Source organism: Nocardioides sp. Z40_12, from assembly GCF_058215795.1.
In genome coordinates, this window is record NZ_JBZAJA010000004.1 from 277,010 (window position 1) to 332,256 (window position 55,247).

Annotated in this window: 53 protein-coding genes (2 of these 53 running past the window's edge); 19 read left to right on the top strand and 34 right to left on the bottom strand. The window is 73.0% G+C overall.

All coding sequences use genetic code 11. The features are described from left to right. Both AC4BG9_RS09885 and AC4BG9_RS09890 read left to right on the top strand, forming a co-directional pair. On the top strand, positions 1-723 hold the 3' portion of the coding sequence (locus tag AC4BG9_RS09885) for a hypothetical protein (RefSeq protein WP_490570926.1). 591 nt of this gene lie to the left of the window's left edge; 723 of the gene's 1,314 nt are visible here — the last part of the coding sequence; its start codon lies off the left edge, out of view; it ends in the stop codon at positions 721-723. Between the two features lie 80 nt (positions 724-803). Further along, positions 804-3,044, top strand: a complete 2,241-nt coding sequence (locus AC4BG9_RS09890) for a HelD family protein (protein WP_490570927.1) — start codon at positions 804-806, stop codon at positions 3,042-3,044. On the opposite strand, the gene AC4BG9_RS09895 is transcribed toward AC4BG9_RS09890, so the two are convergent. Next, positions 3,028-3,567 (bottom strand): GrpB family protein, encoded by a 540-nt coding sequence (locus AC4BG9_RS09895; RefSeq protein WP_490570928.1) that lies wholly within the window; start codon positions 3,565-3,567, stop codon positions 3,028-3,030. The two genes, AC4BG9_RS09890 and AC4BG9_RS09895, sit on opposite strands and share 17 nt — an antisense overlap. A 59-nt stretch (positions 3,568-3,626) precedes the next feature. Between AC4BG9_RS09895 and AC4BG9_RS09900 the strand changes: the two genes are divergently transcribed. The 7 genes from AC4BG9_RS09900 (at position 3,627) to AC4BG9_RS09930 (ending at position 8,860) form a co-directional block, all read left to right on the top strand. After that, complete coding sequence (locus AC4BG9_RS09900) at positions 3,627-5,132, top strand: molybdopterin-dependent oxidoreductase (protein ID WP_490570929.1); 1,506 nt, start codon at positions 3,627-3,629, stop codon at positions 5,130-5,132. Between the two features lie 108 nt (positions 5,133-5,240). After that, complete coding sequence (locus AC4BG9_RS09905) at positions 5,241-5,918, top strand: fasciclin domain-containing protein (RefSeq protein ID WP_490570930.1); 678 nt, start codon at positions 5,241-5,243, stop codon at positions 5,916-5,918. Positions 5,919-5,951: 33 nt separating this feature from the next. Next, on the top strand, positions 5,952-6,542 hold the full coding sequence (sigK, locus tag AC4BG9_RS09910) for an ECF RNA polymerase sigma factor SigK (RefSeq protein ID WP_490570931.1): 591 nt from the start codon (positions 5,952-5,954) through the stop codon (positions 6,540-6,542). After that, complete coding sequence (locus AC4BG9_RS09915; RefSeq protein WP_490570932.1) at positions 6,539-7,267, top strand: anti-sigma factor; 729 nt, start codon at positions 6,539-6,541, stop codon at positions 7,265-7,267. The genes sigK and AC4BG9_RS09915 overlap by 4 nt, the downstream gene beginning before the upstream one ends. Positions 7,268-7,315: 48 nt before the next feature. Then, a complete protein-coding gene (locus AC4BG9_RS09920; protein WP_490570933.1) occupies positions 7,316-7,861 on the top strand; it encodes a protein-L-isoaspartate O-methyltransferase family protein in 546 nt (181 codons plus the stop codon). 133 nt (positions 7,862-7,994) lie between these two features. After that, positions 7,995-8,567 carry an RNA polymerase sigma factor gene (locus AC4BG9_RS09925; RefSeq protein WP_490570934.1) on the top strand — a complete coding sequence of 191 codons (573 nt, stop codon included), beginning with the start codon at positions 7,995-7,997 and terminating at the stop codon, positions 8,565-8,567. Continuing rightward, the gene (locus AC4BG9_RS09930; RefSeq protein WP_490570935.1) at positions 8,564-8,860 is read left to right on the top strand and encodes a zf-HC2 domain-containing protein; all 297 of its coding nucleotides are present in this window, start codon (positions 8,564-8,566) and stop codon (positions 8,858-8,860) included. Before AC4BG9_RS09925 ends, AC4BG9_RS09930 begins: the two co-directional genes overlap by 4 nt. Positions 8,861-8,948: 88 nt before the next feature. Here AC4BG9_RS09930 and AC4BG9_RS09935 read toward each other — a convergent pair whose 3' ends face one another. From AC4BG9_RS09935 to AC4BG9_RS09995, 13 genes are all read right to left on the bottom strand, one after another. After that, positions 8,949-10,118 carry an acyl-CoA dehydrogenase family protein gene (locus AC4BG9_RS09935; RefSeq protein WP_490570936.1) on the bottom strand — a complete coding sequence of 390 codons (1,170 nt, stop codon included), beginning with the start codon at positions 10,116-10,118 and terminating at the stop codon, positions 8,949-8,951. Further along, positions 10,118-12,118 carry an acetyl/propionyl/methylcrotonyl-CoA carboxylase subunit alpha gene (locus AC4BG9_RS09940; protein ID WP_490570937.1) on the bottom strand — a complete coding sequence of 667 codons (2,001 nt, stop codon included), beginning with the start codon at positions 12,116-12,118 and terminating at the stop codon, positions 10,118-10,120. Before AC4BG9_RS09940 ends, AC4BG9_RS09935 begins: the two co-directional genes overlap by 1 nt. Positions 12,119-12,126: 8 nt before the next feature. Further along, complete coding sequence (locus tag AC4BG9_RS09945) at positions 12,127-13,734, bottom strand: acyl-CoA carboxylase subunit beta (RefSeq protein ID WP_490570938.1); 1,608 nt, start codon at positions 13,732-13,734, stop codon at positions 12,127-12,129. Then, positions 13,731-14,900: an acyl-CoA dehydrogenase family protein gene (locus AC4BG9_RS09950; RefSeq protein ID WP_490570939.1), complete on the bottom strand. Its 1,170-nt coding sequence runs from the start codon at positions 14,898-14,900 to the stop codon at positions 13,731-13,733. The genes AC4BG9_RS09945 and AC4BG9_RS09950 overlap by 4 nt, the downstream gene beginning before the upstream one ends. Next, the gene (locus tag AC4BG9_RS09955; RefSeq protein ID WP_490570940.1) at positions 14,897-16,654 is read right to left on the bottom strand and encodes an acyclic terpene utilization AtuA family protein; all 1,758 of its coding nucleotides are present in this window, start codon (positions 16,652-16,654) and stop codon (positions 14,897-14,899) included. The genes AC4BG9_RS09950 and AC4BG9_RS09955 overlap by 4 nt, the downstream gene beginning before the upstream one ends. Beyond that, on the bottom strand, positions 16,651-17,427 hold the full coding sequence (locus tag AC4BG9_RS09960; RefSeq protein ID WP_490570941.1) for a TIGR03084 family metal-binding protein: 777 nt from the start codon (positions 17,425-17,427) through the stop codon (positions 16,651-16,653). Before AC4BG9_RS09960 ends, AC4BG9_RS09955 begins: the two co-directional genes overlap by 4 nt. Positions 17,428-17,430: 3 nt before the next feature. Beyond that, positions 17,431-18,072 carry a TetR/AcrR family transcriptional regulator gene (locus AC4BG9_RS09965; protein WP_490570942.1) on the bottom strand — a complete coding sequence of 214 codons (642 nt, stop codon included), beginning with the start codon at positions 18,070-18,072 and terminating at the stop codon, positions 17,431-17,433. A gap of 32 nt (positions 18,073-18,104) precedes the next feature. Continuing rightward, positions 18,105-18,803, bottom strand: a complete 699-nt coding sequence (locus tag AC4BG9_RS09970; protein WP_490570943.1) for a response regulator transcription factor — start codon at positions 18,801-18,803, stop codon at positions 18,105-18,107. After that, positions 18,800-21,340, bottom strand: a complete 2,541-nt coding sequence (locus AC4BG9_RS09975; protein ID WP_490570944.1) for an ATP-binding protein — start codon at positions 21,338-21,340, stop codon at positions 18,800-18,802. Before AC4BG9_RS09975 ends, AC4BG9_RS09970 begins: the two co-directional genes overlap by 4 nt. Positions 21,341-21,344: 4 nt before the next feature. After that, positions 21,345-21,929, bottom strand: coding sequence for a potassium-transporting ATPase subunit KdpC (gene kdpC / locus AC4BG9_RS09980; RefSeq protein ID WP_490570945.1), 585 nt, complete (start codon positions 21,927-21,929; stop codon positions 21,345-21,347). Positions 21,930-21,933: 4 nt separating this feature from the next. Next, positions 21,934-23,853 (bottom strand): potassium-transporting ATPase subunit KdpB, encoded by a 1,920-nt coding sequence (kdpB, locus tag AC4BG9_RS09985; protein WP_490571073.1) that lies wholly within the window; start codon positions 23,851-23,853, stop codon positions 21,934-21,936. Positions 23,854-23,960: 107 nt separating this feature from the next. Further along, a complete protein-coding gene (gene kdpA, locus AC4BG9_RS09990; protein WP_490570946.1) occupies positions 23,961-25,619 on the bottom strand; it encodes a potassium-transporting ATPase subunit KdpA in 1,659 nt (552 codons plus the stop codon). Further along, positions 25,619-25,708 (bottom strand): potassium-transporting ATPase subunit F, encoded by a 90-nt coding sequence (locus AC4BG9_RS09995; protein ID WP_489965218.1) that lies wholly within the window; start codon positions 25,706-25,708, stop codon positions 25,619-25,621. The genes kdpA and AC4BG9_RS09995 overlap by 1 nt, the downstream gene beginning before the upstream one ends. A gap of 170 nt (positions 25,709-25,878) precedes the next feature. On the opposite strand from AC4BG9_RS09995, the gene AC4BG9_RS10000 reads away from it, so the two are divergent. After that, a complete protein-coding gene (locus tag AC4BG9_RS10000) occupies positions 25,879-27,297 on the top strand; it encodes a M1 family metallopeptidase (protein WP_490570947.1) in 1,419 nt (472 codons plus the stop codon). Positions 27,298-27,301: 4 nt separating this feature from the next. Here the strand turns inward: AC4BG9_RS10000 and AC4BG9_RS10005 are convergent, their stop codons facing one another. Genes AC4BG9_RS10005 through AC4BG9_RS10020 form a run of 4 tightly spaced genes read right to left on the bottom strand, consistent with a single transcriptional unit; the run spans position 27,302 to position 32,311 of the window. Continuing rightward, a complete protein-coding gene (locus tag AC4BG9_RS10005; protein ID WP_490570948.1) occupies positions 27,302-28,345 on the bottom strand; it encodes an LLM class flavin-dependent oxidoreductase in 1,044 nt (347 codons plus the stop codon). Between the two features lie 38 nt (positions 28,346-28,383). Beyond that, positions 28,384-30,999 (bottom strand): ABC transporter permease, encoded by a 2,616-nt coding sequence (locus tag AC4BG9_RS10010; RefSeq protein WP_490570949.1) that lies wholly within the window; start codon positions 30,997-30,999, stop codon positions 28,384-28,386. Further along, on the bottom strand, positions 30,999-31,733 hold the full coding sequence (locus AC4BG9_RS10015; protein WP_490570950.1) for an ABC transporter ATP-binding protein: 735 nt from the start codon (positions 31,731-31,733) through the stop codon (positions 30,999-31,001). Before AC4BG9_RS10015 ends, AC4BG9_RS10010 begins: the two co-directional genes overlap by 1 nt. Beyond that, positions 31,730-32,311, bottom strand: a complete 582-nt coding sequence (locus AC4BG9_RS10020) for a PadR family transcriptional regulator (RefSeq protein WP_490570951.1) — start codon at positions 32,309-32,311, stop codon at positions 31,730-31,732. The genes AC4BG9_RS10015 and AC4BG9_RS10020 overlap by 4 nt, the downstream gene beginning before the upstream one ends. A gap of 182 nt (positions 32,312-32,493) precedes the next feature. Between AC4BG9_RS10020 and AC4BG9_RS10025 the strand changes: the two genes are divergently transcribed. After that, positions 32,494-32,958 (top strand): DUF4282 domain-containing protein, encoded by a 465-nt coding sequence (locus tag AC4BG9_RS10025; protein WP_490570952.1) that lies wholly within the window; start codon positions 32,494-32,496, stop codon positions 32,956-32,958. 68 nt (positions 32,959-33,026) lie between these two features. Next, positions 33,027-33,812 carry an SDR family oxidoreductase gene (locus AC4BG9_RS10030; protein ID WP_490570953.1) on the top strand — a complete coding sequence of 262 codons (786 nt, stop codon included), beginning with the start codon at positions 33,027-33,029 and terminating at the stop codon, positions 33,810-33,812. Between the two features lie 19 nt (positions 33,813-33,831). Here the strand turns inward: AC4BG9_RS10030 and AC4BG9_RS10035 are convergent, their stop codons facing one another. From AC4BG9_RS10035 to AC4BG9_RS10065, 7 genes are all read right to left on the bottom strand, one after another. Continuing rightward, positions 33,832-34,569 carry an amino acid ABC transporter ATP-binding protein gene (locus AC4BG9_RS10035; RefSeq protein ID WP_490570954.1) on the bottom strand — a complete coding sequence of 246 codons (738 nt, stop codon included), beginning with the start codon at positions 34,567-34,569 and terminating at the stop codon, positions 33,832-33,834. Next, on the bottom strand, positions 34,566-35,426 hold the full coding sequence (locus AC4BG9_RS10040; protein ID WP_490570955.1) for an amino acid ABC transporter permease: 861 nt from the start codon (positions 35,424-35,426) through the stop codon (positions 34,566-34,568). Before AC4BG9_RS10040 ends, AC4BG9_RS10035 begins: the two co-directional genes overlap by 4 nt. A 10-nt stretch (positions 35,427-35,436) precedes the next feature. Then, positions 35,437-36,354 (bottom strand): ABC transporter substrate-binding protein, encoded by a 918-nt coding sequence (locus AC4BG9_RS10045; protein WP_490570956.1) that lies wholly within the window; start codon positions 36,352-36,354, stop codon positions 35,437-35,439. A 22-nt stretch (positions 36,355-36,376) separates the two neighbouring features. Beyond that, complete coding sequence (locus AC4BG9_RS10050; RefSeq protein ID WP_490570957.1) at positions 36,377-37,933, bottom strand: hypothetical protein; 1,557 nt, start codon at positions 37,931-37,933, stop codon at positions 36,377-36,379. Further along, complete coding sequence (locus AC4BG9_RS10055; protein WP_490570958.1) at positions 37,908-38,630, bottom strand: ABC transporter ATP-binding protein; 723 nt, start codon at positions 38,628-38,630, stop codon at positions 37,908-37,910. The genes AC4BG9_RS10050 and AC4BG9_RS10055 overlap by 26 nt, the downstream gene beginning before the upstream one ends. 150 nt (positions 38,631-38,780) lie before the next feature. Next, positions 38,781-40,985 carry a 3-hydroxyacyl-CoA dehydrogenase NAD-binding domain-containing protein gene (locus tag AC4BG9_RS10060; RefSeq protein WP_490570959.1) on the bottom strand — a complete coding sequence of 735 codons (2,205 nt, stop codon included), beginning with the start codon at positions 40,983-40,985 and terminating at the stop codon, positions 38,781-38,783. Between the two features lie 43 nt (positions 40,986-41,028). Further along, positions 41,029-42,240, bottom strand: a complete 1,212-nt coding sequence (locus AC4BG9_RS10065; RefSeq protein ID WP_490570960.1) for an acetyl-CoA C-acetyltransferase — start codon at positions 42,238-42,240, stop codon at positions 41,029-41,031. 178 nt (positions 42,241-42,418) lie between these two features. On the opposite strand from AC4BG9_RS10065, the gene AC4BG9_RS10070 reads away from it, so the two are divergent. Further along, positions 42,419-43,135, top strand: a complete 717-nt coding sequence (locus AC4BG9_RS10070; RefSeq protein ID WP_490570961.1) for a MerR family transcriptional regulator — start codon at positions 42,419-42,421, stop codon at positions 43,133-43,135. A 10-nt stretch (positions 43,136-43,145) separates the two neighbouring features. Here AC4BG9_RS10070 and AC4BG9_RS10075 read toward each other — a convergent pair whose 3' ends face one another. Further along, positions 43,146-44,264 carry a carboxylate-amine ligase gene (locus AC4BG9_RS10075; RefSeq protein ID WP_490570962.1) on the bottom strand — a complete coding sequence of 373 codons (1,119 nt, stop codon included), beginning with the start codon at positions 44,262-44,264 and terminating at the stop codon, positions 43,146-43,148. Between the two features lie 115 nt (positions 44,265-44,379). On the opposite strand from AC4BG9_RS10075, the gene AC4BG9_RS10080 reads away from it, so the two are divergent. Then, entirely contained in the window at positions 44,380-45,198 is an 819-nt protein-coding gene (locus tag AC4BG9_RS10080; RefSeq protein WP_490570963.1) for a class II glutamine amidotransferase, read from the top strand. A gap of 9 nt (positions 45,199-45,207) precedes the next feature. On the opposite strand, the gene AC4BG9_RS10085 is transcribed toward AC4BG9_RS10080, so the two are convergent. Then, the gene (locus AC4BG9_RS10085) at positions 45,208-45,636 is read right to left on the bottom strand and encodes a pyridoxamine 5'-phosphate oxidase family protein (RefSeq protein WP_490570964.1); all 429 of its coding nucleotides are present in this window, start codon (positions 45,634-45,636) and stop codon (positions 45,208-45,210) included. Positions 45,637-45,670: 34 nt separating this feature from the next. Here AC4BG9_RS10085 and AC4BG9_RS10090 point away from each other — a divergent pair, with 34 nt between their 5' ends. Continuing rightward, positions 45,671-46,564, top strand: coding sequence for an NAD(P)H-binding protein (locus tag AC4BG9_RS10090; RefSeq protein ID WP_490570965.1), 894 nt, complete (start codon positions 45,671-45,673; stop codon positions 46,562-46,564). 8 nt (positions 46,565-46,572) lie between these two features. On the opposite strand, the gene AC4BG9_RS10095 is transcribed toward AC4BG9_RS10090, so the two are convergent. The 5 genes from AC4BG9_RS10095 to AC4BG9_RS10115 form a co-directional block, all read right to left on the bottom strand. Continuing rightward, positions 46,573-47,259, bottom strand: a complete 687-nt coding sequence (locus tag AC4BG9_RS10095; protein WP_490570966.1) for a CPBP family glutamic-type intramembrane protease — start codon at positions 47,257-47,259, stop codon at positions 46,573-46,575. 130 nt (positions 47,260-47,389) lie between these two features. After that, positions 47,390-48,850: a DEAD/DEAH box helicase gene (locus AC4BG9_RS10100; RefSeq protein ID WP_490570967.1), complete on the bottom strand. Its 1,461-nt coding sequence runs from the start codon at positions 48,848-48,850 to the stop codon at positions 47,390-47,392. A gap of 227 nt (positions 48,851-49,077) precedes the next feature. Then, positions 49,078-50,577 (bottom strand): flavin-containing monooxygenase, encoded by a 1,500-nt coding sequence (locus AC4BG9_RS10105; protein WP_490570968.1) that lies wholly within the window; start codon positions 50,575-50,577, stop codon positions 49,078-49,080. Positions 50,578-50,602: 25 nt separating this feature from the next. Further along, entirely contained in the window at positions 50,603-51,133 is a 531-nt protein-coding gene (locus AC4BG9_RS10110) for a DUF421 domain-containing protein (RefSeq protein WP_490570969.1), read from the bottom strand. A 12-nt stretch (positions 51,134-51,145) separates the two neighbouring features. Next, entirely contained in the window at positions 51,146-52,297 is a 1,152-nt protein-coding gene (locus AC4BG9_RS10115; protein WP_490570970.1) for a CaiB/BaiF CoA transferase family protein, read from the bottom strand. A gap of 335 nt (positions 52,298-52,632) precedes the next feature. Here AC4BG9_RS10115 and AC4BG9_RS10120 point away from each other — a divergent pair, with 335 nt between their 5' ends. Together AC4BG9_RS10120 and AC4BG9_RS10125 are read left to right on the top strand one after the other, a co-directional pair. Further along, positions 52,633-52,893: a hypothetical protein gene (locus AC4BG9_RS10120; protein ID WP_490570971.1), complete on the top strand. Its 261-nt coding sequence runs from the start codon at positions 52,633-52,635 to the stop codon at positions 52,891-52,893. Between the two features lie 7 nt (positions 52,894-52,900). Beyond that, complete coding sequence (locus AC4BG9_RS10125; RefSeq protein WP_490570972.1) at positions 52,901-53,224, top strand: hypothetical protein; 324 nt, start codon at positions 52,901-52,903, stop codon at positions 53,222-53,224. 7 nt (positions 53,225-53,231) lie between these two features. Here AC4BG9_RS10125 and AC4BG9_RS10130 read toward each other — a convergent pair whose 3' ends face one another. Continuing rightward, the gene (locus AC4BG9_RS10130) at positions 53,232-53,840 is read right to left on the bottom strand and encodes a response regulator transcription factor (RefSeq protein ID WP_490570973.1); all 609 of its coding nucleotides are present in this window, start codon (positions 53,838-53,840) and stop codon (positions 53,232-53,234) included. Next, positions 53,837-54,265 carry a sensor histidine kinase gene (locus AC4BG9_RS10135; RefSeq protein WP_490570974.1) on the bottom strand — a complete coding sequence of 143 codons (429 nt, stop codon included), beginning with the start codon at positions 54,263-54,265 and terminating at the stop codon, positions 53,837-53,839. Before AC4BG9_RS10135 ends, AC4BG9_RS10130 begins: the two co-directional genes overlap by 4 nt. 197 nt (positions 54,266-54,462) lie before the next feature. Here AC4BG9_RS10135 and AC4BG9_RS10140 point away from each other — a divergent pair, with 197 nt between their 5' ends. Both AC4BG9_RS10140 and AC4BG9_RS10145 read left to right on the top strand, forming a co-directional pair. Next, positions 54,463-55,002, top strand: coding sequence for a PadR family transcriptional regulator (locus AC4BG9_RS10140; protein WP_490570975.1), 540 nt, complete (start codon positions 54,463-54,465; stop codon positions 55,000-55,002). After that, positions 54,999-55,247, top strand: partial view of an FAD-dependent oxidoreductase gene (locus AC4BG9_RS10145; RefSeq protein ID WP_490570976.1) — the 5' portion only. Its footprint extends 1,824 nt past the window's final position; only the first 249 of its 2,073 coding nucleotides appear in the window; the start codon lies at positions 54,999-55,001; its stop codon lies off the right edge, out of view. Before AC4BG9_RS10140 ends, AC4BG9_RS10145 begins: the two co-directional genes overlap by 4 nt.

Consider the following 55,247-nt stretch of genomic DNA (forward strand, 5'->3'; position numbering starts at 1 on the left):
CGCGACCGGGTCGCCGGCGACCGGTTGATCGTCGCCGACGCGGTGCGGGGGCAGGAGTCGCTGCGGCTCCCCGTGGAGGTGCCCGACGGCGCCCTCCGGTTCGGTGCGGTCTGCTCAGGCACCGAGGAGTCCGTCCAGTACGAGCTCCTGCTCGAGGGTGAGCCCGTGGTCTCCGGCGGCAGCTGCACCGACGAGGTCACCTTCGACCCCGGCACCGTCACGCTGGCCACCCTGACCGACGGGGTGGAGACCGAGGCCGGTCGGCTCGCGCCCGGCGAGATCGTGCAGGCGGAGGTGCGGCTCGCCGATGCCGACGGTCGCCCGGTGGAGGGATCCGACGCCCTGCTCGCCGCGGGGTTCTACGAGGTGGCCGAGCCGGCCAGCCTGCTGGAGCCTGGCGGGGTGCCGTTGCCCGAGCTGGTGGAGGTGGACGGGGTGACCTGGACGCTGGCACAGGCCAGCAGTGGCGACCTCGGAAGGCTCCGGACCCGGACCCGGACCGTCGACGAGCCGTCCATGGGATACGCGTTCGCCTCCGGGATTCCGAGGAGGTCCGAGGCCGTCGTCACCGTCGACGGTGAGATCCGAAGCACCATGCAAGGAGGCGGCGGCATGGGTCCCTTCTTCCTCCCCGCGGGCAGCCGGATCGACGTCCGGGTCGATGACCTCCCGGCGGGCGAGAACTCCACCCTGGGCACGGCGGTCTACACACGGACGCCCTGACGCCCCGCGGGCGCGGGGTCGGTAGTCTTGACGACTTGCCGAAACCGCGTCCGCGGTCGCACAGGAGTGAGGAAGCCGAGTTGTCCGAAGAGCTCGTCGAGCGGGAGATCGCCACCGAGCAGGCGTTCGTCGACCGGGTCTACCTGCAGCTGGAGAAGTCCGCTGCCGCCGCGCAGCAGCTCGCCAAGGAAGGGCACAGCCGCGCCCACCTCGGCCACGAGGGCGGACTGGTCGAGCGTGACGCGATGGTCTTCCAGGCGTCCCGGCGGATGGCCCAGCTCGACGCTGCGCACGAGGGGCTGGTCTTCGGCCGCCTCGACCTGCGCGACGAGCTCGACCCCGAGCCTCGCTACGTCGGCCGGATCGGCCTGCGCGACGAGCACCGGGACTCCCTGCTGATCGACTGGCGCGCCCCGGCCGCCGCCGTCTTCTACCAGGCCACGGCCGCCACCCCCCAAGGCGTCATCCGCCGCCGGGTGCTCCGCTCGGACCACCACACGGTCGTCGGTGTGGAGGACGAGCTGCTCGACGCCGAGGCGCTGGCGGAGTCCGGACGCGACCTGCCGATCGTCGGCGAGGGGGCCCTGATGGCCCAGCTCTCCCGCGCCCGCGACCGCTCCATGCACTCCATCGTGGCCACCATCCAGGCCGAGCAGGACCGGGCGATCCGGGCGCCCGGCAAGGGCGTGGTCGCGATCTCCGGCGGCCCCGGCACCGGCAAGACCGTGGTCGCCCTGCACCGGGCCGCCTACCTGCTCTACTCCGACCGCCGCCGCTACGAGACCGGCGGGGTGCTGGTGGTGGGTCCCAGCGGCGTCTTCATGCGCTACATCGAGCGGGTGCTGCCCTCGCTCGGCGAGACCGCGGTGGCGCTGCGCTCGCTCGGCGAGGTGGTCGACGGGGTGCGCGCGACCCGGCACGACGTGCCGGAGGTCGCCGCGGTCAAGGGAGCGGCCCGGATGGCCGAGGTGCTGCGCCGCGCCGCGCGGCAGCAGGCCCCGGGCAGCCCCCGGGAGTTCCGGATCTTCTGGCGTGACGACAACCTCCACCTCGACGCCGCCGTGCTGCGCCGGGTGCGCGGCCAGCTGATGAGCCAGGGGCGCCGCAACCGGCAGCTCCCCCGGGTCGCCAACGCCCTGCTCGACGCGCTGTGGCGTCAGGTCCGCGGCGAGCGCGGGCGCGAGCGGGGACGCGAGCACTTCGACGACGACCTGCTCTCAACCCCCTCCTTCGTCGACTTCGCCGCCGCCTGGTGGCCGCCGCTGGAGGCCCGCGACGTGCTGGGCTGGCTGCGCGACCCGGCGTTCCTGGCGCGGGTCGCCGAGGGCGTGCTCAGCACGGAGGACCAGAAGCTGCTGCTGAGGTCCTGGCAGGAGGCGGACCCCGAGGGACGCGGGCTGCTGCCGACGCGCCCCGGCGCGTCCGAGCCGCTCAGCGTCGAGGACGTCGCGCTCCTCGACGAGCTGCGCTACCTGCTCGGCGACGTGCCCCAGCGCACCGACGCCGACCACGACCTCGACGACACCCTCGCCTACCGCGACGGCGGCGTCGACCTGCAGGAGCTGACCACCGCCTCCGACCGTGAGTACGCGCCCCGCGGCCGCGCCTGGACGCCGCCGCTGCACCGGCTCGACGACGACCCCTTCGCCCACGTGCTGATCGACGAGGCCCAGGACCTCACCCCGATGCAGTGGCGGATGGTCGGCCGCCGGGGCCGGGCGGCGTCGTGGACGATCGTCGGCGACCCGGCTCAGTCCTCGTGGCCGGTGCGCGAGGAGGCCGACGCCGCCCGCACCGCCGCCCTGGAGGGCAAGCAGGTGCACGCCTTCCACCTGTCGAAGAACTACCGCAACTCCGCCGAGATCTACGACTACGCCGCGGCGTACGCCCGACGGGCGGGCCTGGACGCCGACCTCCCGGAGGCGGTCCGCTCCACCGGGGAGGCGCCCGTGGAGCGCGAGGCGGGAGCCGACCTGCGCGAGGCGGTGCGCACGGCGGTCGGCGAGATCGCTGCCCGGGTCAGCGGCACGGTCGGCATCGTGGTGCCCGCCGAGCGCCGCTCGCTGGTCAACGGGTGGCTGGCCTCCTGGCCGGAGTTCGCCGAGGACGCCAAGGGGGCCCGGGCGGCCGTCGACCCGTCGGTGCCGCCCTCGGGGGACGACCGGGTCGTGGTGCTGACCGGGCTGGACACCAAGGGGCTGGAGTTCGACGGGATCGTGGTGGTCCGGCCGCAGGAGATCGAGACCGAGTCGGCCACCGGGCGCGCGACGCTCTACGTGGTGCTGACCCGCGCCACCCAGCTGCTCACCGTGCTGCGTTGAGCAGCCAGACGGCCCGACGCTCCTCCAGCGTCAGGACGGACTCCTCGAGGACCTTCTGCAGCACGGTCGACTTGCCGGCCACGTAGGTCTCGACGTCCATCTCCGGCTGGGCGGCGAGCATCGTCTTGACGGCGGCGTACTCGTCACGCAGGTCGTCGCGGGCCCGCAGCACGTCGCGCACCGCGAGGTGGTTGCGCAGGGCCAGCGTGCCGGTCAGGCAGACGTAGACGTTGCGCCGGGGCTCCTGGTCGGGCGCGCTGAACGCCTCCCGCCCGGTGACCCCGAGGTCGCCACGGTGCAGGTAGCCGATCGACTCCAGGGCGTCGATCGCCGCCTCCGTGTCCGGGCCGTCGACCACCACGTCGACGTCGAGCACCGGCTTGGCGGCCAGGCCCGGCACCGAGGTCGAGCCCACGTGCTCGACCCGGGCGGAGGGCACCTCGCGCAGCGCCTCGCGCAGCTCGGCCGCGACCTCCTCGAACTGCACGGCCCAGGCGGGCGACCACGGCACGATCTCGATCATGGCGCCATCCTCTCCCCCGGCCCACCAATCCGACGAGGCCCCGGCGCCGAACCTCTGCCATGTCTTGGACCTCCCGCGCTCGCAGCGCCCTCGCGGGGATCCTCGCCGCGCTCACCGGTGCCGCCGCCGGCCACCTCGCCGCCGCCCTCACCGACCCCGCCACCTCGCCGGTGCTGGCGATCGGGTCGCAGGTCATCGACCTCACCCCGACCCCGGTCAAGGAGTGGGCGGTGGCGCAGTTCGGCACCGCCGACAAGCCGATCCTGATCGGCAGCGTCCTGGTCGGCACGCTGCTGCTGGCCGCGCTGGCCGGGGTGCTGGCCGGGCGCCGGCTCTGGTGGGGCGTCGCCGCCCTCGGCGTCCTCGCCGCGGTGGCGGGCTGGGTCGCCGTGGCTCGCCCGGGGCAGGGGCCGCTCGCGGCCCTCCCCGCCGTGGTCACGGCCGTGGTGGGGATCCCGGTCCTGGTGCGGCTGACGCCGACGACGGCCGGGGCACCGGCGTCGGGAGGGGCCGGACGCCGGGCCTTCCTGGTCGCCGCCGGCGTCGCGGTGGCACTGGCGGCCGGCGGGGAGTGGCTGGCCCGGGCCCGCACCCGGATCGCCGACGTGGTGCTGCCCGCCGCCGCCCGCCGGGCGCCGCCGCTGCCGGCCGGGCTGGAGGGGGAGGTCCCGGGGATCTCCCCCTTCCGCACCCCCACCCGCGACTTCTACCGGATCGACACCCGCCTCACCCTGCCGATCGTCGACCTCGACTCCTGGCGCCTCACGATCGACGGCGACGTGCCGCGCCGGGTCGAGCTCTCCTTCGACGACCTGCTGGGGATGGACCTGGTCGAGCGGGACATCACCATGACCTGCGTCAGCAACGAGGTGGGCGGCGAGTACGTGGGTGCCGCGAGGTGGCTGGGCGTCCCGCTGCCCCGCCTGCTGGCGATGGCCGGGGTGCGCCGGACCTCCGACACCGGGGCCGACCAGCTCCTGTCGACCGACGTCGACGGCTTCACCATCAGCACCCCCCTGGAGGTGGTGCTGGACGGCCGCGACCCGCTGGTGGCGGTCGGCATGAACGGCGACCCCCTCCCCCGCGAGCACGGCTTCCCGGTCCGGCTGGTCACCCCCGGCCTCTACGGCTACGTCGGCTCCACCAAGTGGCTGACCCGGCTGACCCTGACCGGCTACTCGGCGCAGGAGGCCTACTGGACCGAGCGCGGCTGGGCCACCGAGGGGCCGGTCAAGGTCTCCAGCCGGATCGACACCCCCCGCCCGCTGGCCGAGGTGCCGGCGGGGGCGACCGTGGTCGGCGGGGTCGCCTGGGCGCAGCGCCGCGGCATCGAGCGGGTCGAGCTGCGCGTCGACGGCGGAGCCTGGCAGGAGTGCGAGATCGGGCCGGACGCGGGGATCGACTACTGGCGGCAGTGGTTCTACCGCTGGGACGCCACCCCCGGCTCCCACCGGCTGGCGGTCCGCGCGAGGACCGCCGACGGCGAGGTCCAGACGGCCGTCCGGGCGGCGCCCTTCCCGGAGGGCTCCAGCGGCGTCCAGGAGATCGTCGTCCGGGTCGCCTGAGCCGGCCCGGGAACTTTTCTTCCGATCCGACCAATCCGCCTCCCGCCCGGCCCCGAATCCCTCCCGACACCGACCGAGAAGGTCACCCCCGAGCAAAGGACGAGCACCATGCGCACCACGACCCGCTCCATGACCCGCACCGGCGGACTGGCCGCACTGGCCCTGACCCTCTCCCTCGGTCTCGCGGCCTGTGGCGACGACGGCGACAGCGACAGCAGCGCCAGCGACACCACCACCTCCTCGAGCCCGATGGAGTCGGAGTCCCCGATGGAGTCCCCCAGCGAGTCGATGTCCGGCTCGGCCAGCATGGACGAGGACGCGGCGTTCGGTGAGGCCTGCGCCTCCCTGCCGGCCGACGGCCCCGGCTCCGTGACCGTGATGGCGGAGGAGCCGGTCGCCACCGCGGCCTCCGGGAACCCGCTGCTCAAGACGCTGGTCACCGCCGTCACCGAGGCCGAGCTGGTCGACACCCTCAACAACGCCGAGGAGCTGACCGTCTTCGCCCCGACCGACGAGGCGTTCGCCAAGATCCCGAAGAAGGACCTCAAGGCCCTGCTCAAGGACAAGCAGGCGCTGACCCAGGTGCTGACCCACCACGTGGTCGAGGGCGAGCTGGAGCCCGACGAGATCGCCGGCGAGCACACCACCCTCAACGGCGACACCGTCGAGGTGACCGGCGAGGGCGAGATGTGGCAGGTCGGCGACGAGATGGCCCAGGTCCTCTGCGGCAACGTCGAGACCGCCAACGCCAAGGTCTACGTCATCGACACCGTGCTGATGCCCTGACCGGCCCTGGCCTCCTGCTGTTACATGGATCCCATGAGCCACCTCTCTCCCGTCCCCTCCGGTCCGCCGGGGGGGACGGGTGACGAGCTCGCCGCGCTGCTCCACCTCGCCGCCCGCGGCGACGAGCAGGCGTTCGCGTCGGTCTACGACGCCACCGCGCCGCGGGTGCACGGGCTGGTGCTGCGCGTGCTGCGCGACCCCGCCCAGTCGGAGGAGGTGACCCAGGAGATCTACCTGGAGGTCTGGCGGACGGCGGCGCGGTTCGACACCGCGCGCGGGTCCGCGCTGGCCTGGCTGATGACCATGGCCCACCGCCGGGCCGTCGACCGGGTGCGGGCCGCCCAGGCCGCCACCCGGCGGGAGACCACCTACCACGAGCAGAACCAGGAGGTGGCGCACGACGTCACCTCCGACGCGGCGACCGCCGCCCTGGACGCCCACCGGGTGCGCCAGGCGCTGGAGTCGCTGACAGACGTGCAGCGCGAGGCCGTCGGCCTCGCGTTCTTCGGTGGCTACACGCACACCGAGGTGGCCCAGCTGCTCGACCTCCCGGTCGGCACGGCCAAGACCCGCATCCGGGACGGACTGATCCGGCTGCGCGACCAGATGGGAGTGGCGTCATGAGCGACATCCACGCCCTCTCCGGTGCCTACGCGATCCACGCCGTCGACGAGGTCGAGCAGGCGAAGTTCGAGCGGCACCTCGAGGGGTGCTCCGAGTGCCGCGCCGAGGTGGACTCGTTCCGGGAGGCGACGGCGCTGCTGGCCGGCCTGGCCGCGCTCGACGCCGCCGCCCCTCCCCCCGACCTGCGCGGCCGGGTCCTGAGCGGGATCCGCACGGTGCGGCCGCTGCCGCCCCGGTCCGAGGCCGGCGGACGCCGCTCGGCCGACCGCGGACGGCGCTGGCTGCCGGCCACGGTCGCCGCGGCGGTCGCGGTGCTCGGGCTCGGCGTCGGCATCGGTGTCGCGGTCTGGCCCGAGGACGACGCCGGCGGGTCCTCGCGCGTGCTGACCGCCAGCGACCGGGTGCTGGCCGACACCGACGCCGACCGGGTGGTGCTCGAGCTGGGCGAGGCCCGGGCCACGCTCGTCCGGTCCCGTGCCGAGGGCCGGGCGGTGCTGGTCACCGAGGCGATGCCGCCGGCCCCCGACGGCAAGGTCTACGAGCTGTGGTTCCAGACCCCCGACGACGACATGGTGCCCGCGGGCCTGATGCCGCGCCGAACCGACCAGACGGTGCTGCTCGACGGCGACGCCTCCGACGCCACCGCGGTGGGGATCACCGTGGAGCCCCGGGGCGGGTCGGCCAGGCCCACCAGCGACCCGATCGCGCTCTTCGAGCTGGGCTGAGCGCGGCCGAGGGTTGATCCCGGGCCGCTGCGCCCGTCCAATGGAGGGATGGACGCGGTCGACCGGGCCTTCGGGCGTCTCCCCCGCGAGGGGTTCCTGCCCCCGCAGGTGCGCGACCGCGCCGGCCACGACGGTCCGCTGGAGATCGGCGCGGGGCAGACCAGCTCTCAGCCGCGCACCGTCGCCGAGATGCTCCGTCTCCTCGACGTCCGGCCCGACCAGCACGTCCTCGACGTCGGGGCCGGGTCGGGCTGGACCACCGCCCTCCTCGCGCACCTGGTGGGCCCGGGGGGCCGGGTCCGCGGGGTGGAGCGGGTGGCGGAGCTGGTCGCCTTCGGCGCCGGCAACCTGGCACGCACCGGGCAGCCGTGGGCCAGCCTGGAGCCGGCGGTGCCCGGCGTGCTGGGCCTGCCCGGGCACGCGCCGTACGACCGGGTGCTGGTCTCGGCGATGGCCACCCGGCTGCCCGACGAGCTGCGCGCCCAGCTCGGCGCCGAGGGGGTGATGGTGGTGCCGGTGGACGGGGTGATGCTGCGGGTCACGCCCGAGGAGGTGACCGAGCACGGGCACTACCGGTTCGTGCCCCTACTGTGACGCGGATTGTCACTCCACGTTGCACTCGGTGTCCGTTCCGGTCTGGACCACTCGCTCGGCGGGCTCCCTGAAATCGGGGATTCCGGAGGCTCGAAGCCCCACGCCCCCGTCGCCTTCTCCAAGATGGGCGACCATGACGAGGAGCCACTCCAGCACCAATGCGGTCGCCGACCTCTTCGGTCGGGTCGAGTACCTGCTGGCGCGCTGCGCCCAGCGCGACCCCAGGGCACTGGTCCACCTCTTCGACCTCACCGGCACCCGGGTGCTCGGGCTCGCCTCCCGCGTCGCCGGCCCCGGCGAGGAGGCGCACGACGTCGTGACCGAGGTCTTCCGCGCGCTGTGGCAGGGCCACGAGGTCCCGGCGGGGGCGAGCCTGCCGTGGCTGATGCACCAGACCCACCGGGTCGCGGTGGCCCGCTCCCGGACCCGGGTCCCCCAGCAGCGCGGCGCCGCCGGCGCGGTCAGGGCGTTCCCGCCGGACCGGGGCTGGCTGCCCGGTCTGGCCGAGGACGAGCGCGAGGCCCTCTCGGAGGTCTACCTGCGCGGCCACAGCGTCGAGGTCGCCGACCAGCGGCTCGGGTGGACCCCGGGCACCGCGGTCGCCACCCTGCACCGGGCGATGCTCCACCTCGCCGAGATCCACAACGGCGCCGGCCTCCCGGTCGCCGAGGCGCACCTGTCCACCGATCGCGAGGTGCTGGCATGAGCACGGTCCACGACATGTCGGTCGCCTACGCCCTCGAGGGCCTCGAGGGGATCGAGGTGCTCCGCTTCGAGGGGCACCTGCTCGAGTGCCCGGAGTGCCGCGACGACGTGGACGACGTCCGCGACGCCGCCGAGCTGCTCTCCGTCGGCATCGAGCTCCCCACCCCCGCCGAGCTGCGCACGCGGGTCCAGGAGCTCACCAGTCTTCCGGTCGAGACCGTGCCGGAGCCCGTCCTCGCCGAGCCCGCGGCGCCACGCGAGCGTCGCCGCCGCTGGCTCTCGTCGGGGGGATGAAACGGGGGGCGAGGGAGGCTCACGCCGGGGATCCGTTGGTCCGGCCCCGGCGTGAGCCCCTCCCGTGCTCGGCGTCGCGCCGCAGCACTCAGTAGGACTTCGGCAGCCCCAGCGAGTGCATCGCCACGAAGTTGAGGATCATCTCGCGGCTCACCGGGGCGATCCGGCCCAGCCGGGCTGCGACCAGCATGTTGGCCAGCCCCAGCTCGGTGGTCAGGCCCGACCCGCCGTGGGTGTGGACCGCGACGTCGGTGGAGTTGCAGGCCACCTCACCGGCGGCGTACTTGGCCATGTTGGCGTACTCCCCGGCCCCCATGTCGTCGCCGGCGTCGTAGAGCGCCGCCGCCTTCTGCTGGAGCAGCCTGGACTGCTCGAGCTCGATCTTGATCTTGGCCAGCGGGTGGGCGATGCCCTGGTGGCTGCCGATCGGCCGGTCCCGCCAGACCGCGCGGGTCTTGGCGTAGTCGACCGCGGCGTTGAGCGCGAAGCGCGACATGCCGTTGGAGTAGGCCGCTCCCATGATCCGCTCGGGGTTGAGGCCCGCGAAGAGCTGGAGCAGACCGGCGTCCTCGTCGCCCACCAGCGCGTCGGCCGGCAGCCGGACGTCGTCGAAGAAGAGGGTGAACTGCTTCTCCGGGGCGTCGAAGGTCATGTCGATGACCTGCTTCTCCAGGCCGGCGGCGTCGGTCGGGACGACGAAGAGGCACGGCTTGAGGTTGCCGGTCTTCGCGTCGGCCAGGCGACCGACCACCAGGATCCCCTGGGCCTCGTCGACCCCGGAGATGTAGGTCTTCGAGCCCTTCAGCACCCACTCGTCGCCGTCGCGGGTCGCGGTGGTGGTGATGTTGTGGGAGTTGGAGCCGGCGTCGGCCTCGGTGATCGCGAAGGCCATCGTGTAGGAGCCGTCGGCGATGCCGGGCAGCCAGCGCTGCTTCTGCTCCTCGGTGCCGAAGCGGCCGATGACCGACCCGCAGATGGCCTGGGAGACGACCATCATCAGCATCGGGGCACCCGCCGCCGCCGCCTCCTCGAGGACCGCCGCGAGGTCGCCGATGCCGCCGCCGCCACCGCCGTGCTCCTCGGCGATGTTGACGCCGAGGAAGCCGTGCTTGCCCATGTCCTGCCACAGCTCGGTGACCTTGCCACCGGTCTTGGCCTTCTCGGCGACGTAGCTGTGGCCGTACTTGCTGGCGAGCGAGAAGACCGCCTTGCGCAGCTCCTGGCGCTCCTCGGACTCGGTGAACGGGTTCTCGCTCATCACTCTTCCCCCTCTGCGCCGTCGACGACGGCAAGCACGTCCCCGGCCCCGACCTGGGACCCGGTCTTCACGTTGATCTCCGAGACCACGCCGTCGGTCGGCGCGCTCACGGTGTGCTGCATCTTCATGGCCTCCATCACCAGGATGGTCTGGCCGGCGGTGACCTGCTGCCCGAGCTCGACGGAGACGCTCAGGACGCTGCCCGGCATCGGTGCCAGCAGCGAGCCGGTCGCGACCTGCTCGGACGGGTCGACGAAACGAGGCACCCGGGTGAGCCGCACGTAGCCCAGCGGCGAGTCGACGTGCACGACCGGGGCGGTGAGCGAGGTGCTGGTGTCGACCACCACGGCGTACGTCGTCGCGACGCCGTCGTGCTCCAGGGTCACGCTCCTGGAGGAGGCGGCCAGCACGGCGACGTCCCCGTGGGCGTCGCGGTAGCCGTCACGACCGCCGAACCACTCGACCCGGATCGGCTCCTCGGCACCGTCGAGGAGCAGCTCGGTGACCTGGGGCGCGGAGACCACGTTGCGCCAGGCGACCGGGATCCCCCGCTGGACCGTCCGCGTCTCGCGGGCCACCTCGGCCAGCGCCACCGTGGCGGCGAACGCCGAGCGGGCCACCGCGGTCTCGTCGACCCCGGTGCCGCGGGTGGCGAGCTCCTGGGTGTCGAAGAAGTCGGTCGACACGTCGCCGGCCACGAAGACCGGGTGACGCAGCACCTCGACCAGCAGGTCGCGGTTGGTGGTCAGCCCGTGGACCTTCGACTTCGCCAGGGCGCCGGAGAGCCGGCGCAGGGCCTGCTCGCGGGTGGGGGCGAAGGCGATCACCTTGGCGAGCATCGCGTCGTAGTGGGTGCCGACCTCGGAGCCGGCGACGAAGCCGGTGTCGAGGCGGATCCCGGAGTCGAGGTTCTCGAACTCGGCCTCGACGCCGGGCACCTCGAAGGAGGTCAGCGTGCCGGACTGGGGCTGCCAGTCGTGGGCCGGGTCCTCGGCGTAGAGGCGCACCTCCACGGCGTGACCCCGGGGCTCGCCGGGCAGGTACGGCGTGACCGGACGGCCCTCGGCCACCGCGATCTGGGCCTCCACCAGGTCGACCCCGAAGATCGCCTCGGTGACCGGGTGCTCCACCTGGAGGCGGGTGTTCATCTCCAGGAACCAGAAGCGGCTCGGGTCGTTGGCGTCGACCAGGAACTCGACCGTGCCGGCCCCGACGTAGTCGATGGCCGCGGCGGCGTTGCGGGCCGCCTCGTGGAGCGCGGCGCGGGTCTCGTCGGAGAGCCCGGGGGCCGGGGCCTCCTCGACGACCTTCTGGTGGCGGCGCTGGATCGAGCAGTCGCGCTCGCCGTAGACGGCCACGGTGCCGTGGGTGTCGCCGACGACCTGGACCTCGACGTGGCGGCCGTGCTCGACGTACGGCTCGACGAAGACGGTGCCGTCGCCGAACGCCGAGGCCGCCTCGGCCGACGCCTTCTCGACCTCCGAGGGCAGGTCGGCCAGCGTCCGGACGATGCGCATGCCGCGGCCGCCGCCGCCGGCGCTGGCCTTGACCAGCAGCGGCAGGTCAGCCTCGGTCGCGGTCTCGCCGAGGTCGGCGAGCACCGGCACGCCGGCGGCCTCCATCAGCTTCTTGGACTCGATCTTGGAGCCCATCGAGACGATCGAGGACGGGTCCGGGCCGATCCAGGCGAGCCCGGCGGCGGTCACCGCGGCGGCGAAGTCGGCGTTCTCCGACAGGAAGCCGTAGCCGGGGTGCACCGCGTCGGCCCCCGCCTTGCGGGCGGCCTCGATGACGAGGTCGGCGCGCAGGTAGGTCTCGGCGGGGGTGTTGCCGGGCAGCCGCACCGCGGCGTCGGCCTCCGCCACGAAGGGCAGCAGCGCGTCGGCGTCGGAGTGGACGGCCACGGTCTCGATGCCGAGACGGCGGGCGGTGGCGAAGACGCGACGGGCGATCTCGCCGCGGTTCGCGACGAGGATCCGGGTGATGGTGGTGTTGGTCATGGAGTCACTCACATCCTGAAGACGCCGAAGCGGTCGGTGCCCTCGACGGGCACCGTGTCGATGGCTGAGAAGGCGATCCCGAGGATCGTCCGGGTGTCGCGCGGGTCGATGACGCCGTCGTCGTAGAGCATCCCGCTCAGGACGTAGGGCAGGGACTGCTCCTCGACCATCTGCTCGACGAAGGCACGCATCCCGGCGTCGCCCTCCTCGTCGTACTCCTTGCCCTTGGCCTCGGCGGCGGCGCGCGAGACGATCGACAGGACACCGGCGAGCTGGGCCGGGCCCATCACCGCCGACTTGGCGTTGGGCCAGGTGAAGAGGAAGCGCGGGTCGTAGGCGCGTCCGTTCATGCCGTAGTTGCCGGCGCCGTAGGAGGCGCCGATCAGCACCGAGATGTGCGGGACGGTCGAGTTGGAGACCGCGTTGATCATCGCCGCACCGTGCTTGATGATGCCGCCCTGCTCGTACTCCTTGCCGACCATGTAGCCGGTGGTGTTGTGCAGGAAGAGCAGCGGGGTGTCTTTGGCGTTGGCCAGCTGGATGAACTGCGTGGCCTTCTGGGCCTCCTCGCTGAAGAGCACGCCCTGGGCGTTGGCGAGGATGCCGATCGGGCGGCCGTGCAGCTGGGCCCACCCGGTGACGAGCGAGGAGCCGTAGAGCGGCTTGAACTCGTCGAAGGGCACCTCGTTGCCGGGGGAGACACCGTCGACGATCCGGACGATGACCTCGCGCGGGTCGAAGGGCTCCTTGAGGTCGGTCGGGATCAGGTCGAGCAGCGTCTCCGGGTCGTGCTCCGGCTCGGCGTAGGTGCGCTCCTGCTCGGGGCGCGCCTTGCGCCAGTTGAGGCGGGCCACGATGCGGCGCCCGATCCGGATGGCGTCGCGCTCGTCCTCGGCGAGGTAGTCGGCGAGGCCGGAGGTCCGGGCGTGCATCTCGGCGCCGCCCAGCTCCTCGTCGTCGGTCTCCTCGCCGGTGGCCATCTTGACCAGCGGCGGGCCGGCGAGGAAGACCTTCGCCTGCTCCTTGACCATCACCGTGTAGTCGGAGAGGCCGGGGACGTAGGCGCCGCCGGCGGTCGAGTTGCCGAAGACCAGGGCGACGGTCGGCTGGCGGCGGCCCGAGGCGCGGGCCAGGTCGCGGAAGATCTTGCCGCCCGGGATGAAGATCTCCTTCTGGGTCGGCAGGTCGGCACCGGCCGACTCGACCAGGGAGATCATCGGGAGGTTGTTCTCACTCGCGATCTGCGCCGCCCGGAAGGTCTTCTTCAGCGTCCAGGGGTTCGAGGCGCCCCCCTTCACGGTGGGGTCGTTGGCGCTGATCATGCACTCGACGCCCTCGATGACGCCGATGCCGCAGACGGTGGAGGCGCCGACGGTGAAGTCGGAGCCCCAGCCCGCCAGCGGGCTCAGCTCGAGGAAGGCCGAGCCCTCGTCGATCAGCAGCTCGATGCGCTCGCGCGGCAGCAGCTTGCCGCGCTTGCGGTGGCGCTCGATGTACTTCTCCCCACCCCCCGCCACGGCCTTGGCGTGCTCGGCGTCGAGGTCGGTCAGCTTGGCGAGCAGGCTGTTGCGGCGCTGCTCCTCCACGGTGGTCTCTTCCACGGTCGTCTCAGTCACTTCGTGTATCCCAACAGCTTGGCGGCAAGGTCAGTGAGTACTTCGGTGGCTCCGCCCCCGATGGGCAGCAGCCGGGCGTCGCGGTAGTGCCGCTCGACCTCGGTCCCGTGCATGTAGCCCGTCCCGCCGTGCAGCTGGACGGCCTGGTCGCAGACGTAGGTCGCGGCGTTGCAGGCGGTCTCCTTGGCCATGCAGGCCGCGGCGATGACGGCCTCGTTCGGCCCCCCCGCCGCCACGTACTGCGCGGCGACGGCGTGCGTGTAGGCCTTCGCGGCCTCCACCTGGCGGCGCATCTCCACCAGCTTGTGGCGCACCACCTGGCGCTTGATCAGCGGCTCGCCGAAGGTGCTGCGCTGGCGGCAGTAGTCGACCGTGAGCTCCAGGGAGCGCTCGGCGATGCCGTAGCCGTGGATCGCCAGCGCCATCCGCTCGACCACGAACTGCTCGGCGATGTACCAGAAGCCGGCGTTCTCGTCGCCGACCAGGTTGGTCACCGGCACCCGGACGTCGACGTAGCTGAGCTCGGCGGTGTCGGAGCTGTGCCAGCCCATCTTGGCCAGCCTGCGGTCGACGGTGAAGCCGGGGGTGTCGGTCGGCACCACGATCAGCGAGACGCCACCGGCGCCGGGGCCGCCGGTGCGGACCGCGGTGGTGACGAAGTCGGCGCGGGTGCCGGAGGTGATGAAGGTCTTGGACCCGTTGATCACCCACTCCTCCCCGTCACGCCCTGGCACTCTCCGGGCGGTGGTGGCGATGTTGCCGACGTCGGAGCCGCCGCCGGGCTCGGTGATGCCCAGCGAGCCGATCAGCTCGCCGGCCAGCGTCGGGCGCACCCAGCGGTCGACCAGCTCGGGGCTGCCGTGCGCGGCGATGTGCGGACAGGCGATGCCGTGGGTAAACAGCGCCGACATCAGGCCGCTCGAGGCGCCTTCGGAGAACATCCCCTCCTGCAGCGCCACGGTGTCGAGCAGGTCGCCGCCGGAGCCGCCGACCGACTCGGGGAAGCTGACGCCGAGCAGGCCGGCGGCACCCGCCTTGCGGTGGAGCTCGCGCGGCAGCGCGCCGGCGTCCTCCCACTCCTGCAGGTGCGGGGCGATCTCGCGGCGGGTGAAGTCGGCGGCCATCTTCCGCAGCGCGTCGCGCTCCTCGGCGCTCGATCCGGTCACAGCAGGTCTCCTTGGATGTGGACGTGACGGGCGCGGACCCACTCGCCCAGGGCCTTGGCCTGGGGGTCGATCCGGGTGGAGGCGGCCACCCCGGCGCCGAGCAGCCCGTGGATCAGCACGTTGACCGCACCGAGCTTGGGCAGCGCGAAGACCTCGACCTCGAGGTCGGCGGCCTCCGGCAGCAGCTCCTTGATCCGGGCGGGGGTGACGAACGCGGTGAGCCACTCGACCCGGGCGCGGTGCTTCTCCTCGTCGGTGGAGGCGTCGTCCCGGGCGACCCAGAGACCGAGGTTGGCGTTGCCGCCCTTGTCCCCGGAGCGGGCGTGCACGAAGGTGCCCAGCGGCACCTTGCGGGTGACGGTCTCCGCGGGCGCCTCGGGCGACCCGGCACTGAGGCCGGCCCGCGGCACGGCGGCGAGCTCCTCGGCGGTGAGGAACGTCGTCGGGTCGGGGACCACCTCGCGGGTGCCGTCGGCGTGCACGACCGTGTGCTCGACCGCCGCGCGGTCGACGTACTCCGGGCGGTAGATGCCGTACGGCGTCGCCGGTCCGGGCGGGGCCATCAGGGTCAGGCCGGGGAACGAGCCGAGCGCCACCTCGACCGCGGGGGCGGTGAAGCCCTTGCCCGCGACCTTGGGGTCGGCGTCCAGCGCCATCACCCGGAGCACGCACGAGGCGAGCTCCTGGGAGTCGGGGTCCTCGACCGGCGGGGCGGAGCGCGACCAGGCGACGGTGGCCGGGGCCTGGTCGCCCCAGGCCGCGACCATCTGCTCCTTGACCCACGCCTCCTTGGCGTCGATCTCCAGGCCGGTGAGCAGGATCTCCATGCTGTTGCGCCAGCCGCCGAGCTCGTTGACGCAGACCTTGAGGGTGGCCGGCGGCGCCTCGCCGCGCACCCCGGAGACCGCGACCCGGTCCGGACCCTGCTGGGTGAGCTCGACGGTGTCGAGCCGGGTGGAGACGTCGGGGTTGAGGTAGGTGGCCGACTGGATCTCGTAGACGAGCTGCGCGGTGACGGTGTCGACCGTGACCGCACCCCCGGTGCCCTCGTGCTTGGTCACCACGAAGGAGCCGTCGGCGGCGATCTCGGCGAGCGGGAAGCCGAGCGGCCTGGCCCGCAGCGCCGGGTCGATCCCGGTGAACCCGGAGAAGTTGCCGCCGGTGGCGTGCGTGCCGCACTCGATCACGTGGCCGGCGACCACGGCGCCGGCCAGCTCGTCGTACTGCTCGGGGGTCCAGCCGTGGTGGAAGGCCGCGGGGCCGACGATCACCGAGGCGTCGGTGACCCGGCCGGTGACGACCACGTCGGCGCCGCCGCGCAGCGCGGCGACGATCCCGAAGCCGCCGAGGTAGGCGTTGGCGGTGAGCGCGTTCGGGAAGCCGAGCTCGGCGGCCCTCGGCCGCAGGTCGTCACCCTCGACGTGCGCGATCTTGGCGTCGAGGCCCAGGCCGGTGGCCACCTCGCGGAGCTTGTCGGCCAGCCCGGCGGGGTTGAGCCCGCCGGCGTTGGCGACGATCCGGACGCCCTTCTCCAGGGCCAGGCCGAGGCAGTCCTCGGCCTGGCGGACGAAGGTCCGCGCGTAGCCGAGGCTCGGGTCCTTCATGGTGTCCTTGCCGAGGATCAGCATGGTCAGCTCGGCCAGGTAGTCGCCGGTCAGGTAGTCCAGCTCCCCTCCCTCGAGCATCTCGCGCATCGCCGAGAGGCGGTCGCCGTAGAAGCCGGAGCAGTTGCCGATCCGCACGGGCGCGGTCATCGCGCGGCCCTGCCTTCCCCGGCCGGGCCGGCGAAGCACTGCGCGATGTCGAGCCAGCGGTCGGCGTCGGCGCCGGTGGCGACCAGCGCGGTGTCGGCGCGGTGGATCCGCTGGGTGGCCAGCAGGCAGAGGTCGTAGGCCGGACCGGTGACGGTCTGCGCGGCGTCCTCGGGGCCGTAGACCCAGGTCTCGCCCGACGGGGAGACGAGCTCGATCCGGAACTCCTCGGCCGGCTTCTCCAGCCCGCGGTTGGCGAAGGAGTAGTTGCGGGTGCGGACCGTGAGGTGCGCGACGTGCCGGATCCGGTCGGTCCGCTCCGGCTCGGCGCCGAGCGCCTCGTGCACGTCGAAGGAGTGCGCCCAGGTCTCCATCAGCCGGGCGGTGGCCATCGAGGTGGGCGACATCGGCGGGCCGAACCAGGGCAGCTTCTGGCCCTCGGGGACGTCGCGCAGGGTCTGCGCCAGCGCGGCCCGGGCGGTGCGCCAGCGGGCGAGCAGCTCGGCGGGGTCGACGGCGCCGCCCTTGAGCGCCATCTCGTCGACGTAGCCCTCGGGGTTGCCGATCGCGCCCATCACCTCGGCGTCCCAGGCCTCCTTGTCGGTCGCCGCCTTGACGGCGACCTCGTCGGTCCAGGCAAGGTGGGCTACCTGGGTGGCCACGTCCCAGCCCGCGGCGGGCGTGGGAGTGCGCCACTGCTCGGGGGCGAGCGGGGTGACCAGCGCTTCGAGGCGGTCACCCTCCGCGGTGAGGTCGGCCAGGACGTCGTCCAGCAAGGTTCAGGCTCCTTCGGTGGTGGGCTCGTCGGTCGAGCTTGTCGAGACCAGCGCGGCGTCGAGGGTGACCGCCCACTGGTCGAGGATCCGCTCGCGGCGACGGGTGTCGTCGGAGAAGGTGTTGGCCAGGCCGAGCCCGCGCAGCAGGTCGAGGGTCGCCTGGACCAGCTCGCGGGTGCCCGGGGCGCTGCCGTCGACCCCGAGCGCCGCGGCGGTCAGCTGGTGGGTCTGCCGGCCGACCCGCTGCTCCAGCGGCTGGACCGCGGCCAGCAGCTGCTCGTCGGTGCGGGCGGCGACCCACAGCTCGAGGGCCGCGACGAAGACCGGCGAGGTGAAGTGGTCGGCCAGGATGCCCAGCACCGCGCGGGTGCCGTGCTCGCGGCGCGCGTCCTCCCCCAGGACGGTGGCCAGCTCGGAGGCGCGCTTGACGGTCAGGTGCTCGACGGCGGCGACCACCAGGTCGTTCTTGGTCGGGAAGTGGTGCAGCTGGGCGCCGCGGGAGACCCCGGCGCGCTGGGAGACCAGCGTGGTCGAGGTGCCGGAGAAGCCGCGTTCGACCAGGCACTCCACGGTCGCCTCCAGCAGGCGCGCCCGCATGGCGCGGGTCCGCTCCTCCTGCGGGACGCGGGTCGGCTGGTCGGTCATGTGCACAGCCTGCGTCACGAACTAACAAACAGTCAAGCCTGACTTTTTGTGGATTCGTGCATGACGAAGCGATAACCCATGCCCGGCTCGGTGAGGAAGAGCCGCGGATGCGCGGGGTCGCGCTCCAGCTTGTGGCGGATGCTGGACATGTGGACCCGCAGGTAGTTGGTCTGCCGATCGAAGCGGGGCCCCCACACGGCGTGCAGCAGGTCGCTCTGGCGCACCAGCCGCCCGCGGCGGCGGACCAGGTGCTCGACGATCCGCCACTCGGTCGGGGTGAGCCGGAGCTCCTCGCCGTCGCGGCTGGCGGTGCAGTCCGTGACGTCGAGGACCAGTCCGTCGACCTCCACCCGCAGCGCGGGGGACTCGGCTCCGGCCCGGCGGGTGGCCGCACGCACCCGGGCCAACAGCTCCTCGATCGAGAAGGGCTTGGTGATGTAGTCGTCCGCGCCCAGGTCCAGCGCCTCCACCTTGTCGTCGGACTCGGTGCGGGCCGAGACCACGATCACCGGCACCTCGGCCATCGCGCGCAGCCGGCCGAGCACGGTCACCCCGTCGAGGTCGGGCAGGCCGAGGTCGAGCAGCACCACGTCGGGCGCCTGCTCGTCCACCGCCTGCAGGGCCGAGCGGCCGTCTCCGGCGGTCTCCACCTCGTAGCCGCGGGCCCGCAGGTTGACCCCGAGGGTACGGCGGATCGCAGGGTCGTCGTCGACCACCAGGACACGGGTCACGAAAGCTCCTCCTCGAGGGCGGGTGACAGGACGGGTGACAGGGCGGGCAGCTCCAGCACGAAGGTCAGGCCGCCGCCGGGGGTCTCCTCGGCGCTCAGCGTCCCGCCCATCGCCTCGGTCAGGCCGCGGGCCACGGCCAGCCCCAGCCCCACCCCGTCCTCCCGGGGCACGTCGCCGAACCGCTGGAAGGGGTCGAAGAGCCGGTCCCGGTCGCCAGGGCCGACGCCCGGCCCGGTGTCGGCGATCCGGAGCACCACCCGGTCGCCGGCGAGGGTCGTCGCGTCGACCCGGATCCCCGCCGTCGCGGACGTGTGCTTGAGCGCGTTCTCGCAGAGGTTGGCCAGCACCCGGTCCAGCAGCCCCGGGTCGGCGAGCGCCACCAGCTGCTCGTCGACCGCGACCTCGATCCGCGCCGACCCCGGCAGTGGGGCCAGCGCGTCGTGCACCGCGTGGGCGAGCACCACCTCGGCGCTCCGGGGCCGGATCGACCCGGTGTGCACCCGGCTCATGTCCAGCAGGTTGGTGACCAGGCCGATCAGCCGGTCGGTCGCCTCCTGGATCGTCGCCAGGAGCTCGCGCTCGTCCTCGGGCGACCACTCCACGTCGGGGCTGCACAGGCTGTCCACCGCCACCTTGACCGCGGCCAGCGGCGAGCGCAGGTCGTGCGAGACCGCGGAGAGCAGGGCGGTCCGGGTGCGGTCCGCCTCGGCCAGTCGTAGCCGCTCCACCTCCCCCTCGGTGGCGCGGCGGCGGTCGGCCATCACGCCGGCGTAGGCGGCGTAGGCGTTGAGCAGGCTGCGCTGCGAAGCCGGCAGGCCGGCGCCCGCCAACGCCAGCGTGCTCCGCTCGTCGATGGCCGCGGTCACGTCGGCGGCCTCGCGGTCCCGCGGCGCCTTCCCCCAGGTGGCCACCGCCACCTCCGCCGTGCCCGTGCCGTCCTCACGCCGGAAGATCGCCGCACCGTCGGCGTTCAGGAGCTCGCACGCCGAGGCGAGCAGCCCGTCGGTGTCGTCGGTGGCGTTGAGCAGGCTGTGGGCGAGCACCGTGAGGGCGTCGGCCTCGGCCCGGGCCCGGGTCGCCTGGGCCGAACGGCGGGCTGCGTCGCCCACGACCGTGGCCACCGCGATGCCCACCATCAGGAAGAGCGCGATCGTGACCGCGTTCTCCGGCTCCGCGATGGTCAGGGTGTCCACCGGCGGGGTCAGCAGCAGGTTGAGCAGCAGTCCGCTGGCAAGGGCGGAGACCAGGGCCGGCGCCAGCCCGCCGATCAGGGCGGTCGCCACCACCACGACCATCAGCACCATCGCCTCGGTGGGCAGCGCGTGCAGGTCCTGGGTCCAGCGCAGCAGCAGGCTCACCAGCAGCGGGACGAGGATCCCGAAGACCAGGCCCACGGCTCTGCGTCGACGTCCCAGGCCCTCGGGCGGGTGCGACCTCGCCACTCCCTGGCGGGCGTGCTCGTGGGCGACGATGTGGACGTCGATGTCGCCGGAGCCGGCGACCACGCGCTCGCCGACCCCGGGGCGCAGCAGCGTGGAGACCCGGCCGCGCCGACTGGCACCGATGGTGATCTGGGTGGCGTTCTCGGCGCGGGCGAAGTCCAGGATGGCCTCGGCCGGATCGTCCCCGACCACGGTGTGGAAGGTGCCGCCGAGCTCCTCGGCCTTGCGTCGCAGGCTGATCAGCGTGTCGGGGGAGACGCCGGTGAGACCGTCGTTGCGGGTGACGTAGAGGGCACGCCAGCCCGCCCCCGAGGAGCGCGAGGTGATCCGGGCGGCCCGGCGCATCAGGGTGGTGGACTCCGGTCCGCCGGAGACCGGGACGACGATCCGCTCGCGGGTGGCCCACGTGGAGTCGATCTGGTGCGCGTCGCGGTAGCGCTCCATTCCCTCGTCGACCCGGTCGGCGAGCCAGAGCAGGGCCAGCTCGCGCAGCGCGGTCAGGTTGCCCTCCCGGAAGTACTGCGAGAGCGCCGCGTCGACCCGGTCGGCGCTGTAGATGTTGCCGTGCGCCATCCTGCGCCGCAGCGACTGGGGGCTCATGTCGACCAGCTCGATCTGGTCCGCGGAGCGCACCACGTGGTCGGGCACCGTCTCCCGCTGGCGGACGCCGGTGATCGACTCGGTCACGTCGTTGAGCGACTCCAGGTGCTGGATGTTGACGGTGGTGACCACCTCGATCCCGGCATCCCGCAGGGCCTGCACGTCCTGCCACCGCTTCTCGTGCCTGCTGCCCGGCACGTTGGTGTGCGCCAGCTCGTCGACCAGGGCCACCGCCGGGCGCCTGGCCAGGACGGCGTCCAGGTCCATCTCCTCCACCACGGTGCCCCGGTAGCCGATCGCGCACCGCGGCACCACCTCGAGACCCGCCGCGGCCTCCGCGGTGCGGGGCCGCCCGTGGGTCTCCACGTAGGCCACCACCACGTCGGTGCCGCGCTCGACCCGGCGGTGACCCTCGTCGAGCATCGCGAACGTCTTGCCCACCCCGGGCGCCGCTCCCAGGTAGACCCGGAGCCTCCCGCGTTCGCCAGGCCTCATGGCATCAGTCTCCACCCTCGTCCGCCCGCAGCACCGCCAGGTTGAGCTCCAGCACGTTGACGCCCGGCTCGCCCAGGAAGCCCAGGCTGCGTCCGTCGGTGCTCGCCTCCACCAGGTCACGCACCTGCTGCACGTCCAGGCCCCGAGCCGCCGCCACCCGGGGCGCCTGGATCGCGGCGTACTCCGGCGAGATGTGCGGGTCCAGGCCGGAGCCGGAGGCGGTCAGCGCGTCCGGCGGTACGTCGTCGGCCGCCACCGACTCCCGCGCCGCGACCTCGGCGCGACGCTCCTCGATCAGCTCGAGCAGGTCGGTGTTGCTGGGTCCGAGGTTGCTGGGAGCCGAGGCCAGGGTGTCGTAGTCGTTGGCCGAGGGACGGGAGTGGAACCACTCCTCTCCCTCGAACTGCTGACCCAGCAGGCGGGAGCCGACGACCTGCCCGTCGTGGCGCAGCGGCTGCCCCTCGGCCCGGTCGCCGAGCGACTGGCCGGCCGCCCACACCGTCACGGGGTAGGCGACCCCGAGGATCACGGTGAAGACGAGCATGGCCCGCAGGGCGGTGAGTGATTGGCGTACGAAGTCGGTGTTCATGTGATCAGCCAATTCCTGGGATGTGGGAGACGACGAGGTCGATGAGCTTGATGCCGACGAAGGGGACGAGGACGCCGCCCAGCCCGAAGACGAGCATGTTGCGACGCAGCACCTGGGTGGCCGAGGCCGCCCGGAACCGGACGCCGCGCAGGGCCAGCGGGATCAGGAAGACGATCACCAGGGCGTTGAAGATCACCGCCGACAGGATCGCCGACTGCGGTGTCGCCAGGCCCATCACGTTGAGGGCGTCCAGGGAGGGGTAGGCGGCCACGAACATGGCCGGGATGATCGCGAAGTACTTCGCGACGTCGTTGGCGATGGAGAAGGTGGTCAGGGCGCCGCGGGTGATGAGCAGCTGCTTGCCGATCTCCACGATGTCGATGAGCTTGGTGGGGTCGGAGTCCAGGTCCACCATGTTGCCGGCCTCCTTGGCCGCCGCGGTGCCGCTGTTCATCGCGACCCCCACGTCGGCGGCGGCCAGCGCCGGCGCGTCGTTGGTGCCGTCGCCGGTCATCGCCACCAGCCGTCCCCCGGACTGCTCACGGCGGATGTAGGCCAGCTTGTCCTCCGGAGTCGCCTCGGCGAGGAAGTCGTCGACCCCGGCCTCGTCGGCGATCGCCCGCGCGGTGAGGGCGTTGTCGCCGGTGATCATCACCGTGCGGATGCCCATCGAGCGGAGCTCGGCGAACCGCTCGGCCATCCCCTCCTTCACCACGTCCTTGAGGTGGATGACACCCAGCACCCCCGAGTCGGTGCCCGCACCGCAGCGGGCGACCACCAGCGGGGTGCCGCCGGCGCGGGCGATCTCGTCGACCACGTCGGCCATCTCGGCCGCAGGCCCGCCGCCCAGCCACGCCGCCACCGCGGAGCCCGCCCCCTTGCGGATCTGCGTGCCGTCGGCCAGGTCGACCCCCGACATCCGGGTCTGCGCGGTGAACTCGACGAACGTCGCACCAGCGGGCAGGTCCCGGTCGTCGGCGCCCAGGCTCAGCGCCAGCTCGACCACGGACCGACCCTCCGGGGTCTGGTCGGCGAGGCTGGAGAGCCGCGCCGCGGCCAGCAGCTCCGCCTCGCTCACACCCGGAGCGGGGATGAACCGGGCGGCCTGCCGGTTGCCGAGGGTGATGGTGCCGGTCTTGTCCAGCAGCAGCGTGGAGACGTCGCCCGCTGCCTCGACCGCGCGGCCCGACATGGCCAGCACGTTGACCCGCACCAGCCGGTCCATGCCGGCGATGCCGATCGCGGAGAGCAGGGCGCCGATGGTGGTGGGGATCAGGCAGACCAGCAGGGCCACCAGGACGACCAGGTCCTGGGGCGCCCCGGCGTACTCGGCCATCGGTGCCAGCGTGGCGACGGCGGCCAGGAAGACCAGGGTCAGGCTGGTGAGCAGGATCGAGAGGGCCACCTCGTTGGGCGTCTTGCGCCGAGAGGTGCCCTCCACCAGGGCGATCATCTTGTCCAGGAAGGTCTCCCCCGCGGCCGCGGTGATCCGTACGACGATCCGGTCGGAGAGGACCCGGGTGCCGCCGGTCACCGCGCTGCGGTCCCCTCCGGCCTCGCGGATCACCGGCGCGGACTCCCCGGTGATCGCCGACTCGTCGACGCTGGCGATGCCCTCGACCACGTCGCCGTCGCCGGGGATCACCTCACCGGCCTCCACCACCACGCGATCCCCGACGAGCAGTTGGGTGCCGGGCACCGCGGTCTCGTGGCCGGCCGCGTCGAGCCGCCGGGCGACCGTGTCGGTCCGGGCCGCCCGCAGCGAGGCGGCCTGGGCCTTGCCGCGGCCCTCGGCCACGGCCTCGGCCAGGTTGCCGAAGACGACGGTCAGCCACAGCCACACCGCGAGCGCCCCGGTGAAGACACTGGGGTCCACGACCGCGGCCACCGTGGTCACGATCGATCCCAGCCAGACCAGGAACATCACCGGGGAGCGCCAGAGGTGGCGCGGGTCGAGCTTGCGCAGCGCCTCGGGGAGCTGCGCCAGGCCTTGGGCGACCAGCTGGCGGGAGGAGATGGACTGGGCGGTGCTCATGCGAGTGCCTCTGCGATCGGTCCGAGGGAAAGGGCGGGGAAGTAGGTGAGCGCGGTCATGATCACGATCACGCCGACCACCAGGCCCACGAAGAGCGGCTTGTGGGTCGGCAGCGTGCCGGCGGTGGCCGGGACCTTGCCCTGCTCGGCGAGCGAGCCGGCGAGCAGCAGGACCATCACGATCGGCACCAGACGGCCGAGCAGCATGGCGAGCCCGAGGGTGATCTGGAAGAAGTCCGAGGTCACCGTGATGCCGCCGAACGCGCTGCCGTTGTTGTTGGCCGCCGAGGTGTAGGCGTAGAGCACCTCGCTGAACCCGTGGCCGCCCGGGTTGCCCATCGCCTCCGGCGTGGAGTCCAGCGAGATCGCGAGGCCGGTGCCGACCAGCACCAGGGCGGGGGTGGTGAGCGTGTAGAGGGCGACGTAGGTCATCTGCCGCGAGCCGATCTTCTTGCCGAACAGCTCAGGGGTGCGGCCGACCATCAGCCCGGCGACGAAGACCGCGAGGATCGCCATCATCAGGATCCCGTAGAGCCCCGTCCCGACGCCGCCCGGTGTCACCTCGCCGAACATCATGTTCATCAGCACCATCCCGCCCCCGAGCGGGGTCAGCGAGTCGTGGCTGGCGTTGACCGCCCCGGTGGAGGTGCCGGTGGTGGCGACCGCGAAGAGCGCGGAGGCCCATTCGCCCAGGCGGGTCTCCTTGCCCTCCATCGCGGCGCCCGCCGCCTGTGCGGCGTCCGACCGGGCGCCGACCTCGGCGGCGGTCACGACCACGAGCGAGAGGGTGACCAGCACGCCCATCGCGCCGAGCACCGCCAGACCCTGGCGACGGTCGCCCAGCAGGGTGCCCATGGTGCGGGTCAGGCAGACCGGGATGAGCAGGATCAGGAAGATCTCCAGCAGGTTGGTGAACCCGCTGGGGTTCTCGAACGGGTGGGCGGAGTTGGCGTTGTAGAAGCCACCGCCGTTGGTGCCGAGCTCCTTGATCGACTCCTGGCTGGCCACCGGTCCGCCGGTCAGCACCTGGCTGTGGCCGGCGAGGGTCTCCATGCCGGTCTCGGAGAAGCTCTGCACCACTCCGCCGAGGATCAGCAGTAGTGCGCCGACGAAGGCGATCGGCAGCAGGATCCGCAGCGTGCCCCGGGTCAGGTCGACCCAGAAGTTGCCCAGCGACCCGCTGCGCACCCGGACGAAGCCGCGGATCAGGGCGACCGCGACCGCCATGCCGACAGCCGCGGAGAGGAAGTTCTGCACCGCCAACCCGGCCATCTGCACGGTGAAGCCGAGGGTCGACTCGCCACCGTAGGACTGCCAGTTGGTGTTGGCGACGAAGGAGGCCGCGGTGTTGAAGGACATCCAGAAGGGGGTGCCCGGCAGGTCCCTGCTCATCGGCAGGTGCGCCTGGGCCATCTGCATGACCATCAGCAGCACGACCCCGACCAACGAGAAGCCGAGCACGCTGACGGCGTAGGAGCGCGGGCTCTGCTCGACGTCGGGGTTCACCCCGGTGAGCCGGTAGACGCCGCGTTCGGCCCGCAGGTGCCGGGCCCCGTCGTAGACGCGGGCCATGTAGTCGCCGAGGGGGACGTAGAGGAGGGCGAGCAGCCCGAGGAGGGTGGCGATCGAGAGGAGGCCGGAGACGGTGTCGGACACTAGAAACGCTCCGGGAGGATCAACGCCGTGAGCAGGTACGCCGCGATCGCGAGGACCGCCGCGATCAGGAGGCCGGTTGCAAGACTCATGCGACCAGCCAAGCCGCGGACAGACCTCCGGGCGCCGATGTTGACGCGATCTTGACGCCTCTTGACGCCCTCTTGTCGAGTCACCGCGGCGACCCCTGTCACCGGGGCGCGGACAGGGCTACCGTCGATTCCTCGGGCGTCGTCCACCGGCGTCGGGCAGGAGGCTGGAGATGTCCGTCCGTCACAGGCGCACGATCGTGGGAGCCGTGGTGGCCCCTCTGCTGGTCACGCTGCTGGCCTCCGGCAGCGCAGCCGAGTCCCCCGGCGGCCCCGGCGCGGGGGACCCGTACTTCCCGCTGGCGGGGAACCGGGGCTACGACGTGAAGCACTACGACCTGACCCTCGACTACACCCCACCCCGGGCGGGGGCCCCGCGGCTGCGGGGGCGGCTCGACGCCGTGGCCAGGATCAGGATGGTGCCGAGCGAACGCCTGGGCCGGTTCAACCTCGACCTGCGGGGGCTGCGGGCGACGTCGGTCGTGGTCGACGGCCGCCCGGCGCGGTTCCGCCAGGTCCGTGACCACGAGCTGGTGGTCACCCCGCGCGCCTCACTGCGCCCCTGGCAGCGGCACACGGTGGTGGTCCGGTACGGCGGCGCCACCGGCCGCCCCAAGGACGCCGAGGGCGCCCTCTACGGCTGGGTCACCACCCGCGACGGCGCGATCGTGGTCAACGAGCCGGACGGCGCCCCCACCTGGTTCCCGGTCAACGACACCCCGAAGGACAAGGCCACCTACCGCTTCGAGGTCACCGTGCCGATGGGTTTGGCCGTGGCGGCCAACGGGCTGCTGGAGAGCCGGCGCACCCGCCACGGCCGGACCACCTGGGTCTGGGACGCCCCGGACCCGATGGCCTCCTACCTCGCCACCGCCACGATCGGGGACTTCCGGATGCGCCGCTCCACCGTCGCCGGCGGACTGCCGGTGATCGACTTCCTCGACCGGGACCTCCCTGCCCGCGACCGGCGGGTCAGCCGGGCCACCCTGGCCCTGACGGGTCCGATGGTGAGGTTCTTCGAGGAGCGGTTCGGTCCCTACCCGTTCGTCGCCTACGGCGCCACGGTCGACGAGGACTCGGTCGGCTACGCGCTGGAGACCCAGACCCGCTCGGTCTTCAGCAAGGTGGCGACCGAGTCCACCGCGGCGCACGAGCTGGCCCACCAGTGGCTGGGCGACTGGGTCGGCCCGCGCCGCTGGTCCGACATCTGGCTCAACGAGGGCTGGGCGGAGTACGCGTCGTGGCTGTGGACCGAGGCCCGGGGCGGCACCACCACGCAGCAGGCGTTCGACGAGGTGCTGGCCACGCCGGCCGACGACGAGTTCTGGACCACCGTGGTCTCCGACCCGGGCCGCGACGACCTCTTCGCCGACGCGGTCTACGAGCGGGGCGCCGCCACCCTGCACGCGTTGCGCCAGCGGCTCGGCGACGAGACGTTCTTCCGCCTCGCGAAGACCTGGATCAGCACCTACGGCGGCCAGGTCGTCAAGATCGAGCAGTTCCGCCGACTGGCGGCCCGGGTCAGCGGCCAGGACCTCGAGGCGTTCTTCGACACCTGGCTGGACAACCCGGCCAAGCCGACCACCTGGTGAGGCGTCACCCGGCGAGCAGCCGCAGCGTCTCCTCGCGGGCCGGGGTCGCGGCGGCGGGAGTGCCGGCGTAGGAGCCGGCGACCGGGTGGACCATCACCTCGTCGACGCCGAACTGCGCGGCGAGGTCGGCGATCCGGCGCCTCGAGGACTCCGCGTCGCCGATCACCCAGCGGTCCATCATGCCGTCGGCGATCCGCTGCCGGCCGGCGTCGAGCTCGACCTTCTCGGCCTCCTCGACCAACGCCTGCGGGGTGAGCGTCCCGCCGGTGACGATGGCGAGCATCTGCAGCACCTGCGGCCGGGCCAGCCGGCGCGCCTCCTCCTCGGTCTGCGCGACGCAGGCATTGACGGTGAGGAAGGTGCGCGGCGTGGGGAAGCGCTCCGAGGGCTGGTAGGTCGAGCGGTAGAGCTCGAGCGCCTCGGCCGTGCCCTGCCCGGAGAAGTGGTGGGCGAAGACGTAGGGCAGCCCGCGGGAGGCGGCCAGTCGCGCGGAGTAGTCGGAGGAGCCGAGCAGCCAGATCGGCGCGACCGACGCGGCCTTGGGGGTCGCCTTGAGCGGGTGCTCACGGCCCTGGAAGGCCATCGCCGCGCCGTGCTCGGACATCAGCACGCCGATGTCGTCGACGTACCTCGGGAACTCCGCGACCGGGTCCTCGCCGTCGGCGCCCTGACGCAGCGCGTAGCGGGTGAGCTGGTCGGTGCCCGGGGCGCGGCCGATGCCGAGGTCGATCCGGTCGGGGTACGCCGCCTCGAGGAGCGCGAACTGCTCGGCGACCACCAGTGGGGAGTGGTTGGGCAGCATCACGCCGCCGCTGCCCACCCGGATCCGCTGCGTGGCGCCGGCGACCATCGCGATCAGCAGCGGCGGGTTGGTCGCCGCGACCGCCGGCATGTTGTGGTGCTCGGCCAGCCAGTAGCGGGCGTAGCCCAGCTCGTCGGCGGTCTTCGCCAAGGAGAGCGTCGCGTGGACCGCGTCCCCGGTCGTCTGGTCGGTGCGCACCGGCACCAGGTCGAGCACGGACAGGGCGGGCATGGCGGGGTCGGTCACCCCGGGTCAACCCCGTGGACCCGGGGTGTCATTCCCCCTCACTCCAGCCGTGCCGCCATCGGCAGCCGGGACCGCGTGCACAGCGCCACCAGGGCGGCGGTGAGCAGCGGGAGCAGCAGCACGACGGCGCCTATCATCAGCCAGGGGATCTCCACGAAGGGACCCACGGAGGCGTCGCCGGTGTTGCCGTAGGACCGGGTCAGCGGGAAGGCGACCGCGATCCCCGGCACCAGCCCGACCAGCGCCCCCAGCACGGCGCCGACGAACCCGACCACCAGGGCGTACGACGCCGCCACCGCCCGCCGGGTCCGGGGCGCGGCGCCCACCGCTGCCAGGGTCGCCAGGTCGGGGCGCGCGTCGCTGAGGGCCAGGAAGGTGACGGTGAGCGTGCCGCCCACCATCAGCACCCCGCCCAGCGCCGCGAGCACCCAGACCACCCAGCGCTCGACCGGGTGCGGCACGTAGCCGCGCTCCAGGTAGAAGCCGGCGTACTCGCCCGTGGCCGCGACCGCCTCGTCGAGGTCGGCTGCGGCCTCCGCCGGGATCACCACGCCGCTGACGTGCAGGGCGACGGTCGACACCTCCATCCCCAGTCCGGCGGCCACCTCGGTGGGCAGCACGGCCGGGACCGGGAAGCCGGGGGTCTCCACCTGGACGAAGGTGGCGGGCAGCGTCTGGGGGCCGAAGATCGTCGTCTGCTCCATGGCCTGGTCGTCCCACATGGTGCCCTTGACCCGCACCTGGTCGGCCTCGACCGGGTCGGTGGTGAAGACGACCACCCGGCCCTCGGCGAGCGCCCGGTCGCCGCGCTCACGCTCGGCGTCGCTGAGGTCGCGCAGCACTGCAGGCAGCTCGTCGGCGACCAGGCCTGACGTGCCCAGGTTCCCGCCCACCCACTCCAGGAACCAGTCCGATCCGCGCTCCCCGGGCAGCCGGTACCCGACCTCGACGTAGCCCTCCGCCAGCTCGGGCACCCCGACCACCGGGCTCACCGTCGCCTCCGGCAGCTCGCGGCGCACCACCTGCTCGAGCTGCTGCCACTGGGCGGGCGGCGACCCACCGGCCCTGACGATCCCGTCGCCGTGCGGCAGCTGCGGAGCGTAGGTCGCCTCGTTCTCGCGGGCGTCGCTGCTGGTGCTGATGCCCAGGGCCACCACGCCGCAGACGGTGGCGGCGACTGCCGCCACCGCGGGCACGGTCCTGGTGCGGTGGCGCACCGCGTCGCGCACGGCGTACCGCAGGGGCAGGGGCAGCCGCCCGCCCACCCGGGAGAGCAGACCGAGGACCACCGGCACGATCAGCACCATGCCGAGGACCGACACGATGGCCGACCCGGCGATGAAGGTCTCGCCGCCGGACTCCTTCCGGGCCCCGACCACGGCGCCGGCGACACCTGCGCCCAGCAGCACCACGCCGAGCAGGGGCGAGCGCGTCGAGGGGGCGGCGTCGCCACGCCGGCCGGCGAGCACCGCCACCACGTCGGTCCGCGAGGCCAGCCAGGCCGGTGCCGCGGCGGCGAGCAGCGCCGCCAGCAGGCCGCAGCCCGCGACGACCGCCACCAGCGGCCAGGGCACGTCGAAGGGGCCGAGCCAGGAGCTGCTGTAGTGCTCGACCACCGGGGCGATGCCGCGGGCCAGCGCGATCCCGCCCAGCGCCCCCGCCGCGGCCGCGAGGCCCCCGAGCACCAGGGCGACCGCCAGGATCGCGCCGCGCGCCTGGGCGGGGGTGCCGCCGACGGCGGCCATCAGGGCCAGCGTCCGCGACTGCCGGCGGGCGGTCACCGCGAAGGCCGGGCCGGCGAGCAGCACCACCTCCAGCAGCACCATCACCACGACCAGCAGCAGCACCGTCATCGCCTCGTCGCCACTGCCTCCGCGCAGCTCGGGGGCGACCGCGGAGTCCGGCGGCGGGTCGCGCAGGACGGCGCGGGAGAGGACCCTGGCGCCGTGCTCGTTGAGGGCCCGCACCTCCTCCCAGGTCACCTCACCGGCGTCGACGAGCCAGCTGACGGGAGTCCCGGTCGCGGACGGCGGCGCCTGGGGCGTGAAGAACGTCGGGAACTGCTTCGTCACCGCGTCCTCGCCGACGCCGACCACCTCGTAGGTGGTGCCGTCGGCCAGGGTGAGCGTCTCGCCGAGCCCGGGGCCACGGTCGGCCAGCGCGCGGTTGACCAGCGCCTCCCCGGCCTCGCCGGGGAACCGGCCCTCCTCGAGCGTGGCCAGGCCCTCGGTCAGCGGGTCGGCCAGGTCGAGGTAGGAGGCACCCGCTCGGACGACACCGCGGTCGGTCTCCACCCCCAGCTCGGTGCGGCGCCACTCCACCGCCCGGACGTCGCGGTCCAGCACCTGCTCCAGGGTGCCGAGGGTGAACCGCGCGTCCCGGCCGTCCCCCTCGCCGGCTCCCATGCCGCTGTCGGGATCGGGGGTCTGGGAGACCCGGGAGGAGTAGCCGTCGAACTCGACCAGTGCGTCGGCCGCGCCGAGCCGACGCTCCAGCGCCTCGGTCCCGGTCACCAGCGCGGTGGAGGTCAGCACCAGCGCCGTGGTCACCGCGAGCACGGGCAGCGCGATCAGCACCAGCACCAGGGCGCTGCGCGCCCGGGCACGGCGTACGTCGCGCCAGGCCAGCCGCAGCAGCGGCCGCCAGCCGCGCATCAGGCGCCGCCGGTCGCGGCCGGAGCCAGCAGGCCGTCGGTCGCCGGGGCACCCGACTCGTCGACCACCCTCCCGTCACGGAGGAAGACCACCCGGTCGGCCCAGGCCGCGTGCCGCGCCTCGTGGGTGACCAGCACCCCCGCGGCGCCGGCGTCGCAGCGCTCCCGCAGCAGGCGCAGGATCTCCTCCCCCGTCTCGGTGTCCAGCGCCCCGGTCGGCTCGTCGGCGAGGATCAGCCGGCGCTCCCCGACGATCGCGCGGGCGATGGCGACCCGCTGCTGCTGGCCGCCGGACATGTCGTCGGGGAAGCGGTCGGCGAGGTCGAGGACGCCCACCTCCTCCAGCGCGGTGCGCGCCTTCCGGCGGGCCTCCGCGGAGCGGATCCCGCCGAGCTCGAGCGGCAGCGCGACGTTCTCCGCCGCGCTCAGCGCCGGGATCAGGTTGAAGTCCTGGAAGACGTAGCCCACCGCCGTGCGCCGCAGCCTGGCCCGGGCGGCGAGATCGAGGCCGGCCAGGTCGACCCCGTCCACCGTCACCGTGCCGGCGGTGGGCTGGTCCAGCCCACCCGCGACCGTCAGCAGCGAGGACTTGCCGGAGCCGGAGGGCCCCATCAGCGCGACCAGCTCTCCGGGGGCGGCACGGAAGGAGACACCGCGCAGTGCGTGCACCTCGGTCGCGCCCGTGCCGTGGACGCGGGTCACCGCGTCGAGTCGCAGGATCGCTTCGTTGCTCATCGATTCCCCCGGTTCGTCGGTGTCGTGCTGGTCGTCGTGCTGGCGGACTTCCGTCGCAGGCGGGCCTCGCAGTGGTCCAGCCACCGGATCTCTGCCTCGGCGGCGAAGACCAGCGAGTCCAGGACCAGGCTCCAGGCGAGCTCCTCGGGCTCCGTCGGCTGCGCAGCCCGCCCGGTGCGCTTGAGCCGGGTGTACTCCTGGAGGGCGGTCATCGTCGCGGTGCGCTGAGCCTGGATCAGCGCCTCGACGTCCACTCCCGGCAGCGTGACCGCGATCGCCAGCTTGATCGCCAGCTCGTCGCGGGGCGGCGGCTGCTCGCGCGGCACCGGGGTCACGAACCAGCTGCTCGCCTCCGCGCGGCCGGCCTCGGTGATCTGGTAGGTGACATGACCCTCGTCGTCGGCCGCCCCGTCGCTCTCCACGAGCTGGTCGCGCTCCAGCCGGGACAACGTCGTGTACACCTGCCCGATGTTGAGCGGCCACGTCGCGCCGGTGCGCTCCTCGAACTCCGTGCGCAGCTGGTAGCCGTACTTGGGTCCCTGCTCGAGCAGCGCCAGGAGCGCCTGCTTGACCGACATCCCTCCCCCGTCCCGGCGACACCTCGGCGCCATACTCGGTATGTATACCGGGTATGCGCGTGGCCGGCAAGCGTCCCGGACCCCGTGGTTTGGTCCGGTCTTCAGCGGGCAGAAGGTCCCCGCGCTCACTAGGCTGCGAGGCGCAGCCCGGCGCCGCCAGGCAATCTGCAGAGGGAGAGACGATGTCGAACTACGGAAACCCGCCCGAGAACCCGTACGGCCAGGAGAACCCGTACGGGCAGGGCGACCCGCAGGGCGGCCAGCCCTACGGCCAGCAGCCCTACGGCGAGCAGCCCACCGCGCCGTACGGCAGCCAGCCGGCGTACGGCGGCTACGGCACCGACCCCAGCCTGCCGCAGGGGCAGTCGGACAAGGGGTTCTTCGGCAGCCTCTTCGACTTCTCCTTCACCAGCTTCATCACGCCCAAGGTGGTCAAGGTCGTCTACGCCTTGGCGGTCGGCCTGATGGTCCTCTTCTGGCTGTTCTTCGTGCTCGCGAGCTTCGTCCAGAGCGCCGGCGCCGGGCTGGCCGTGCTGATCCTCGGCCCGGTCGTCCTGGTCTTCTACCTGTGCCTGATCCGGATGACGCTGGAGTTCTACGTCGCGATCGTGCGGATGAGCGAAGACATCCACCAGCGCCTGCGCTGACGCCTCACGCCCATCCCGGTCCCGCACCTCGGCGGGCCGGGGTGGGCGATGTGCGTCACACTGGCGCCATGACCCAGGCGAGCACCATCGCGAAGACCACCCTGATCACCGGCGCCAGCAGCGGGCTGGGCGCCGAGATGGCCCGCCAGCTCGCCGCCCTCGGGCACCCGCTCGCCCTCGGCGCCCGGCGCACCGAGCGGCTCGAGGAGCTGCGCACCGAGATCCAGGCCGCCCACCCCGGCCACCCGGTCCACCTGCGCGCCCTCGACGTCAACGACCACGACCAGGTCTTCGAGGTGGTCCGCGGGTTCCGCGACGACTTCGCCGCCGACGGGCGCACCCTGGACCGGGTGGTGGTCAACGCCGGCATCGGCAAGGGCGCCCCGTTGGGCACCGGGCGGTTCGACGCCAACCGGGAGACCGCGATGACCAACTTCGTCGGCGCGCTGGCCCAGGTCGAGGCGGCGATGGAGGTCTTCCGCGCCCAGGGCAGCGGCCACCTGGTGATCGTCTCCAGCGTCTCGGCGGTGCGCGGGATGCCGAAGTCGATGACGACGTACGCCGCCAGCAAGGCCGCCGTCGCCCACCTGGCCGAGGGGCTTCGCGCCGAGCTGCACGGCAGCCCGATCAAGTTCTCGGTCATCTACCCCGGCTACATCGCCTCGGAGATGAACCCCACCGGCCCGGGCACCACCCCGCCCCCGCTGATGGTCTCCACCGAGCGTGGGGTGCGCTCGATGGTCGCCGCGATCGAGGCCGAGCGCGCCTCCGCGCACGTGCCCGGCCTGCCGTGGGAGGTGCTGGCCCGGGTGATCCGGCACGCGCCGACGCCGCTGTTCCGCAGGCTGGTCTGAGCGGACGGGGCCGGGCAGGTCAGGCCGGCAGCACCCGGCGCAGGAACTGCCGGGTCCGCTCCTCGCGCGGCGCGGTGAAGATCTCCTCGGGCGGGCCCGCCTCCAGGATCCGGCCGCCGTCGAGGAAGCAGACGCGGCTGGCCACGTCGCGGGCGAACCGCATCTCGTGGGTGGCCAGCACCAGGGTGGTGCCGGCCTCCGCGAGGGCGCGCACCGCGTCGAGCACGTCGCCGACCAGCTCGGGGTCCAGGGCGGCGGTGATCTCGTCGAGCAGGAGCAGGCTCGGCGCCGGGGCCAGGGCCCGGACCAGCGCGGCCCGCTGCTGCTGCCCGCCGGAGAGCCGGTCGGGGTGCGCGTCGGCCTTGTCGCCGAGGCCGAACCGCTCGAGCAGCTCGCGGGCCCGCTCCTCGGCCTCCCGCCGTCCCACCCCGTGCACCTTGCGGGGCGCGAGGGTGACGTTGTCGAGCACGCTCAGGTGCGGGAACAGGTTGTAGGCCTGGAAGACCATCCCCATCCGGGAGCGCACCGCCCGGCGGTCGACCCGCGGGTCCGAGATGTCCACGCCGTCGAGCTCGACCAGCCCGTCGTCGATCTCCTCGAGCAGGTTGAGGCAGCGCAGCAGCGTCGACTTGCCCGAGCCCGAGGAGCCGATCAGGCAGACCACGTCGCCGGTCGCGACGTCGAGGTCGATGTCGTGCAGCACCACCTTGTCGCCGTAGCTCTTGCGCAGCCCGCGGACCCGCAGCAGGTCGGTCATCGGGCACCCGCCCTCTCCCGTGCCGCGGTCCGCCTGGCCAGGTAGTCGGTCAGCCGGGCCAGCGGGATGGTGATCGCGACGAAGAAGAGCGCCACCACCACCAGCGGGGTGTCGTTGAAGTTGTAGTTGCCGTAGTCGCGGGCCGCGAAGACGGCGTCGAAGATGCCGACCGTGGAGACCAGCGCGGTGTCCTTCTGCAGCGAGACGAAGTCGTTGAGCAGCGGCGGCACCACCCGGCGTACGGCCTGGGGCACCACGACGTGCCGCATGGTCTGGAAGCGGGTGAGCCCCAGCGTCTCCGCGCTGGCCAGCTGGGAGGGGTGCACCGACTCGATGCCCGCCCGGAAGACCTCGCCGACGTAGGCGCCGTAGGAGAGCACCAGCGCCACCAGCGCCCAGAAGAACCGGTCGTTGGTCACCCCCTGCAGCTGCAGCGCCGGCATCCCGAAGGCGAGCAGCACCACCAGCAGGATCGTCGGGATCCCCCGGAACAGGTCGGTGTAGAGGGTGGCCAGCAGCCGCAGCGGGGTCAGCCACGGCACCCGGGCCTGGCGCGCCAGGGCCAGGCCCAGGCCGAGCACCAGGATCAGCGGCTCCGCGATCAGGAACATCTTCACGTTGAGCCAGAAGCCGGCCCAGATCGCCGGGAACGACTCCCGGGCGGCCTCGGGGTCGAAGAAGTAGTCCTGGACCGTGGCCCAGCCGGGCGAGGTGACCACGCCGGCCGCCATCGCGCCGAAGACCACCACCGTCGCCAGGACGGCGACCGTCAGCGAGCGGCGGCGCAGGGAACGGCGGACCCGGCGCCGCTCGAGCTCACGCTCGCTGGGCTGCCAGGCCACCTCCGGAAGGGTCACGGGCGTGAGGTCACTTGAGCTCGGGCACGCCGACGGTCTCCGAGAGCCACTCCTCCTCGAGCGAGGCCAGGGTGCCGTCCTCCTCCATCTGCTCCAGCGCGGCGTCGACGCAGGCGGTCATCGGGCTGCCCTTCTCCAGCAGCAGGCCGAACTCCTCCTGGTCGCCGGTCTCGGGCTGGAACTGGCCGACGATGGAGCCCTTCGGGATCTCCACCGCGGTGATGTAGAAGGCGGTCGGCAGGTCGGCCAGGATCGCGTCGACCTGGTCGTTCATCAGGGCCTGCTTGGCGGCGTTGGTGTCCTCGAAGACCGAGACCTCGGCGTCGGGCTGGATCACGTCGCGGATCGCGGTCAGCGAGGTGGTGCCGGTCTGGGCGCCGAGCCGCAGGTCGGCCAGCTCCTCGACCGAGGTGGCGTCGGCGGCCGGGCTGCCGTCGAGGGCGATGACGGCCTGGGCGGCGGAGTAGTAGCCGCGGGAGAAGTCGACCCGCTCGGCGCGCTCGGGGGTGATCGAGATCTGGTTGATGTCGAAGTCGAACTCCTTGGGCCCGGGCTTGTAGGAGGTGTTGAAGGGCACCGTCAGCCAGGTGACCTCGTCCTCGGAGAAGCCCAGGCGGTCCGCGACCTCGTAGGCCACCGCCGACTCGAAGCCCTCACCGGTGGCGGGGTCGTTGTCGGTGAACCACGGCTCGTAGGCCGGGGAGTCGGTGGCGATGGTCAGGGTGCCCTCGGTGCGCACGGCGTCGGCGGCGCACTCGGCGGGGTCGACGGCGGCGGCCGAGGACTCCGGGCCGGCCTCGGCGGCGGTGTCGTCCGAGTCCTCGGTGGGGGCGCAGGCGGCGCCGACGAGCAGCAGCGGGGCGGCCGCCAGGGCGCCGATACGGCGTACGGCGGGACGGGAGAGACGGAGGGAACGGCGCGGGTGCATGAGCGAATCGTAGGCGCTCGGCTCAGGCTGCGACGGTGGTGCTCACCCACGCGCGGGCGACCGGGTCGGCCCACCGGCGGGCGGCCCGGCGCCAGCGCAGCGCCGACCAGCCCAGCATCGGCAGCGCCACCACCACGCTGACCCAGCCCGGGGCCGTCCAGGAGAGGGTGGAGAAGACCATGGCGGTGATCGTGGTGCTGGTCGCCAGGCGGGCGGAGTAGCCCACCATCACCGCCGGCGGAGCCGGGGTGGCTCGCGCCGAGCGCAGGTCGACCGAGAACGGCCGCCGGATCGACCAGGTCATCGCCACCGCCACCACCTGCCCGGTCACCACCAGCAGGGCGCAGAGCAGCGCGACCGCCTCCGCGCCGGTGGGGCGGCCGGCGCGGAGCGAGGCCAGCACCACGGTGAGCAGCGCCGCGCACAGCAGCCACTCGGTCATCACCCAGCTGCGGGCCCGGAAGACCAGCGCGGGGTCCACCGGGAGGCTCTCGCGCCACAGGCCCCCGCGGCCGTCGAGCGCCCAGGCATTGACCCCGAAGAGCAGCACCCCGCCGCTGACCACCAGCCCCGGGAGGATCACCACCACGTCCCAGGAGAGCGCCCCGGCGAGCGCGACCAGCCCGGGTCCGAGGGCCAGCACCCAGAGGCCGCGGCGCATCGGGACCGCCCGCCACACCGAGGCGCGGTCGAGCCGCACCAGCATCGCCAGCTCCGAGCGCGGGGTCGGCCGGGCCGGATAGGTGGCGCTCTCGACCCGCTGCTCGTCGCGGGCCAGCCGGCGGGCCGCCGCGTGCGCCGGCACCGCCCCGAGGACCACCGCCGCCACGATCGCGGCCGCCTCGAACGCGACCGCCGCGACCCAGGTGCCCGACCAGCCGCTCACGCCGGCCACGACCAGGTCCAGCGTCGGCAGGGCGTCCAGCACCGGCAGCCAGCGCCCGGACAGCTGCAGCCACAGCGCCACGCCCGCGCCGCCGACGCCCAGCAGACGGACGAGGTGGATCCCGTGGCGACCGCGCCGCAGCGCCTCGACCCACCAGGCGAGCACCTGCGCGAGCGCGGTGGCCAGGGCCAGCCAGAGCAGCAGGACCACCTGGAGGGGAAGCAGGCCGGCCGGGCCGTTGCCCCAGGCGGCCGCGCCCAGCAGGAACCACGCCTGGATCAGCCAGGCGATGTTGAGGGGCGCCTGGAGCAGCGCCCCGAGGTGGTCGGTGGTGGGGCTGACCGGGAAGGCGACGGCCTGGGCGTGCGGCAGCAGCTCGCGCCCGCCGCCCGAGGCGACCGCGGAGACCACGGCCAGGCCCAGGAAGCCGGCCATGAAGGTGGGCAGCAGGATCAGCACGTCGAGGCTGCGCCCCGACTCCTCCCCCGCGCCGGGGGCCAGGGCGGGGGCGACGAGGGCCACCGCGGTGATCCCCAGCAGCACCCCCCAGCCGATCCGGGCCGCCCGGGGGCGGCGTACGGCGGCGGCCCGGAAGCGGACCAGGTGGGCGGTGTCGGCCAGGGGCCGGAGCACGCGCATCTCCCAGGCGCCGGGCGCGGGCGCCGGCTCAGTCGAGGAGAGCGCGGTAGGCATCGGCGCCGACCTCCCCGAGCAGCTCGCCGGCGTCCAGGGTGGCCACCCGCTCACCGCCGCGCAGCACCAGCGCGGAGGTGCAGACCTCGACGGCCAGCTCGCGCAGGTGGGTGGAGAGGAGCACGCTGGCCCCCCGGGCCCGCGCGTCGGCGACCACGTCGAAGGTCGCCTCCACGCCCAGCGGGTCGACCCCGTCGAAGGGCTCGTCGAGGAGCAGCACGTCGGGGCGGTGGAACGCGGCCAGCACGACCGAGAGGCGCCGTCCCATGCCGTGGGAGAAGCCGGCTGTCACCCGGTGGGCGACGTCGCCGAGCTCGAAGCGCTCGAGCAGGTCGCGCGCCCGCGGCTCCCAGTCGGGCAGCCGCCGCAGCCGGGCGGCGAGCTGGAGGTGCTCCCAGGGGGTGGCCCGGGGCACCAGGCCGCCCACGTCGGGGCAGTAGCCGACGGCGCGCTTGACCGCCAGCGGGTCGCGGGCCACGTCGTGGCCGGCCACCACCACCCGGCCGGAGGTCGGGGGGACGACCCCGGCGAGGACCCGCATGGTGGTCGACTTGCCGGCGCCGTTGCGGCCCAGCAGGGCGGTGGACTGGCCGGCCAGGGCGGTGAAGGAGACGCCGGCGACCGCCTCCACCTCGCCGAAGCGGACGTGCAGGTCCTCGACCGCGACGGCGGCAGGCTGGGGGACGGCGTCGGTCATTCGCCGATTCTCACCGACCGCAGCCTCCGGCGGGGCAGAACCGGGGACATGGGTGGAGACCCCCACCCACGCCAGTGAGGGGAAGCAGGAGCACCACCTCCGGTCCGGAAATGGTGCTCCCGCTTCCCCTCGGCGCGGGTCAGGCGCGGGTCAGGCGGGGAAGGACTCGCCCTTCTCCGCCATCTCGCGCAGCCGCGAGGTCGGCGCGAAGCGCTCGCCGTACGCCGCCGCGAGCTCGTCGGCGCGAGCCACGAACGCCTTCAGGCCCACGGAGCCGTCGGCAGCCTCGTAGCCGGTCATGAACTGCGCCGCCCCACCGGTGCGGGCGGGGAAGCCGATGCCCATGATCGAGCCGATGTTGGCCGCGGCGGCAGAGGTGATGACGTCCTCCTCGAAGCAGCGGGCGGTCTCCAGCGCCTCGATGAAGAGCATCCGGTCCTGCACGTCGCGGAACGGGATCTGCTCCTGCGCGGGCGGGAAGGTCTCGGCCAGGCCGGACCAGAGGCCGGCGCGCCGGCCGTCGGCGTACTCGTAGAAGCCGGCGCCCTTGAGCTTGGAGGAGCGGCCGAGCTCCAGCATCTTCTCCACCACCTGGGTCGACGGGTCGGCGGCGACGTCCTTGCCCTCGGCCTTCCAGGCGGCCTCGTTGGCGATCCGGATCTTCTTCATCAGCTCGAGGTTGAGCTCGTCGCTGATCTGCAGCGGCCCGACCGGGAAGCCCGCCTGGGTGGCGGCCCGCTCCAGCGTCATCGGACGGACGCCCTCGCCGAGCATCCGCAGCCCCTCGTTGATCTGGGTGCCGATCACCCGCGAGGTGTAGAAGCCGCGGCTGTCGTTGACCACGATCGGGGTCTTGCGGATCTGCTGCACCACGTCGTAGGCCTTGGCCAGCGTGGCGTCCGAGGTCTCACGACCGCGGATGATCTCCACCAGCGGCATCTTGTCGACCGGGGAGAAGAAGTGCAGGCCGATGAAGTCGGCCGGCCGGTCGACGCCCTCGGCGAGCTCGGTGATCGGCAGGGTGGAGGTGTTGGAGCACAGCAGCGCGTCGGGGTTGACGTACGGCGCCACCTCGGCGAAGACCTTCGCCTTGAGCGAGGCGTCCTCGAAGACCGCCTCGATCACCAGGTCGCAGCCGGCCAGGTCGGCCGGGTCGGCGGTCGGGGTGATCCGGCCGAGCAGCTCGTCGGACTTCGCACTCGTGAGCTTGCCGCGCGAGACGGCCTTGGCGTTGAGCTTCTCGCTGTAGGCCTTGCCCTTCTCGGCGTTCGCCTGCTCGACGTCCTTGAGCACCACCTGCATGCCGGCGCGGGCGCAGACGTAGGCGATGCCGGCGCCCATCATCCCGGCGCCCAGGACGCCGACCTTGGTGGCCTTGAACTTCTCGATGCCCTGCGGTCGCAGCGACCCGGAGTTGATCGCCTGCAGGTCGAAGAAGAACGCCTGGATCATGTTCTTGGAGTTCTGACCGGTGATCAGGCTGGTGATGTAGCGCGACTCGATCCGCGAGGCGGTCTCGAAGTCGCTGGTCGCACCCTCGACCGCGGCGGCCAGGATCGCCTTCTGGGCCGGGTAGTCCGCACCCTTGAGCTGCTTGCGCAGCAGCGCCGGGAAGGCCGGCAGGAAGGCCGCCATCGCGGGCGACTTGGGGTTGCCGCCGGGCATCTTGTAGCCGGGGCGGTCCCACGGCTGCTTCGCCGCGGACTCGTCGTCCTTGACCGAGGCCAGCCAGGCGCGCGCCGCGGGGAGCAGCTCGTCCTGGGTGGCCACCAGCTCGTCGACGAGGCCCTTGGCCTGGGCGTCGGCCGGCTTGAACTGGGTGCCCTGGAGCAGCACGTCCATCAGGGCGGTCTGCAGGCCGAGCATCCGCACGGTGCGGGTGACCCCGCCGCCGCCCGGGAGCAGGCCCAGGGTCGCCTCGGGCAGGCCGATCTTGATCCGGCTGTCGTCGACGGCGATCCGCCTGTTGGTGGCCAGCGCGATCTCCAGGCCGCCACCGAGGGCGGCGCCGTTGATCGCGGCGACCACGGGACGGGGGAAGGTCTCCAGGCGGCGCAGGGTGGCCTTCATCGCCTCGACCTCGGCGAAGATCCGCTCGGCGTCGTCCTTGGTCGCCTGGCTCATCATCTTGAGGTTGCCGCCGGCGAAGAAGGTCTTCTTCGCGCTGGTGACGATCACGCCGGTGACGGAGTCCACCTCGTCGTGCAGACGGCTGACGGCCGCCTCCATCGAGCGCTGGTAGAGCTCGTTCATGGTGTTGGCGCTGGACGTCGGGTCGTCCATCGTCAGGGTGACGACGCCGTCGGCGTCCTTGTCGTAGCGCACGGCGCTCTGGTCTGTCTGGGTGCTGCTCATGTCAGTCGTGGTTCCTTCGCGGAGGGTGAAAGAGAGGGGGAGGTCAGACCAGCTCGACGATGGTGGCGATGCCCATGCCGCCGCCGACGCAGAGCGTGGCCAGGCCGCGGCGCTGACCACGGCGCTCCAGCTCGTCGATCAGGGTGCCGAGGATCATCGCGCCGGTGGCGCCGAGCGGGTGGCCCATCGCGATGGCGCCGCCGTTGACGTTGGTGATCTCGTCGTCGATCCCCATGTCGCGCATGAAGCGCATGGCGACGGCGGCGAACGCCTCGTTGATCTCGAAGAGGTCGATGTCGGAGACCTCCAGGCCGGCCTTGGCCAGCGCCTTGCGGGCGGCGGGCGCCGGTCCGGTCAGCATGATCACCGGGTCTGCGCCGGAGACGGCGGTGGCGATGATCCGGGCCCGCGGGGTGAGTCCGAGGTCGGTGCCCACCTGCTCGGAGCCGATCGCCATCAGCGCGGCGCCGTCGACGATGCCCGAGGAGTTGCCCGCGTGGTGCACGTGGTCGATCCGCTCCAGCCAGTGGTACTTCTCCAGCGCGACCTCGTCGAAGCCGGCGTCGGCGCCGATCTGGGCGAAGGACGGCTTGAGCGCGGCCAGGCTCTCCTGGGTGGTGCCGGGACGGATGGTCTCGTCGCGGTCGAGCACCACGAGGCCGTTGATGTCGCGCACCGGCACCACGGCACCGTCGAAGTAGCCGTTGGCCCACGCCTTGGCGGCCCGCGCGTGCGACTGCGCCGCGTAGGTGTCGACGTCCTCGCGGTTCCAGCCCTCGACGGTCGCGATCAGGTCGGCGCCGATGCCCTGGGGCACGAAGCCGGTCTTGAGCGCGGTGGCCGGGTCCTGCGCCCAGGCGCCGCCGTCGGAGCCCATCGGCACCCGGCTCATCGACTCCACGCCGCCGGCGAGGATCAGGTCCTCGAAGCCGCCGCGGACCCGGGAGGCGGCCTGGTTGACGGCCTCGAGGCCGGAGGCGCAGAAGCGGTTGAGCTGCACGCCCGCCACGGTGTCGGGGTAGCCGGCGGCGATGGCCGCGGTCTTGGCGATGTCGGCACCCTGCTCGCCGACCGGCGAGACGACGCCGAGCACGACGTCGTCGACGCGCGCCGGGTCGAGGCCGGGGTTGCGCTCGCGCACCGCGTCGAGCAGCCCGACGGCGAGGTCGATGGGCTTGACCTCGTGGAGCGTGCCGTTGGCCTTGCCCTTGCCGCGCGGGGTGCGGATGTGGTCGTACACGAATGCTTCTGCCATGACCGTCCTTGCTGGTGCCTGTGGTGCCCCGGCGCGACGCGAGGCGCGCCGCCGGTGGCTGGGTGTCCCATGATTGTGACACTCTTACTGTCACAATCGTCAAGGGATCATGGGATCCGGGTCGCGTGTGATCCGGGGCACAGTCCGCAGTGCCGAGCGAGAGGAAGGGGGTGGACCGGTGTCCGAGCGTGCCGAGGGCCTGCTGACCCTGGAGGAGCTGACCTCACGGGTGGGGATGAGCGTGCGCAACGTGCGCTTCTACACCTCCCGCGGCCTGGTGCCGCCGCCGATCCGCCGGGGCCGCTCGGGGTTCTACACCGCCGACCACGTGGCCCGCCTCGAGCTGGTCCAGGAGCTGCAGAGCCACGGGCTCACGCTGTCGGCGATCGAGCGCTACGTCGCCTCGATCCCCGAGAGCGCCACCGCCGAGGACGTCGCCCTGCACCGGACGATGCTGGCCCCCTGGATGGCCGAGCACCCGGTCCGGATGACCCGGGCCGAGCTGGAGGGCCGCGCCGGCCGCGCGCTGAGCGAGGAGGACCTGCTGACGCTGCAGGCGCTGGACATCGTGCTGCCCGGCCCGGACGGCGACCACACCGTCGCGGTCTCGCAGCTCTCCGTCGGCCTGGGACTGCTCGAGCTCGGCTACCCGGTGGAGGCGGCCAAGGCCGCCACCGCCCTCTACGCCCGGCACGGCCGGGAGCTCGCCGAGGAGCTCTACGAGCTCTTCCGCACCATGGTCTGGCCCAAGTACAAGGAGTCCGGGATGACCCCGGAGCGGCTCCAGGAGGTGGTCGAGCGACTCAAGCCGCTCTCGGTCACCGCGCTCGTCTCCGCCTACGAGGCGGCGATGGACGAGGCCAAGCGCGAGGGCATCCGGCGGCGCACCGGCTGAGCCGACCGGCTCACTCCTCCTCGCCCGAGGTGATCCGGGCCAGGTGCGAGACCATCGCCGCCGGGTCGGAGCCGGCGAGGAGCTCGCGCTGACGGGCCGAGCCGGTGCCGTGCGCGAAGACCCGCTCGACGCCGGCGTGCACGGCCTCCCGGTCGCCGTAGGTGCCCAGCGCGTCGTCCACGTGCTCGAGCAGCCCGTCGATCACCTCGCGCGCGGCCCGCGGGACGCAGGACGTCGGGCAGACCAGGTTGCCGGTCAGGCCGTAGCGACCGGCCTGCCAGGTCGCGAGCCGCAGCACCGGCACCTCCGCGGTCGGCACCGGTCGCCCCTCGCGCCACTCCCGGGAGGCGGTCTCCACCAGCGCGCGGCTGAGCGCGGCCACCAGCACGGTGTCGCGCACGTCGAGGCAGACGTCGGCCGCCCGCACCTCGACGGTCGGGTGCTGCGCCGAGACCCGGGCGTCGGAGTAGACCATCCCCTCGTCGAGCAGCACCTCGGTCGCGAGCATGGCGTCGACGTGCGCCCGGTAGGCCTTGCCCGACCCGAAGACCGGCGTGGGGCCGCTGCTCGGCCACCGGATCATCATCTGCGACCGGTAGCTCTCGTACGCCGTGTCGGCGCCGTTGACCCACGGGGAGTTGGCGCTGATCGCCAGCAGCGACGGAAGCCAGACCCGGATCCGGTCCAGGACCGCGACGCCCTCCTCGTCGTCCTCCACGTCGACGTGCACGTGGCACCCGCAGGTCAGCTGCTCGGCCATGGTCAGGCCGTAGCGGGCCGCCATCGCGTCGAACCGGGGCGTGCGCAGGTGGCCGGTGCGCCCCTCCAGCGGGGAGGTGCCGGTGGCCAGCACCCGGGCACCGACCTCCAGGGCGCTCGCCCGGGTCCGCTCGCGCCAGGCGCGCAGGGACGACTCGAGGCCCTCCAGCGTGGCCTCCGGCGGGGTGTCGGTCTCGACCTGGCTCTTCTGCAGCTCGTGGCCCAAGGACCCGCCCTCCTCGGTGGCGGGCGCGGGGTCGTTCTCCTCGCGCACGGCCGCGGCGCGCAGCACTTGGGCCGCCCGCGGGGTGGGCGCTCCCGTCGTCGGGTCGACCAGCAGCAGCTCTTCCTCGACACCCATCGCTCGCATGGGCCCCCTTACCCGGCGACACCCTGTCGAGAAACGTCCCAGGTGGGGGATTCATGGCCTGGCGGGGATCGGGCACGGGGTGGGGAACATCCGATCCTGAGGAGGAACCTCCCTGATGTGCCGCTTGCTGGGCTATGTCCGACGTACGCCGACCTCGGTCGAGGAGCTGCTGGGGCCCGACGGCCTCGAGGGGTTCACCGCCCTCACCGCGGTCCACGCCGACGGTTGGGGCATGGCCTGGCAGGACCAGGAGGGCACGACGCACTCGGCCTCCTCCCCCGGCTCCGCGGCCACCGACCCCGCGTACGCCGACCTGGTGCGCCAGCCGCTGGGCCGGGCGGGCCTCGTGCACCTGCGCTGGGCGACCGGCGGCCTCCCGGTGCGCCCGGAGAACACCCACCCGTTCGTGGAGGGCGACTACGCCTTCGCCCACAACGGGCACGTCTCCCCGATCGGCGAGCTCGAGACGCTGCTCAAGCCCGAGACCCGGGAGGCGCTGGTCGGCGACACCGACAGCGAGCGCTACTTCCGCTTCGTCAAGCAGTCCGTCGACGAGCACGGCAGCGTGGAGGCCGGCGTCCGGCACGCCCTGGGCCGGTTGCTGCGCGACTTCGCCGACTGCAGCCTCAACGCGCTGATGCTCACCGCGACCCACATGGTCGCGATCCACGTCAACAGCCGGGCCACCTCGCCGCGCGAAGGGCTGCGCGACCTCTTCGACGACGAGGACGACGTGCCGCCCCGCCACCTCACGGAGTACTTCGCGATGGACTACCGGACCGACGAGGACGGGCTCACCATCATCTCCAGCGGCCTGGACGAGCCCGGCTGGACCGCGGTGCCCGACGACATGGCGGTGATGGTCGACCTGGAGACCCTGGAGCTGACCAGGCTGGACCCGGTCGAGGCGCTCAAGGAGCAGGCGCTGGAGTGACCGGCTGCCTCAGGCGTCGTGGCGCATGTGCAGCCACGGCCGGTCCAGGTGGAAACGGCGACCGCTGATCTCGGTGGGCCGGATCTCGACCACGTTGTACTTCAGCGTGTCGACCCAGGGGCGCAGCGGCACGTTCTCGGCCCGGTGCTCCTCGTCCTCCTCGAGCTTGCGGGCCACGCCGCGCACGATCACGCTCGTGGCCTGCTGGGCGTCGTGCTCGTCGACCTCGAACGCGACGTCGGAGTTCATCACGATCCCGAGGAGCTTGCTGCCCTCCGCGGTGCGGAAGAGGAGGGTGCCGTGGTCGACGGCGTAGTTGATCGGCGCGATGTGCACCTCGTCGAGGAGGTGGAAGGCCAGCCTGCCCAGCTCGTTGCTGCGCAGGAACTCCCACGCCTCGGCCTCGTCGAGGGCACCCGGAACGAAGTCGCTGCTCATGCCACCCAACCTACTCCTGCCTAGAGTCGGCAGCATGACCTCGAGCCCAGTCCTCGTCACCGGCGCCACCGGCTTCGTCGGTCGGTGCCTGGTCCCGGCCCTGCTGGCGGAGGGGCACGACGTCCGGGCGATGACGCGGCGTCCCGACTCCTACGACGGGCCCGGCACGCCGGTGGGGGCCGACGTCACCGACCCCGCCGCGCTGGCCGCCGCGCTGGAGGGGGTGGAGGTGGCGTTCTACCTGGTCCACTCCCTGGACAGCGACGACTTCGAGGCCGAGGACGCGCGCGCGGCCCGCACCTTCGGCGAGCAGGCGGCGGCCGCCGGCGTCCGGCAGATCGTCTACCTCGGCGGCCTGGGCAGCGACGACGGCGACCTCTCCGCGCACCTGCGCAGCCGCCGCGAGGTCGAGGGCCTGCTCGCCGAGGCCGGCTGCCCGGTCACGGTGCTGCGGGCCGCCATCGTGGTCGGGCGCGGCGGGGTCTCGTGGGAGCTCACCCGTCAGCTGGTCAAGAACCTGCCGGCGATGGTGGTGCCCCGCTGGGTCTCGACCCGCACCCAACCCATCGCCCTGGACGACGTGGTCCGCTACCTGGTGGGGGTGGTGGGCGACGACCGCGCCCTGGGCCGCGTCTTCGAGGTCGGCGGCTCGGAGGTGCTCACCTACCGGCGGATGCTCGAGATCGCCGCGGAGGTGATGCACGGGGAGGCCGTCCCGATCGTCCCCGTCCCGGTCTTCACGCCCCGCCTCTCCTCCTACTGGCTCTCCTTCGTCACCGACGTCGACACCACCACCGGCCGCAACCTGATCGACTCGATGAGCACCGAGGTCGTGGTCTCCGACCACTCGATCCGCGAGCTGCTCCCCTTCGAGCCGATCGGCTACGAGGAGGCGGTACGCCGGGCGCTGGAGGAGGGCGGCCGCTAGCCCCCGCGTCAGCCGATGAGCTGCGGCAGCACCAGCAGCATGGTCAGCGACCAGGACACGTGGGTGATCGCGGGGGCCAGGATCCCGCCGGAGGCCCGCCGCTGCAGGCCGCAGAGCACCCCGAGCAGCCCGGCGGCGAAGGTGAGCATCACGTTGCCGGTGGCGGCGGTGGCCACCACGTAGGCGAGGCTGGTCCACAGCACCGGGTGCCGCGGGATGGCGGCGTAGGCGGCGCCCCGGAAGAAGAGCTCCTCGGCGATCCCGCTGACGGCGGTGATCAGCACCAGCAGCGGCACCGAGCCCTCGTCGGCGAAGTCGAGGACCGAGCCCACCTGGTCCTCCAGGAACGGGACCCGCCGCACCACCAGGGCGCCCAGGATGAAGATTCCGGCCAGCCCGAGGCCCAGCGCCAGCGGGGTGAGCACCGGGCGGGTCAGCCGGTCCCGGAAGGCGATCCGGCCCAGGTGGAGCCGGCCCGAGACGAACGAGCCGGCCGTCCAGAGCCCGGCCAGCGCGGCGAAGCCGACGTAGAAGAGGTCGTCGCCGGGCTCCAGGCGCACCGACCAGCCGAGCAGGGCGGCGCCGAGCAGCACCACCACGACCACGACGACCTGGCGGCGGCGCAGCCCGGCGGCGGTGTCGCGCTGGTCGCGCGGGACGACGTCGACCAGCGCCCGACGCAGGAACGACCGCACGCCGACCACCTGCCTCTCGCGGCCCCTGCCGCCCCAGGTCCCGACTCTACGAGGGGCACGCGCACGACGACCCCGCACGGCGCCGGAGCGCCGTACGGGGTCGTCGGGAGGTGCTGGGCAGAGCCTGGGGTCAGCGGCGTCCGCTGAACGACGACGCGCTGTGCGAGGAGCCGCCCGTGGAGGTGCTGTAGACCGAGGCGCTGCCGGAGCCGCCGCGACGACGGTTGCCGCCGCCCTGGCCACCGGTCTTGGCGCCTGCCTTGGCGCCGGGGCGGCTGCCGCCGGCGCGGGAGGAGGACTGGCCGGTGCCGCCCTGGCCGCCGGAGCGACGCGAGCGGTTGCGAGCGCCGCCGCCGCTGCGGGCCTGGCCCTGCTCGCCGGCGGGGCGCGTACCCGCCGGTGCCGGGGGTGCGTAACCACCCGGCACCAGCGTGCGCTCGCCCGGCGCGAGCTGGACGAGGATCGGGTGGCCCATCGAGGTGACCTTGGTGGTGGTCGGCTTGATGCCGGCCAGCCGGGTCAGGTCGCGCACGTCGCGCACCTGGTCGTCGGTCATCAGGGTGATCACGGTGCCCTCGGCGCCGGCGCGGGCGGTGCGGCCCGAGCGGTGCAGGTAGGCCTTGTGCTCGGACGGCGGGTCGGCGTGCACCACGAGGGCGACGTCGTCGACGTGGATGCCGCGGGCCGCCACGTCGGTCGCCACCAGGGTGGAGGCCTTGCCGGAGTGGAACGCCTCCATGTTGCGGGTGCGGGCGTTCTGCGACAGGTTGCCGTGCAGCTCGACCGCGGTGACGCCCTTGCTGTTGAGCTGGCGGGTCAGCGCCTTGGCACCGTGCTTGGTGCGGGTGAAGATCACCGTGCGGCCGGGGGCGCTGGTCAGGTCGACCAGGACCGGGACGCGCTGCTCGCGGCCCACGTGGAGCACGTGGTGCGACATCTTCGAGACCGGGGACTGCGCCGAGTCGGCCTGGTGGGTGACCGGGTTGGTCAGGTAGCGCTTGACCAGGACGTCGATCGCCTTGTCGAGGGTGGCGGAGAAGAGCAGCCGCTGGCCCTGCTTGGGGGTCTTGTCCATGATCCGCTTGACGCCGGGCAGGAAGCCCAGGTCGGCCATGTGGTCGGCCTCGTCGAGGATGGTGACCTCGATGGCCGAGAGGTCGCAGTGACCCTGGCCCATCAGGTCCTCGAGGCGGCCGGGGCAGGCGATGACGATGTCGACGCCCTTCTTCAGGCCGGCGACCTGCGGGCCCTGACCGACGCCGCCGAAGACGGTCAGCGTGGAGAGGCCGGCCTCCTTGGCGAGCGGCATCAGGGCCTCACGGAGCTGGGTGACCAGCTCGCGGGTCGGCGCCAGGATCAGCGCGCGGGGCTTGCGCGTCATCGCGGGCAGCTTGCTCGCGTCGAGGCGGGCGACCAGCGGCAGCAGGAAGGCGTAGGACTTGCCCGAGCCGGTCCGGCCGCGGCCGAGGACGTCGCGTCCGGCCAGCGAGTCGGGCAGCGTGGCCGCCTGGATGGGGGTGGGGATGGTGATGCCTTGCGCCTCGAGCACTGCGGACAGGTTCGAGGGCACGCCGAGTTCGGCGAAGTTCATGTGTTGATCTTTCGGTTGGTGTCTCACCAACGCGCTTCCGCCGGTGGCGGGGCTGACGGTCTCGGACCGCTGCGTGTGCCTCACGAGTGTGAGGGCGGGGCCCGAGCGTGTCGGGCTCCGCAGGACGCTCGAGGCAAGACTTGACGAGGCGTCTGCAGGGGACACTACTCCGCCGTTCCGATATCCGGTGAATCCCCGCTCTTTCTCCCCGCTGCTGTGCCAGGGCGTCAGCGGAAGGCCAGCGCCCCGTCGTCGATCGCCCCGCGCCGGATGGTGCGCACGTCGTGCACGTAGTTCTGCCGCAGCTTCCACGGCTCGACCGAGCCCTGCTTGGGCAGCCGGTCGAGCGCGCGCAGCACGTAGCCGGCGCCGAAGTCCATGAACGGCGCCTCGCCCACGGCCGGGTCGCGGACCGGGACGGCCGAGGCATACCCGTGCGCGTCGAGGTGGGTCAGGAGGCGGCAGACGTACTCGGCGACCAGGTCGGCCTTGAGCGTCCACGAGGCGTTGGTGTAGCCGATCGTGAAGGCGAAGTTCGGCACGCCGGTGAGCATCATCGCCTTGTAGGCCATGGTCGAGGGCAGGTCGACCGGCTTCCCGTCGACGCTCAGCTCCAGCCCGCCGAAGGCGAGCAGGTTGAGACCGGTGGCGGTGACCACCAGGTCGGCGTCCAGATGGGTCCCGTCGGTGAGCCGCACGCCGGTCTCGTCGAAGGTCTCGATGGTGCCGGTGGCGACCGCGGCGTCGCCCTGCTTGATCGCGCGGAAGAGGTCGCCGTCGGGGACCAGGCACATCCGCTGGTCCCACGGCCCGTAGGTCGGCTTGAAGTGCACGTCGACCGGGTAGTCCTCGGGCAGCATCCGTGCGTTGAGCTTGCGGATCATCTTCCGCACCGGGCCCGGCCACTTCTGCGAGGCCTCGAAGAGCAGCGTCGCCTGGGCGACGTTCTTCCAGCGGGTCACGGCGTACGACGCCTTCTCCGGCAGGAACCGCTTGAAGGCGCGGCCGATCTTGTCGATGCCGGGCACCGGCAGCACGTAGGTCGGGGAGCGCTGCAGCATGGTCACGTGCGCCGCGCCGCCCTCCTCGACGGCCGGCAGCGCCATCGCCGGCACCAGGGTCACCGCGGTCGCACCGGAGCCGATCACCACCACCCGCTTCCCGGCGTAGTCCAGGCCGGCCGGCCAGTGCTGCGGGTGCACGACGGTGCCGCCGAAGTCGGCCAGGCCGGGCAGCTCGGGCAGGTAGCCGCGGTCGTAGTCGTAGTAGCCGCTGCAGGCCCAGAGGAAGGAGCAGGTGTAGGTCTCGTGCGCTGTGATCATCCCCCCGCCGACGTCCTCGTGGGTGGTCTCCACGGTGACCGTCCAGAGGGCGTCGTCGGAGTCCCAGTCGGCGGCGACGACGCGGCGGTCGTAGCGCACGTGCCGGTCCACCCCGTGCTCGGCGGCGGTCTCCTTGACGTACTCCAGGATCGAGGCGCCGTCGGCCAGCGCCTTCTCCCCGCGCCACGGCTTGAACCGGTAGCCGAGGGTGAACATGTCGGAGTCCGAACGGACGCCGGGGTAGCGGAAGAGGTCCCAGGTGCCGCCCATCCGCGGGCGGCGCTCGAGGACCAGGTAGCTCTTGCCCGGCAGCTCGCGGCTCAGCTGGCTGGCCGCTCCGACCCCGGAGAGGCCGGCTCCGATGATCAGTACGTCGACGTGCTCGACGGGGGCGTGAGTGTGCATCCGGTGAATGTAGCCGCCGGGACCCTCAGACGGCAGGGGGCCGCAGCGCGTCCTCGGGGTTGTCGCCGGGCGACTCGTCGGCGAGCAGCACGCTGACCATGCCGTTGGGCTCCAGGTAGGCGCGACGGACCGTCGAGACGTCGTCGATCCCGTGCAGCCGCAGCTGCGACATCACCTCGTCGTAGGACATGAACTCGCGCCGCATCACGTGCCGGTTGAGCTCGCCGTCGCGGATCAAGGGCTTCGCCCTGGCCTTGACCACCTTGCCCAGGGCCGGCCACCGGTAGGAGAGAGCGTCGAGCAGCACGCTCCAGAAGAGCAGGGTGACCACCAGGACCAGCCCGTCGCCGACGGAGCTGGCCTCGCCGGTGAGCCCCGCGCTGGCGGCGTTGACCACCAGGACGACCAGCAGCAGGTCGGTGAGGCCGAGCCCGCCGGCCTCGCGCTGGCCGACGATCCTCATCAGGAGCATCAGCGCCAGGAAGGTGACCGTTCCGCGCAGGACGAGCTCAAGCACCGGCGCGTTGAGCGCGAAGACCGTGGCGAAGTCAGGCATGCCCCCACTTTGTCAGGCCTGGACGGCCGCCCCGGAGGCGAGCAGCCCGTCGACGTCGGAGACGCCCCAGGCCTCCAGCGCCTCCCGGGTGCTGCCACCCACCGCCTGCGGGGAGCACTGCACGGTCGCCGCGGTCCGGGAGAAGCGCGGCGCCGGGGCCGGCTGCAGCACGCCGTCTCGCTCGACGTAGGTGCCGCGGGAGGCCAGGTGGGGGTGGCGCGCGGCTTCGGCCATCGGCACGATCGGGAAGACGCAGGCGTCGGTGCCGTCGAAGACCTCGGCCCACTCGGCCTGGGTGCCCTCCTTGAAGCGGGCGGTGAACGCCTCGCGGATGGCGGGCAGGTTGGCCGGGTCGTCGCGGTCGGGCAGCTCCTCGAGCCCGAGCAGCCGGAGCAGCTCGGCGTAGAACTGCGGCTCGAGCGCGCCGACCGACACGTGCTTGCCGTCGCTGGTCTCGTAGACGTCGTAGTACGGGACGCCGCCGTCGAGCAGCGAGGCGGCGCGTCGCTCCCCCAGCACGCCCATGGCCTGCAGGCTGGCGCCCATCAGGTTGAGGTGCGCGGTGCCGTCGACGATCGCGGCGTCGACCACCTGCCCCTGCCCGGAGACCTTCGCCTCGAGCAGCGCGGCGAGCACGCCGATCACCAGGTAGGTGGAGCCGCCGCCGAAGTCGCCGAGCAGGTTGCTCGGGAAGTGCGGCCGCGCCCGGTCCTGGCCGAGGCCGTGCAGCACCCCGGCGGCCGCCACGTAGTTCATGTCGTGCCCGGCGACCTCGGCGAGCGGGCCGTCCTGGCCCCAGCCCGTCATCCGGCCGTAGACCAGCGCCGGGTTCTTCTCCCAGCACTGCTCGGGCCCGAGGCCGAGGCGCTCGGTGACGCCGGGGCGCATCCCCTCGACGAGGACGTCGGCGCTCGCGACCAGCTCGAGGACGGCGGCCACCGCCGCCGGGTTCTTCAGGTCGAGGGCGACGCTGGGCCGCCCGCGGGTCAGCAGGTCGGCCGGACCGCCGCCGAGCGGGTTGCCGCCCGGCCGCTCGATGCGGATCACGTCGGCGCCCAGGTCGGCCAGGATCGTGCAGGCGTGCGGCCCCGGCCCGATCCCGGCGATCTCCACGACCTTGACCCCGCGCAGCGGACCCGTTCCCTGACCGAGCTCGTATGTCATGCGCCACATTGTGACAGAACTGCTGTCACGGTTGGGCACGTCAGTCAAGCCGGTGCCGCATCTACCGGACTGGGTATTCCGGGTTTGGTGCTGCCGCGGCCGGGCATGCGCTGGTTCGGGAGGTGCGCCCATGAGCGTTCAGGTGATTCACGACGCGTTCACCCAGGCGAGGAGAGACGTGGCGGAGGCGAGCGCGCGGCTGGACCGGGACCGAGCCAGGATCGACCGCAGGGTGTCGGCGTTCCTCGGCAGCGCTTGTTGTAGTGCCTGAGGGCGTTCTTGGGATTGGAGTGCCACTTGCCCTGGGACTACTTCCTCTCGCAATAGGACTCGACATGACTGTCAACAACCACTGCCGCGTCTGTGGCTACGACTGGGGCGAGCCGCCGTGGGGCGTCACGGGCAAGACCCCGAACTTCGAGATCTGCCCTGTGTGCGAGGTGGAGGCCGGATACGAGGACAACAGCCCCGAGAGCACCCGCGCTTACCGCGCGAGCTGGCTCGCCCGAGGCGCGCCATGGGCGGACGAGGAGGTCCCGCACGACGGTCTCAGCACCGAGGAGCGCCTGCGCCATGTCCCTCCGGGGTTCGAGTGAGGCCGCGATGACTCACGGACCGGTCCTCGGAGCGGCGGACCGGCCGGACCCGCTCGAGGAGATGGCCCGATCCGCGCCGGCCGCCGCGCTCCTGCGCAGCAGCCTCGCCGCCCTGGCCCAGCAGCACGAAGGGACACCCCTGGCCGGGTTGCTCCGTGACGTGCTGGCCGGGAGACGTCCGTGGCAGGACCTACGCCATGACCCCGTGCTCATGGAGACCGCCCGGCGGGGGGTGCAGGACTACCGCGACCATCTTGCCTCTCTCACGCCTGAGGAGCGCGTCGCCCTGACGGCCGAGGGGGAGTCGCTGGCAGCCCGCGACGAGGGCTGACGCCCAGCTAGCCGGCCACCAGCCCGTGCGCGTGCGCGAAGACCACGATCTGCACCCGGTCGCGCAGCGCGAGCTTGCGCAGGATCGCGCCCACGTGGGTCTTCACCGTGGACTCGCTGGTGAAGACCCGCCCGGCGATCTCGGTGTTGGACAGCCCCAGGGCCACCGCGTCGAAGATCTCCCGCTCCTTCTCGGTGAGCGCCAGGTACGCCGCCGGCGCGGGGGCGGGCGAACGGAACTGACCGTCGAGCAGGGTGGAGAGGTCCTGCGGCGCGAGCACCGCGTTGCCGGCGTGCACCGTGCGGATCGCGGTCGCCGCCCGGTCGTCGAGGTTGAAGGTGGTCAGCACCACCACCCGCAGCGGCTTGGCGCGGCGGGCGGCCCGCTCGGGGGAGAAGAGCTGCCGGGTGGCCTCCACGCCGTCCATCTCCGGCATCCGGATGTCCATCAGCACCACGTCCGGCTCGAGCTCGTCGACCAGGCGCACCGCCTCGAACCCGTCACCGGCCTCGCCGACCACGCACATGCCCTCCTGGGCGTCGACGATCACCGCGACGCCGGCGCGGAAGAGCACCTGGTCGTCGACGAGCAGCACCCGGATCTGCTCGGCGGTCACGACTCACCCGCCCGCAGCGGTATCCACGCGGTCACGGTGAAGGTCGGGCCGGACTCCTCCTGCCGGCGGCGTACGTCGAGCCGCCCACCGACCGCCTCGACCCGGCGTCGCATCCCCTCCAGGCCGCGACCGGCCGAGGGCCGCGGCTCCTCGGGCAGCCAGGCCGTCAGCGGCTCCTCGTCCAGCGCCCGGATCGGCATGGTCGGCACGTCGCCGGTCAGGTCCTCGCCGGCGTCGGTGGTGGGCTCGACCTCGTTGCGCACCTCGATCCGCAGCTCACCCTCCCAGTGCCGCTCCACGTGCACCACGCCGTCGCGCCGCCCGTGCCGGATCGCGTTGGTGAGCATCTCCTGGAGCACCCGGAAGGCGACGGTCTCCAGCTCGGGAGGCAGCGGACGCGGAGCGCCCTCCTCGGTGGAGAGCACCCGGTGGCCGCTGCCCGGACCCGAGGGTCCGACAGGAGGAGCATCATGGCTCCACGCTCCCCCGGCGCGGGGGTCGAGCGGCTCCACCTGAAGTGCCGGAGCGCTGTCCTGGAGGACGAGACGGCACCCCCGAGGGCCAGGTCCGGATCCCACTTTGGGGGATTGCAACTCGTTGCACACTGTGTCACTCTTCCGCGGTGGCCCTTGAACACGCCCTGCTGGTGGCACTCCGCGAGAAGCCCGGCTCCGGACTGGAGCTGGCCCGCCGGTTCGACAGGTCGATCGGCTTCTTCTGGCACGCCACCCACCAGCAGATCTACCGGGTGCTGGGCCGGATGGAGTCCGACGGCTGGCTCGCCGTCGAGGTGGTGCCCCAAGCCGGCAAGCCGGACAAGAAGGTCTACGCCGTCACCGACGCCGGGGCCGAGGTGCTCGCGCGGTGGCTGGCCGCGCCCAGCCCGATGGAGGACCCGCGCAGCGAGATCGCGGTGAAGATGCGCGGCGCCTCGTTCGGCGACCGGGAGGCCGTGCTGGAGACGGTGCGGGGCAACCTCGCCGACCACCAGCTGCGGCTGGCCCACTACCGCCAGCTGCACAAGCAGTACGCCGACCCGTCGGCACTGACCGGCCACGAGCTCGACCAGTACCTCGTGCTCCAGGGCGGCATCGGCCTGGAGCAGTTCTGGGTCGGCTGGCTCGAGGACTACATCGACGCCCACAGCAAGGACCGCTCATGAGTGACTACCCCCACCTGCTCGCCCCGCTCGAGCTCGGCCCGCTGACCCTGCGCAACCGCGTGGTGATGGGCTCGATGCACACCGGCCTGGAGGACGCCCCCTGGCACCTCGACCGGCTCTCGGCCTACTTCGCCGAGCGCGCCCGCGGCGGCGTCGGCCTGATCGTCACCGGCGGCTACGCGCCCAACAAGCGCGGCTGGCTCAAGCCCTTCGCCTCGGAGATGACCACCCGGCTGCAGGCGATG

Excerpts from the sequence above, each read along its gene's own strand:
- AC4BG9_RS09895 (WP_490570928.1), bottom strand. The coding sequence starts at position 3,567 with ATGATCGAGATCGTGCCGTGGTCGCCCGCCTGGGCCGTGCAGTTCGAG.
- AC4BG9_RS09900 (WP_490570929.1), top strand. The coding sequence starts at position 3,627 with ATGTCTTGGACCTCCCGCGCTCGCAGCGCCCTCGCGGGGATCCTCGCC.
- AC4BG9_RS09905 (WP_490570930.1), top strand. The coding sequence starts at position 5,241 with ATGCGCACCACGACCCGCTCCATGACCCGCACCGGCGGACTGGCCGCA.
- sigK (WP_490570931.1), top strand. The coding sequence starts at position 5,952 with ATGAGCCACCTCTCTCCCGTCCCCTCCGGTCCGCCGGGGGGGACGGGT.
- AC4BG9_RS09915 (WP_490570932.1), top strand. The coding sequence starts at position 6,539 with ATGAGCGACATCCACGCCCTCTCCGGTGCCTACGCGATCCACGCCGTC.
- AC4BG9_RS09920 (WP_490570933.1), top strand. The coding sequence starts at position 7,316 with ATGGACGCGGTCGACCGGGCCTTCGGGCGTCTCCCCCGCGAGGGGTTC.
- AC4BG9_RS09925 (WP_490570934.1), top strand. The coding sequence starts at position 7,995 with ATGACGAGGAGCCACTCCAGCACCAATGCGGTCGCCGACCTCTTCGGT.
- AC4BG9_RS09930 (WP_490570935.1), top strand. The coding sequence starts at position 8,564 with ATGAGCACGGTCCACGACATGTCGGTCGCCTACGCCCTCGAGGGCCTC.
- AC4BG9_RS09935 (WP_490570936.1), bottom strand. The coding sequence starts at position 10,118 with ATGAGCGAGAACCCGTTCACCGAGTCCGAGGAGCGCCAGGAGCTGCGC.
- AC4BG9_RS09940 (WP_490570937.1), bottom strand. The coding sequence starts at position 12,118 with ATGACCAACACCACCATCACCCGGATCCTCGTCGCGAACCGCGGCGAG.
- AC4BG9_RS09955 (WP_490570940.1), bottom strand. The coding sequence starts at position 16,654 with ATGACCGCGCCCGTGCGGATCGGCAACTGCTCCGGCTTCTACGGCGAC.
- AC4BG9_RS09965 (WP_490570942.1), bottom strand. The coding sequence starts at position 18,072 with ATGACCGACCAGCCGACCCGCGTCCCGCAGGAGGAGCGGACCCGCGCC.
- AC4BG9_RS09975 (WP_490570944.1), bottom strand. The coding sequence starts at position 21,340 with ATGAGGCCTGGCGAACGCGGGAGGCTCCGGGTCTACCTGGGAGCGGCG.
- kdpC (WP_490570945.1), bottom strand. The coding sequence starts at position 21,929 with ATGAACACCGACTTCGTACGCCAATCACTCACCGCCCTGCGGGCCATG.
- kdpB (WP_490571073.1), bottom strand. The coding sequence starts at position 23,853 with ATGTTCCTGGTCTGGCTGGGATCGATCGTGACCACGGTGGCCGCGGTC.
- AC4BG9_RS09995 (WP_489965218.1), bottom strand. The coding sequence starts at position 25,708 with ATGAGTCTTGCAACCGGCCTCCTGATCGCGGCGGTCCTCGCGATCGCG.
- AC4BG9_RS10000 (WP_490570947.1), top strand. The coding sequence starts at position 25,879 with ATGTCCGTCCGTCACAGGCGCACGATCGTGGGAGCCGTGGTGGCCCCT.
- AC4BG9_RS10010 (WP_490570949.1), bottom strand. The coding sequence starts at position 30,999 with ATGCGCGGCTGGCGGCCGCTGCTGCGGCTGGCCTGGCGCGACGTACGC.
- AC4BG9_RS10015 (WP_490570950.1), bottom strand. The coding sequence starts at position 31,733 with ATGAGCAACGAAGCGATCCTGCGACTCGACGCGGTGACCCGCGTCCAC.
- AC4BG9_RS10020 (WP_490570951.1), bottom strand. The coding sequence starts at position 32,311 with ATGTCGGTCAAGCAGGCGCTCCTGGCGCTGCTCGAGCAGGGACCCAAG.
- AC4BG9_RS10025 (WP_490570952.1), top strand. The coding sequence starts at position 32,494 with ATGTCGAACTACGGAAACCCGCCCGAGAACCCGTACGGCCAGGAGAAC.
- AC4BG9_RS10030 (WP_490570953.1), top strand. The coding sequence starts at position 33,027 with ATGACCCAGGCGAGCACCATCGCGAAGACCACCCTGATCACCGGCGCC.
- AC4BG9_RS10035 (WP_490570954.1), bottom strand. The coding sequence starts at position 34,569 with ATGACCGACCTGCTGCGGGTCCGCGGGCTGCGCAAGAGCTACGGCGAC.
- AC4BG9_RS10045 (WP_490570956.1), bottom strand. The coding sequence starts at position 36,354 with ATGCACCCGCGCCGTTCCCTCCGTCTCTCCCGTCCCGCCGTACGCCGT.
- AC4BG9_RS10050 (WP_490570957.1), bottom strand. The coding sequence starts at position 37,933 with ATGCCTACCGCGCTCTCCTCGACTGAGCCGGCGCCCGCGCCCGGCGCC.
- AC4BG9_RS10055 (WP_490570958.1), bottom strand. The coding sequence starts at position 38,630 with ATGACCGACGCCGTCCCCCAGCCTGCCGCCGTCGCGGTCGAGGACCTG.
- AC4BG9_RS10060 (WP_490570959.1), bottom strand. The coding sequence starts at position 40,985 with ATGAGCAGCACCCAGACAGACCAGAGCGCCGTGCGCTACGACAAGGAC.
- AC4BG9_RS10065 (WP_490570960.1), bottom strand. The coding sequence starts at position 42,240 with ATGGCAGAAGCATTCGTGTACGACCACATCCGCACCCCGCGCGGCAAG.
- AC4BG9_RS10075 (WP_490570962.1), bottom strand. The coding sequence starts at position 44,264 with ATGCGAGCGATGGGTGTCGAGGAAGAGCTGCTGCTGGTCGACCCGACG.
- AC4BG9_RS10080 (WP_490570963.1), top strand. The coding sequence starts at position 44,380 with ATGTGCCGCTTGCTGGGCTATGTCCGACGTACGCCGACCTCGGTCGAG.
- AC4BG9_RS10085 (WP_490570964.1), bottom strand. The coding sequence starts at position 45,636 with ATGAGCAGCGACTTCGTTCCGGGTGCCCTCGACGAGGCCGAGGCGTGG.
- AC4BG9_RS10090 (WP_490570965.1), top strand. The coding sequence starts at position 45,671 with ATGACCTCGAGCCCAGTCCTCGTCACCGGCGCCACCGGCTTCGTCGGT.
- AC4BG9_RS10100 (WP_490570967.1), bottom strand. The coding sequence starts at position 48,850 with ATGAACTTCGCCGAACTCGGCGTGCCCTCGAACCTGTCCGCAGTGCTC.
- AC4BG9_RS10105 (WP_490570968.1), bottom strand. The coding sequence starts at position 50,577 with ATGCACACTCACGCCCCCGTCGAGCACGTCGACGTACTGATCATCGGA.
- AC4BG9_RS10110 (WP_490570969.1), bottom strand. The coding sequence starts at position 51,133 with ATGCCTGACTTCGCCACGGTCTTCGCGCTCAACGCGCCGGTGCTTGAG.
- AC4BG9_RS10115 (WP_490570970.1), bottom strand. The coding sequence starts at position 52,297 with ATGACATACGAGCTCGGTCAGGGAACGGGTCCGCTGCGCGGGGTCAAG.
- AC4BG9_RS10120 (WP_490570971.1), top strand. The coding sequence starts at position 52,633 with ATGACTGTCAACAACCACTGCCGCGTCTGTGGCTACGACTGGGGCGAG.
- AC4BG9_RS10125 (WP_490570972.1), top strand. The coding sequence starts at position 52,901 with ATGACTCACGGACCGGTCCTCGGAGCGGCGGACCGGCCGGACCCGCTC.